This is a genomic window from Novipirellula galeiformis (genome assembly GCF_007860095.1).
Taxonomy (GTDB): domain Bacteria; phylum Planctomycetota; class Planctomycetia; order Pirellulales; family Pirellulaceae; genus Novipirellula; species Novipirellula galeiformis.
On the sequence record NZ_SJPT01000001.1, the window covers coordinates 546,240 to 603,910 of the forward strand.

Genomic DNA, 57,671 nt, shown 5'->3' on the forward strand with positions numbered 1-57,671 from the left:
TGTGCGACAACGATAATGCGACTGCCACAGCGAATCATCGAAACCTTGGTGCGTGAATCGATCGACGTGCTGCCCAGATTTTGAACGACCTCTTTGGGGATCACTCCGTGCGAGGACCCACCGGAACCGAAGCGGCGGGTGAGCCAAACGAAGCCTGCGAACAAACCGAGGACCACAGCCAAGCTCGATGCGACGGTGAATCCGGGCACGGCAAGTTGGTTTTCTTTCGCCGGGGGTTCTTCGTTGGGCTTCGTCGTCGCGCGCGTTCGCTGTGACAAGGCTGGAAAGCCGCGAGCGATGACCGCCGGTGCCCCTGAACTCGCAGTCGGCGAGGCAGCGGTTTGTGGGGGCGATTCAGATGGAGCCGCCTGCGCATTCGGTTGAGAATACTGTTGCGCGGTCGCGGGCGAGATCCAGGCGGCTGACGCGACGACCCAAATGACGAGTAAACCGATGATCGGACGTGGCTTGGGATGGCAAGTCTTAGGCACTGATCAACTCCGTGACGCGAACACAGAAGTTATCGTTCATGACCAGCACCTCACCGCGAGCGATGAGTTTGCCGTTGACGAAGATGTCAACCGGATCGCCCGCGAGTTTGTCGAGCGCAACGACGGAGCCGCTGCGAAGCTGGAGCACCTCCTCGAGTCGCATTTGGGTGCGGCCGAGTTCGATGCGCAGATCGAGTTCGACTTCGCCTAGCAAGTCGATCGGTTGACGCGTGCCCACCGAATGATCCTGCTCGAGATCGCCCAGGTTGTAGGGTTCTGGCTTTCCCGAATTCCCAACGCCTTGACCGGCGGCTTGGTCGAGATTACCCGAGGCTTCGGCCAGCAGTTTTTCGATGTCATCCATACCCAGATGTTCTTCTTGGGATGGCGAGGTCGGTGTTTCGATCTGCTTCGCCGCGGAAGGATCGCTGGTCGTGTCGGGGTCAGGCTTGGTTGGATCAGGCACTGGCTAGGTCCTTCGGTGGACGACGGGTTTCACGCAGCGTTTCCCGGCCCGCTCGCTTTTTGAATGGCGATGTGGCGGATCGCGTGCGTTTTATTCCTCGCGTAGCTGGTAGTCGTGGAATCCAACTCCGAGCAAATAATCTTCGGCGAGTAAGTGGTTAGATGTCGTCAAAATCCGTCTTTCAAGCAACCCCAATTGGTTTTCTTGGAGTTCCGTTAGCGCGCTGGTGCGGATTTTCATCCGAATCGCATGTCGTATACGCCCCTGTTTTTCCGCCAATTCGGCCTTCATCGCCTCGGCGTTCTTGTTGCGGACCAAGCCGTACAGCCGCAATTCAATTGTGTATTCACGCTCGGTATCGATGGGGCTAAAGGTTTCGCCGAACGTTCCTAGGTCGATTTCCATGACTTCGTTCTCGTCGTTGGCCTTTTCCGCCGCTTCGACCTCGTCCTTTTGCACCGATTTGATCAATTTCGCTTCGGCCAACGCGCTGACCTCTTCGGCACTCGGCACCATCAAAAAGAACATCGCCGATTCGAGTAACACGATCACGCCCACAAACGCGATCACGAGCCCACGCCCGACTCCTGCTTTTTGGGGGGGAGTGTTTTCGTTGCTAGCTTCTTTTGTTTCAGCCATTAGTTGCCCTCCCCATGGGAATCGGTCATTTCAATTGTTTGTGCATTGCGTTCATCGGCGGTTCCCGAGAGATCCTCGACCGTTTCATCCAAGAGGAAGACTTCGACGCGAGGATTGCGAGCAATTGCAACGCTCCCACCGGCGCGGTGCATCGGTTCGCTATCGGCGGCGGATGAAATGCGAAATCGAGATGCCTCGATTCCTTCTCGCTCGACAAGCGCTTGGCGGATCGCCGTCGCCCGTCGGAAGGCCAATTGGATCGCTTCATCCGTCCCAGCGGTACGAGCGGCAAACTCGGTGGAGGTATGGCCGCGGACCTCGATCTTTTGAGGTTTACCGCGAACTTGGGTGGCAATGTCCTTGATCGCCGCTTGCGCGGATGGGGTCAATTCATCCGAGCCGACATCAAAGAAGATTACCGAACCGACCGCCGTGACCTGTCCTGGGCGAATGATCCGTACAATCGGTTCTTCGCCGGAGGGGGCTTTTTCAGGCACGCCTCCTTTGGCGGTGTCTTTCTTCTTCGCCCGTCCGGTGGTCGACAGCACGCTGAACTTACTCGATCGCGGACGCGAGTCTCCCGGCGTCAACGCATCGATCGTGCGCGAGTAACCAAATTGCTGTTTCATCGAATCAACAAGCGCTTGGTAGGTTTCTTCTTCTTTGATTTCGCTCAACGAAACCAACATGATAAAGAACGTCAATAATAGACTCATCATGTCGCCGAACGTGACAACCCATTCGGGTATCGCAATGGCTTCGGGTTCATCGTCCATGGATCATTTCTCGGGTGAGCATTATTTAGGTCGCGGGTGAGTCAGGGGGTTACTCAGCGGTGCGTTGTTTTGGGGGGAGGAAGGTACGAAGTTTTTGGTCAATCGCACGCGGGCTTTCGCCTTGTTGGATCGCCATTACCCCTCGAATGGCGATTTCCATGCTGATCATTTCGTTACGGCTTAACAGCCCCAATTTCTCCGCGAAGGGGCTGAAGAAAACGTTCGCGACAATCGCACCATAGAGCGTCGTGATCAACGCAACCGCCATCCCGGCACCAATCCCCGATGGATCGCTCATGTCTTGAAGCATCATGATCAATCCCATCAACGTTCCGATCATGCCGTACGCCGGCGCGAAACGTCCGAGTTGGTCCATGATGCTTTTGCCTTCGCGGTGACGCACGGCGATCGCGTTGACTTCGGTGCGTAAGACCTCTTCGACGATTTCCGGCGTGCTGCCATCGACAGCCATTTGGACTCCGGTTTTCACCAAGGGGTTGCTGATTTCGTCCACCTTGGACTCCAGTGCCAGCAATCCGTCACGTCGTGCGGTTTCGGCAAGTTCAACGATTTGTTTGATCAATTCCAAGCGGTTTTCGCCTTTGTTCAACAGCACCTTCAGTGCGATCAACGGGGACTTCAACATGCTTGCCATCGGAAAGCAAATCAGGGCGGCTGCGACCGCACCCCCGACGACGACCAACAGCGACGGGATGTCGATAAAGGCCGAGAACGGTGCATTGCCAAGCGCGATCGATGCGACGATCAATCCGATGGCGAGAATCAACCCAATGAGGCTGGCGATATCCATGTGTTCTTTTTCCGAAGCAATTCAGCGTTTTTTGGTTTCGTCGAGTCGAGAGTGAGTCTCGCTACGGCGTGGGAACGTTCAAGGCGACGCGTGGCGTGGGGATAAAGTTTTTGCGTTGCTGGTACTCCACCGCGCGCTCAATCACATCGTCCATCGATTCTTTGACCACCAACCGGTCGCCCGAGGTCAGCGTGACAAACGTATCGGGGCGCCGCTCGACGTAGCGAATCAGGTCCGCATTGAGCACAAACGGCTCGCCGTCAAGACGCGTTAACTTGATCATCAATCGTTCCCCGCTCCCAATGAACACGCCCCCGTGGGCAAAGAGATTCCCCGTGAATCTGTTCAAAGCTAGATCACGTTGTGGCAACAAGACGTCAGTTGCGAAAAAGAAACATCGCGTTCGGATCCGCGATCGAGGCAAGCGGATCACCTAAACGGTGCAATCGTTGCAGTCCGAACGTTTTGCCAGCGCGGCGCTTGCGATTGCTAGAGCGGCCTGAGAGCGGCATCGGGGCGTCAATCAGGCGGCGGGCATGGATGACGTATTGATTTCAAGCTTTAAAGTGGCCTGTCTTTCCTTACCCGACACGTAAGCTTTGAAGTCGCGAGGGACTGTAGCACGCGGCCATCCAGGGAGGTTCCTCGCTTACGCGTCGGGTGGTGAGTCGCTGAGGGGCGACGGCCACAACGCAACGGCACGAATTTCAAACCCAGGTCATTTCCGATCGGCGTCGTTTCGCTGGGGTTATTCGCGGGGGCTTATTCGCTTCGTCGGGGCCGATAGAGATCCAAATCATCACGCCCCGCCAAACCGGCAAACAACGCGACAATTTCGCGACGGCCTTGCTTCAAATCTTCGGCGAGGTCCCCGCTGGGCGATGCTCCGATGCGGAAAAAATAGTCCGCCGGAAGCGAGAAATCCAAGGGGATCTCAGCCCCATTGCCAATCGCCAGGATCACCGCTTCGGAATCTAACGGTTCGGTTTGGCCGGAGACGTGGGTGAACTCGATGCGGAAATCTGGAGGGATCGGTTCGTCATCTTCCTCGTCCTCTTCCTCGTCCTCTTCGTCGAGTTCGATCGGCACCGTGATAATCTTTGTGGCTCGCAGCGGACAGTGTAGACGCCCTTCAAGGAGGTCGCCAGCGACGATGCCCTTGAGCGCTTTTTCAACCCAATCGCGGTAGGTCATCGGCAATGTTTGCGGAAGCAGTTCCGGATCTTGGGCGTGCAGAGCCGAAACGGCCAGCGGCGACAAGCACTCGTGCGGCATCACCGGAAGGGGCAATTCGTAATGAACCCGCAGCGAATGACCGATGCCGGCCGCTTCGATCAAACGGATGTCATAGCCCAGGAATCGTCCGTAGAGTGCGGCTTCAACCCCGAGCGGTCCCGCTCCAATGATCGTAATACTGCCAGGAGGATCGAGAGTGGCGGCTGCGGAGGTCATGGGCAGTTAGTCGGGGGGGCTGGAGAGCGAGTTTGGGGTGGAGAGCGGAGAGCGGAGGATCATGCGTCGCGGAACGGAACACGATCGCCCTCGATCACCGCACTGGGGCATCGCCGAAAGTCTCTGCGACTTCGGCGGCGTTCGCAATCCCACGTTGTTGTTTACCCACGCGAAAGGGAGTCAGGTCGATGGGAGGACTTTGACCGCAGATTTGATCGGCGAGGCAAACCGCGGTCGCAGGGGACAAATGAATGCCGCTACGATAATGGCCCGCAGCAATGAACACATTCGCCGAATCGGGAACACGACCGATCATCGGGAATCCGTCAAACGTCATCGGCCTCAATCCGGCACACCGCTCGGCCGTCTTGGCCGTTGCCAGTTCGGGGACGAGCTCGACCGCAAATTGACGAAGTGTCTCGATCATTTCATCGGTCGTGACCTTGTCGAAGCCGACCTCCTCTTCGCAGGATCCAATCAACGTGCGTCCATCGCCACGGCAAAGCAAATAGCGATTTCCGACATTGATCACCGAACGAAGCAAAGGACGCTCCGTCTTCAAGACCAAGATCTGACCTCGGATCGGGATCATGCTTTGCGTTAAACGCAAACGCGGTGCCACCATCCCCGTCCATGATCCGCCACAGACGACGACCAGATCACTTTCGGTCCACCCCTGATCGGTCCGCACGGCCGCCGAGGATGAATCAAAGCGAAGATCCCGAACCGCAGTCTGTTCGGACACGGTGACCCCGGCCCCCAAGCACGCTTGATGCAAGGCGTTGATGTATCGGGCCGAGTCGACTTGGTATTCATCGGGGACCCACCATGCATCCAACTTCGCTTGGTTCGCTAACCAAGCTTGCAGCGACGGTTCAAGAGTTTGCAAGCGGTCGATTGCGACACGTTCACACTCGATGTCGAGTTCGTTCCAGTAGTCCGACATCCCGAGCATGACTGCTTTTTCACCAGGCGAGTTGGCGAGATACCAACCGCCGCAACGTCGCAGGCCGATATCGATCCCCGTCACGTCACTTAGCCGCTCGGACCACTCGGGAAACAAGTGATGACTGAGTCCGCGAAGTTGGTCAATCGGATCGGACGCTCGGCTTAGGTTAGCCGGCGGCAAAATCCCTCCGGCGATCGTCGAGGTCGATTCATCGATTCGCCGTTGCTCGACGACATGAACCTGAATGTCGCGCCGCGATAATTCCCAGGCCAAGCTGAGTCCAATGGCGCCTCCGCCAACGATCGTTGCTGTCTTCGCGGTCATGACGCGTTTCGATTAGGGTTCGTTTTCAGGTGAGCTACGGGTTAAGAAAGATCGGTCGGCGGGCAACGCGGCAATGGGCTTCCCGAGGTGTCCGGCCACTGAGGCCATTACGAAGGGCCAGCGGGGAATGCCCCGCCGACACTTGTTCGTCCATGCGATACCGGTTAATCGGATTGGCTGTTGCGAAGGATGGCTTCGATTCGATCGGCAAAGACGCTATCCAATGGGTTCTGCGTCGGTGAGTTCTCGAGGTCGGCTCGCAGTCGATCGAGACATTCGATCGTATCAATATCTTCTTTGGGGGGAAGCACGGCGAGCGACAATTTTGCTCGTGCGGCACGCTGCTTCGTGATCGCTAGGACCTCAGCCGTGCTCCAAGGCATCGACTCAAACAAACATCCCATTGGCTCGGTCCACGGACCGTTCATGCCGATCAGGTAATAGCCACCATCGTTCGCGGGCCCGAGGACGAGATCGTACGTTTCAAGTTTTTGGACGGCGATCGCAATTTCCTCCACGCTAATCATGGGGCAATCCGCACCGATCACGATGACCCGGCGAGGTGCCGCAGCGGGATCCGTCTCACGACAATCCAGGTGCGTCTGGATCAGCCGTCTCATTCGTGCTCCCAAGTCGCCGTCCCCCTGGGGGAGGATGTCCCAGGGATCGCATGTCGGTTCTTGCTCCAGCAAATTGACCGCCGAATCGGGCGCGATCGAAAGCACGCGGCGATCTCCAGCGGCCGCCAATCGCTCGCACAAATGAAGCGTAAAGGCTCGGTGAAGTTCCGCAGCGGCTGACATGCCAATTGAATGACCCAGGCGAGTTTTTACCCGGCCCGGGGTCCAGTATTTGGCCATGATCGCCAGGGTTGCAAAGGGAGTTGTAGAGGGCGGGTGCAATTGATCGGTGAGATTGTTTTCGGTTGGCAACGCATTCATCCGCAAGAAACAGGAGGTGAGAAACGCGGCAGAGGAAACCCGCAAAACGTTGCGATTCTCAACGAGAAAAGTCACTTAAGAAGTGTAAACATTAGCAAAAAAATGACTTCGTCGTTGGCATGCACCTGCGATTGTGGAAACGCCCCAATCGCACTCCGCTGTTGCTCCCCAGCCACGAATCGGAGCTAGTAGAGTCGCCAAAATGGTCGCCGTCGCGTTCGGAATAAATGACCTCGCTCGACCGCCTTGTCGCCGTCTTTATCGCAGGGCGAATCGAAAAGAAGGGGGATGGGAGCTCGAGAATTTCGTGCTGGAGAAGCCCCCCGCAGCGGCGGAATCTGTTGAGACTTTCCCGGCCAACGGCAAGGCGAATTGGTGCAAGTGGTGATTGGGGGGATGAATTTTCGCTGATTTTTAAGTGATTTTTTTTGACAGCCCCCCCCCAAACGGTAGAATCGGCGAATCTTAACGGGCTGTTTCTGCGTACCCCATTGTGGTTGCCCGCACGTAAACCTAAGCACGAAAGTCGATGCGATGAAAAAGTTCAAACTGGAACGACTTGAGGATCGAATTGCACCTAGTAAGTTTTCTTCTGGGGGAGGGTCGGGAGGATCGGGAGGCCATAGTGGCTCTGGATCGGGAAGTGGAAGTGGGTCGAAGGGCAAGAGTGGATCCAAGGGCAAGAGCGGGTCGAAGAGCAAGAGCAAGAGCAAGAGTGGATCCAAGGGTAAGAGCGGATCGAAGAGCAAGAGCAAGAGTGGATCCAAGGGTAAGAGCGGATCGAAGAGCAAGAGCAAGAGCGGATCCAAGGGTAAGAGCGGATCGAAGAGCAAGAGCAAGAGCGGATCCAAGGGTAAGAGTGGATCGAAGAGCAAGAGCAAGAGCGGATCCAAGGGCCGGTAGGGGGCATTGGATTTTGTCCGCTACAGTCCAATCGTAAGTAGATCGTTGCCGCCGTTGTCTCAGCTTGACGGATCGTCTTGTCCTGGCGGATCGGTTTGCTCGTTCTGCGAACATGATTTTGAGGGTGGAGGAAGGAGCTTGCATGCGGCTCTTTCTTCCACCCTGTTTTGGATTCCCTGTCGCACGGTTCGGTATGTGAACCCCAAGCGACGTTCGTTTCTTACGGGTGAGCGGTCGATGAGTCGCAACAACAAGAGCAGCAAATCAAAGAAGAGTCGAACGAGCAAAATCAGGCAGGTTCCCGAAGCGTGTTCGCGATGCACACGTAATGGAGAAGCCTTCTATTGCTTTAAGAAGAAATTCGTGTTCGACATTGACATGGCCCGAACCATGGTGGGCGAGGGTCGAGAGACCTTCGAGCTCGAACCGGACGACGTCGACTATTCGGTAGACCGTGCTGAAATCAATGAAGGGCATCTGGAGCACGTCGACCCTAGCATCCCAGGGATTGTGGGGCATGTGTTTTATCCGGATGAAGATGGAACGATCGTGCATGCGCACCGGCTGATTGATGGTCACCATCGCGCCACTCGGTGTCGTAATGCGGGGTTGCCGTTTCACGTTTATGTGTTGAGTGAGGAAGAGAGCATCGCAATTCTGATACGTTCACCGAAAGGTTCCAAACCGGAACACCTTGTTTCCGTACCTCAGCCTGTCCTCGAGTGATTGTTCGTGTCCCCGGGATGAACAACCTCAATGCTCCCGCTGTGGCCACCGTCCCATGAGCACTGAAACCCCCGTCGCTAGCGAGATACCGCCCTCCCTAAGTGATGACATACGCATGTCCAAACCGGACCAAGACGGGGTTAGGGTGGTGAAGAGCGAGCGTAAGAATCGTTATATGCGATTGGGGCCTCAGGAATCATTCTTGCTGTCGATGCTCGACGGCAAGACGACTTACGGCGAGGCAGCGGCGCGGTTTGAGTCGAACTTTTGCGAACCGATCTCCTTCGATGAATTCGGTGAATTCATCACGTTGGTTAAACGCGAAGGGTTGCTGCAACGCCGCTCCGCCAAAAAGTCAAGCGTGCAAGCCAACAAGCGGTTGGGAGTAAGAGAACTTTTTCGCCGCAGCGTCAAGGCTGCCAAAAAGCAGAGCCCGTTGTTTTTCCGGGTCAAACTCTACGATCCCAATTTGACACTGAATTGGTTGGAGCCCAAAACGCGATGGCTGTTCAGCCCGGTGTTAGCGGTCGTCGCGCTCGTGACGGGCATGATGGCCATGGGCACCGTGTGGATTGAACGCGATCAGTTTGTCCAACAATTTTCCGCCAACTTTGGCTGGCAGGCGTTGCTGGTCGCTTGGCTGACGGCGGTGGTGATCACGATCTGTCATGAATTTGGTCATGGACTTGCCTGTAAACGTTACGGGGGGGATGTCCATGAAATGGGGGCGTTGTGGATTTTTTTTACACCCTGTTTCTACTGCAACGTTTCCGATGCGTGGTTGTTGCCGAGTCGTTGGCAGCGACTGCTGATCAGCTTGGCGGGGACCTACGTCGACTTTTTGGTCTGGATAGTGGCGGTGGGGATTTGGCGAATCACGTCGCCTGAGAGCGTGTTGAATTTTGCCGTTTGGGTGATCGTGTCGACGTGTGGATTACGAGTCGCATTTAATATGAATCCATTGATGCGGTTGGACGGTTATTATGCACTGTGTGATTTGCTTCATATGCACAATCTCCGTCGTCGGGCGCGAGACCGTTTTGTTGGCTATGGGCGGTGGTGGCTATGGGGAGGCGCGAAGCCGGAGCCCAGTCGTGAACACACTGCATTGTTTTTGTACGGAATGGCGAATTGGATTTTTGTCGTTGGCTTTTTGAGCGTGATGAGCTTCCAGGTGTCGTTGTATCTGCGCTCGATGATGGGGTTTGGCGGCGTGGTGGCAGCCTTCGGTTTCTTTTCCGTGCTGACGAAGAGTTATTTCAAAGGAACTCTTGGGGAGAATTTCAGTACCATGTTTCGCTCACGTAAACTCCGCGTCTTGCTTTGGTTGGCCGGGATCGCTGGCATCCTAGCGATCCCGATTCACGATCGTGCTGGCGGTGAATTTCATGTTCGTCCGGTGGTTCGTCGTGAAGTGCGCGCTCCGATCGCGGGTTTTCTGCGCGAGATTCATGCCGATGAAGGCGATCTCGTCGCCGACAATTCGCTCTTGGCGATGATCGAGGTTCCTGAATTGATTAGCAATATCGCCCGTAAAAAATCGGAGATTGCGGAATCCGAAGCGATGTTGCGTCGTTTGAATTGTGGTCCTCGCCAAGAAGAAATTGACGATCAAAAAGAACGCATCGAGCGCGCAAGGCATTGGAAAGAATTGGCGGAGAGTGACCTCGTCAAATCACGTCTAAGTTTGAAGCAGGAGTTGGAAGCGCTCGACTTGTCGGTTCAACGTGCCAAGGCTCAGGCGGATTATCGCAGCGAAATTTTGAAACAAATGCAGGCGTTACATGATCGCGGCGGATTGGCCGGACAACAATTGTTAACGCATCAACAAAAACAAATCGATGGGATGCTCGATGCCAGCCAAGCGGTTGCAGAGATGCGCGCGCGCGAGGCGGAGGGAGTGATTAGCTTTGAAGCGGAATTGGCACGCCGCGAGAAAGAATTGGCCGATGCCGTCGCCACGCTGACGTTGCTCGAAGCCGGTTCCCGGCGTGAAGATATCGACGCCGAAGAGGCCCATTTGCAGCGTTTAAAGGAAGAACTCAATCACTTTGTGCACCAGCAATCCAAGGAAGCGGTTCGCTGTCCCGTGGGAGGCACCATCGTGACGCCACGGCTAAAGGAGAATATCGGCGTCTTTGTCGAGCGTGGAACGCCACTCTGCGTGATCGAGGATTTGAAACAACTTGAGGCGGAGATCTCGGTTTCGGAAAAAGACGCTCGCGTGCTCGTGACCGGACAACCGATCACGCTTCGGCCTCGGTCGCTTCCGTTTGTCAGCATCAATGCATCGGTCGATCGGATCGCCCCGGCGGCACAGCCCAATTTAGTCAACGCGACGCGAACGGTGACAGTCTATTGCACCGTCGACAACCGCGACGGAGCCTTGCGCACCGGGATGAGCGGTTTTGCAAGAATTCGATCGGAAAAACATTCACTCGGCCTGCTTCTATTCAATGCCGCGGCGCGATTGCTGAGGACGGAGTTCTTGTTGTAAGCGGTGCGGCGGATCGGATGTCGTTCCTTGAACGGCCTCGGTAAATCGATCGAAGTCGTCGCTAGGCCAAAGTTCATTGCGAACGGGATGATTGGCAACCGGTTCAGCGTTTTTGGGTAGTGCCAGCGATTGACGGCAAGGGTCGCCAAGGTAATCGATGGCAAAAAAGTCTAGCAGCGTGCCCTTGAGTTCTTCGTAACGCACGATCTCGAAATTGTATTTCGTCAACGTTTCGGTAACCGCGATGGCGGCATCGGTGCGGGCGCGAATGGCGCGATAGTAATCATCAAGGTACGGCAGCATCCAATTGCTGTCGCCCGCATCGGGTGCCGGATTTTGATAACGCAAGCGCGCTCCGCGAACCCATTCGTTGGCGGCTTCGAGTTCGAGTTTCGCTTGTTCGTACTCGAGATAGGCGTAATGAATCGTTTGCGCCGATTGGCTCAATTCATAGGAAACCGAAAACATTTGTTGTTCGAGCAACCGGCTGGCACGCACCAATTTTACTCGTGCTTCCTGGGCCGACGCAGTCGCTTGACGCAGGCCCACCGGCATCGCCAAGGAGACGCCGAGTTGAAGGTCGGTGAATTCGGCGGTGCTCATTTGCTCGAGTGCATTGCCGAGATTCTCGCCGAGCCCGTTCAGCCGGTAGAGCGCAGTGAAATCGAGGTCGGGTTTGCGTTGGTTGTTGCGGACCACGACTTCGAGTCGGCGAATGCTGATGTCCAATCGGCGTTGGACCACATCGGGGCGGTTGTCCAACGCTTGGAAGTAAGCGAGCTGCGGATCCATTTCAATTTTCTGGTGCGTGGGCTGCGTGATCGCAACCAATTTGCCTCCCGCACTAGGAGCCAACTGGATCAAATTCCGCAACCGCAATTCACTCGAGGCGAGCTCGGATTGCAAGCGAATGTACTCTTGTTGATAGGCATGCAATTGGGCGCGCGCCTTCGCAACATCGGCTTGGATGACCAATTTTGCACTCAACGATTCCTGCTGAATCCGCACGATCTCTTCCAAGATCGGGATGACCTTTTGGTATTCGGCCACGGAGACCTGAGCGAGGTATAGATCCCAGAAGGCCTCGGTAACGCTACGAACCGATGACATCAACGAGTCTTTGAAATCCCATGCGGATTGTTCGACTTCGAGCCGCGCGACTTGGATCGGAGCCGTGTTGACGGGCACCCCCGCATTGCGAAGCAGCGGTTGGCGAAGCGACAAAGCGAGCTCGCTCACGTAGGTGGGATTGAATCCCGATGAACTCGAACCGGGCACGAATAAATAGCCCGGGCTTGGGTTGTAGGCTGCCGAGACGGTTCCGCCGTGCGATAACGGCTTTGACAATCCAGCGGTGATTGCCGCTTCGTCACGGCTTTCCGGTTTGGAGAGCCCGGGGCCAAAGAAGGCGTTGGGGGGATTGTTGAATTGGTTGCTGTAAAATTGTGACTCAAATCGCGTGTCGAATGCCGCCAACGCTGCCCGCAGACGCGCTTCGGACGCTTCCACATCATAGAAGGTCGTCACCGCCGTCGTGACGGTTCCGCCCGTCGTCACTCGCGCGATCCGGGATCGATCCAGACTCGTTTGTAGTGCTTCATGCAAGCTGATTTCGCGTTCCGAAGCCGGTGCGGCTACGGACGCAGACGCGGTTTCGGAATCGTCACCGTCGTGGACGTCCGACGGGCTCTCCCCGGCGTCGCGTTTTTCGTCCTCCGTCGAGGATGCTGCGTTGGCGGGGGATAGAATCGCTGTCGAGGCGAGCTGAACCGGCGGCTCGGGAATGGAAGTTGAGCGACGTGTTTGCTCGGAGTGTTGTTGATTTGAGCGCAGCGCCAGCCCCATGTAGGCTTGGTCGCGACGCCAAGCCCAGCGATCGAATCCATGGCAACCCGAGACCACGGTGACCAGCATCAGCATCAGCAGGAGTGTTTTTTGACGGATCATAATGCGATGGGCACGATACGTTTGGCCTTGCACGACTGGCCTTGCACGATACGTTTGGCCAAGGGGGGGCAGCGACTGGTGAACCGGGGGATATCTGTTTAGTCGAGTCGCAAGCCGCGTTAGTCAAAGGAAAAGGAGGGCTTTTCGTTGCACTGTGCAGCGCGGGTGCGGCATAACCGGGATGTTTTGCCCAACTTTCCACAGGGGCGTACAAGGCCAGGCGAGGCGGTTGCGTTCAGCGCTCTCCGTTGCCGAGCGGATGCCAGGCAACGTTTTGGCCCCGTTGCCAAGCCGATGCCGGGGAACGTTCTGGGACGAGACTTTGTTCTGTGCCGAGACTCCGTGCTGGGCCGAGACTTTGTGCTGGGCCGAGACTTTGTGCTGGGCCGAGACTCCGTCTGGGGGCGAGGCTCGGCTTCGCGTCCGAAATCATCCGGTCCGCGCTCGATCGGCAGCTTGCAGTCGAGCGGGGGTTGGCGGGCCGAAGGAGCGATCCAATCAGGGGCGTCGCAGTCAATCCGTCAATGGCAGGTGGAGATTCGTTCATTCATCGAGACGACGAAAAAACGAAAAAATAGCGTATTGTGGATTTTCGGCTACGATAAGGTTACTCGCATGGTTCATAAATTGTTATGCTCGTTCGCCCGTGCCATTAACAACCTGAAGGAAGACGTCGGGACGTTATGTCCAAGATTTCCACGGAAAAATTTCTCGAAATGGTCGAGATGAGTGGTCTCATCGAGCAGGTGACATTGAATCGCTTGTTAGAGAAGGTCCGCGCAAAGTGTGAAGGGCAACTTCCTTCGGATGCGAACAAACTCGCGACGCTGTTCCGCAAGCAGGGTTTATTGACCCAGTGGCATCTCGATAAATTGCTGGTTGGGAAATACAAGGGCTTCTTTCTCGGCAAGTACAAGCTGCTCGGTCACATTGGTTCCGGTGGAATGAGTAGCGTCTACTTGGCTGAGCACATGCGGTTGGGTGACAAGCGAGCCATCAAGGTGCTGCCCAAAAAACGGGTGCATGACGCGACATACCTGGCTCGATTTCAACTCGAAGCCAAAGCGATCGCATCGCTCAATCATCCCAACATTGTCCTGGCTTACGACATCGACAATGAAGGCGACGTGCACTACATCGTGATGGAGTACGTCGACGGCATCGATTTATTGATGCTCGTCAAGCGTGACGGGCCGCTCGATTTTTCGACCGCGGCCGATCTGATTGCCCAGGCGGCTCGTGGACTCGATCATGCCCACTCCAAAGGGGTGGTGCATCGCGATGTCAAGCCCGCGAATTTGTTACTGGACTTGAACGGCAGTGTCCGTTTGTTGGACATGGGATTGGCCTTGGTGGCGTCCGGCGATGAAGAGTCGTTGACGGTTGCGAACAACGAGAACGTTTTAGGGACCGCCGATTATTTAGCCCCCGAACAGGCGCTCAACAGCCATACGGTCGACCATCGTGCGGACATCTACGGACTCGGTTGTACCTTTTATTATTTGTTAACGGGCCAGCCTCCATTTAACGATGGCACCTTGGCCCAACGGATTGCCAAGCATCAAACGGAGATGCCGCAGTCGATTCGCCAATTACGTCCTGAATGTCCGGGCGAATTGGAAGGGATCTGTGTCAAGATGATCCAGAAAGATCCCAAGTATCGTTATCAACATGCGGGGGAAGTGGCTGAGGTGCTCGAGCGTTTTGTCGCCCGAGTTCCTAAGGGGCAAAAAGTAACATCCGGTTTAGGCGAGTCCCCTGTCTTTGATGACGACTCCGGTTCGTCGTCGATTGGCTTTGATGACTCTGGGATCTCAGCGAGCCAAGGCGATACGATTTCGAATAAGTCGGGCGATACGATTTCGAGCTCTCGTGCAAAGTTGCTCCAGAGTGAAGGGATCAGTAGCAGCGATAGTGGGCGTTTGGTCAATGTTCGCCCGCGGCCCGATTTGGTGGGAGGAAGTTTCATTGACCTGCAGGCCGAGTCGGGCTACCGACCCAATAGTGGAATCTCGACCCCACAAGGAGATTCGGGCAGCGAATTCGCTCGTTTTCCGCCCGCATCCTCGGGGCGTTCGAGTGTGCATGTGGGGGGCGATTCGGATATCTACAATGCCTCGGGCAGTCGCATCGGCAATGGCAGCGGGCGGAGCACGGGGGCCTCGCGGCGTAAAAACGAGACCTCGGTCGATCCGCTGTTGTTGGGGGCGCTCGCGTTTGCGTTATTCGTGGTTGCCATTGCGATCGGCTTCTATTTGGCTCGCATGACCTCAACCTGATCCGCGTGTGGAGACTCACACGGCACCCATCATGGGGCCACGCTCGCTAGCACCGTCTGGCGATGCAAGTGGTGAAGCGATATCGTTAACGACGCATCGCCGTGATCTTGTTTTGCGGAATTATTTCGAATACTGCGAGTAGAGTTTCAACAACGTGACCGTGATTCTCGATCGGCCGTATCAGTTTGTGCCACCGAGCCGTGGCAATTTGTGGCCCGCACTCATTCAGCGTTTTCGCGTCGTCGATCACTATCTGCGGAAAAAAGAAGGGGTGGTTTCTTACGAATGCCGCAATCTCGACGTGTTTCAGCAGTCACTCGCGCGCGGTGACGGAATTCTGCTGGCTCCGAATCATTGTCGGTACGCGGATCCATTGGTGATGGGGTGGCCCGCTCGGCATGCCAAAACGCCCGTCTATGCGATGGCGTCTTGGCATTTGTTCAACGAAAGCTGGTTTGATTCCTTCGCAATTCGCCGGATGGGAGCGTTTAGCATCTTTCGCGAAGGTTCGGACCGCAAAGCCCTCGATACGGCGATTGAGATCTTAGCCGCAGCCGAGCGACCGTTGATCGTCTTTCCCGAAGGCACGACCAATCGCACCAACGATGTGCTCAAGCCGTTGCTCGATGGGGTCACCTTCATGGCCCGCGCCTCCGCCCGGCGGCGAGCCAAGCAACAAGGTGGCAACGTGGTCATGCACCCGATCGCGATCAAGTACCTGTGCAAAACCAAGATCGATCCTTGGGCCCATCACCAATTGTCAAGAATGGAATCCCATTTGGGATGGACGACATCCCCGAGTCGATCCATTCGTCAACGCACCATCCGTTTGGCCGAGGCGCTCTTGGGGTTGCGCGAAGTTCAGTACCTGGGCAGCTCGCGCGCCGGGGAACTGCACCAACGTCGCGATGAATTGATCGAGTATCTTTTGAGTACGACGGAAACGCGTCTGCAGATGCCGTCGAGTGATCCCGATGTGCGAACCCGAGTCCGTGCCATTCGCACGAAGGTTTCGGCAAAGTGGTTTACTGAGAATCCGGATGAACAAGAAAGGTTGCGGCTGCGGAACGACGTCGTTGCCGCCGACTTGGCTCAAGAATTAGTCTCGTACCCCAATTGTTATCTCGAGTCCGCCGATGTGACTGATTCACGGATCGTGGAAACGATCCAGCGGATGCAGGAGTCATTGTGGGGTAAAGCCGACGTCGGCATTGAGCTGCACGCGGTGATCGAATTCGATTCGGAGATTGCGATCCCCGCGGAAAAGGCGCCGCGCGGTGTAGAGGATCCGTTGATCACCGAGCTGCGAGATCGATTGTCCAGTATGATCGCCCGGTTGTCTAAAGAATCGCGTCCAATCGATTGAAAAATGCGTTCGCAATCGACGGGGGCGGAGATCAGTCGTACATTGATTCAATGTGATATGCTCAGTCGTTGTGATCTGGGACCGCTTTTGTGCCAGCTCTTGCGAACTTGAATTGGCCCGATCTTGAATAGGAATTCGAAATGATCATTGGCGTACCAACCGAAGTAAAGAGCGACGAATATCGTGTTGCGATGTTGCCCGTGGGGGTCGAGGAATTGGTTGCTCGCGGTCATCAAGTGTTGATTCAGTCCGAAGCGGGGCTGGGCTCGGGGCTGCTCGACGATGACTACCGACGATACGGTGCAGAGCTCTGTACATCGGCGGATGAGATTTTTGAACGCGCCGATTTGATCGTGAAGGTAAAAGAGCCTCTGGTCCAAGAGTATGCCAAGGTGCGTGCCGGCCAGATCGTGTTTACCTACTTCCATTTCGCTGCCAGCCGCGAACTGACCGAGTCGATGCTGCAAAGTGGTTCGACGTGCCTGGCCTACGAAACCTTGCGTGACGAACAAGGGCACTTGCCGTTGTTGACGCCGATGAGCGAAGTGGCGGGGCGGATGAGTATTCAGGAAGGTGCCAAGTACCTGGAAAAACCTCAGCAGGGACGAGGCATCTTGCTTAGCGGGGTGCCTGGCGTCGCGCCGGCGCACGTCACGATCCTGGGCGGCGGTGTGGTCGGGGCCAGTGCCGCCAAGATTGCTGCGGGCTTCGGGGCCGATGTTGCGATCCTAGACGTAAATTTGGATCGCTTGAGATATCTCGACGATATCATGCCCGCCAACGTTAATTGTTTGTATAGCGATCGACACACGATTCTCGCCCAACTCGAACGAGCCGACTTGGTGATCGGTGCGGTGTTGATCCCCGGAGCCAAGGCACCTCAATTGGTTCGCGCCGAGGATTTGAAGCGGATGAAGCCCGGCAGCGTCGTGGTTGACGTCGCCGTGGATCAAGGAGGGTGCATCGAAACGAGTCATCCCACGACTCATAGCAATCCCACGTATATCGTTGACGATGTCGTGCATTATTGTGTCGCCAATATGCCCGGCGCCGTGGGGCGAACGAGCACCTTTGCACTCTGCAACGCAACGTTTCCCTGGCTGATGCGGATCGCAAACCAAGGCTGGATGACGGCCGCGAAAAATTTTGCGCCGTTGCGTTCGGCTGTCAATATTCATCAAGGCAAGCTGGTCAATCAACCGGTCGCCGATGCGTTTGGATTGCCCTGTGAAGCCCTTTAGGCTCGGATGATATGAAGCAACATTGGAAAATCGATCCGCGCCTTGACTTTCTCAATCACGGATCGTTTGGAGCGGTGCCGACGGTCGTTTTGCAAGCTCAGCAAGCATTTCGCGATGAGTTGGAAAGCGATCCGATTCGTTATCTGGCGCCTGAGCGAGAGTTAGAGCCCAAGTTGGACTATGTACGCGACGTGCTGTCGGAATTGATCGTTGCCGATGCCGCCGACCTCGCCTTTGTGCTCAATGCCACCGCCGGGGTGAACGCCGTGCTACGTTCATTTCCCTTGCGTGATGGCGATGAAATCGTGGTCACCAATCATGGTTACAACGCCTGTAACAATGCGGCCCACTACGCTGCCGAGCGCGCGGGCGCCATCGTGCGTACGGCCGAGATCCCCTTTCCCGTTGGCGGTCCTGGGCAAGTGGTCGATGCGATCGAGCAACAGCTAAGTGATCGAACTCGGATGGTCATGGTTGATCACGTGACCAGTTCCACGGGGTTGGTTTTTCCGGTCCAAGCGATTACCGATCTCGCTCACGCTCGCAACATTCGTGTGCTCGTGGACGGGGCGCACGCGCCCGGCATGGTCCCGTTGAATCTTGCCGAACTTGGCGTGGACTACTACACCGCGAATCATCACAAGTGGTTGTGTGCTCCAAAGGTGTCGGGTTTTTTGTGGGTGCACCCGCAATGGCAATCCGAAGTCCGGCCGACAATCATTAGCCATGCTGCGAATCGGCCGCGCCCGAATCGTTCCCGTTTTCTTGCTGAGTTCGATTGGCAGGGAACGTTTGATCCGACCCCGTTAGTGGCGTTGCCCCATGCGATCGAATTTTTGCAATCATTTTATGCGGGCGGGATCGATGAATGGATGGCAATTAATCACAACCGAGCGTTAGATTCGTTAGCGTTGTTATCGGCGGGGTTGGGGATCGATGTCTCAACGCCCGCAGAGATGATCGGCAGCCTCGTTACGGTGCCGCTACCACTCCACGCCGGCTCAGAAGCGGGAAACGCAAACGACTCGCTTCAGCAGCGGCTTCGTGAACATTATCGAATCGAATGTCCGGTTTTCGCCGGGATCGAACCTGAATCGCAACTGCTGCGAATTTCGCTACAAGCGTACAACGATCTTGAACAGGTCAAACGATTGGTCGTCGCACTTCGTCAGGAGCTCGATGTAACCTGAGGATGTGGATGGATTCGTTTGTTTTCTCACTAGAGTTGGAATTGATGACTTCGTTATTGCCTATTATCGACGCTGGCTTGCCGCTGGGAATTGTTGAGCCGTTTGGAAAACGTTTGGCGGCATCAAATCAGACTTTGGTGCGACATGCGCTCACGGATCTGCAAGTCAATCTCGGCAAACTTTGTAATCAAGCTTGTACGCATTGTCATGTCGAAGCAGGTCCGACCAAGACTCGTGAGAACATGGATCAGCGCACGGCGAACCGCATGCTCGAATTGGCGTTGCAGTGCGATTCGCTTACTACCATTGATTTGACGGGCGGTGCTCCCGAAATGAATCCCGTTTTTCGTGACTTGGTGGTGGCGTTTCGCAAGCGAGGATTGCGAGTGATTGATCGTTGTAATTTGACGATTTTGTCCGAGCCCGGCTACGAATGGGTTGCCGATTTTTTAGCCGAACATCAGGTCGATGTGGTGGCATCATTGCCATGCTATTTGCAGGAAAACGTCGATCGCCAGCGAGGGCGAGGTGTGTTTGACCGCAGCATCGATGCACTCCAGCAATTGAATCAACGCGGCTACGGAGTCGAATGCTCGGGATTACGGTTGGATCTTGTCTTCAATCCGACCGGGCCATCGCTGCCGCCGGACCAGACCCAACTCGAGCAAGATTACAAACGCGAGTTGCTCGAACGGTTTGCAATCCGATTCAATCATTTGCTGGCGATCACGAACATCCCGATTAAGCGTTACGCAACGTATTTGCAAAAGGCGGGGAAATTCGAGGAGTACATGCATTTGTTGGCCGACCACTTCAATCGCTCCGCGGCCGATCGGGTGATGTGTCGATCGCTAATTTCGATCGGCTGGGATGGAGCCATTTTTGATTGCGATTTTAATCAGATGCTCGAGCTTGCTCCCGCTTCGCTCGATCGGCCCACACTCTGGTCGATCGACTCATTCGACGATTTTGTGTCGATGAAAATCACCGTCGGGGATCATTGCTATGGATGCACCGCCGGAGCGGGAAGCAGTTGCGGCGGCGCGATCGTGCAATCGTAAATGCCGTGACCAAGCGTCGCCCTCTCTGCGTTTTCAGCCGCCTCACTTTTAAATGACAATGGAAAAAATCATGTCCAAGATGCTTGATACCGAACATGCCGTGACGTCACGTTACTCGGCAGCAGCCAATGCGGTGGAGCCGGCCCTGTGCTGTCCCGTTAATTATGACGCGCGCTATTTGCAGGTCATTCCTAACGAAGTCATCGATCGTGACTATGGTTGTGGCGATCCGTCACAGTACGTTCGCGAGGGCGAGACGGTGTTGGACCTTGGCAGCGGTGGCGGCAAGATTTGCTTCATCGCCTCACAGGTGGTTGGTGCCTCGGGGCGTGTCATCGGTGTCGATATGAATGACGAAATGTTGGCGCTCGCCCGCGGCAGCCAACCGGTCGTCGCCGCCGCGATTGGCTACGACAACATCACCTTTTGTAAAGGTCGCATTCAAGACATGGCGGTCGATCGCGATGCCATCGATCGCCATTTGCAATCGAACCCGGTCACGAACGAGTCCTCGTTTCGCGCCCTGGAATCGTTCATCGCGGAGCAACGTCGTGTCAACCCGATGGTTCACGACGAGTCGGTCGACGTGGTGGTTAGCAATTGCGTGTTGAATTTGGTCGATTCAGCGGAAAAGCCGAAGTTGTTTGCGGAGATCTATCGGGTGCTGAAAAACGGCGGACGCGCGGTCATTAGCGACATCGTGTCCGATCAACCGGTCCCCGAGCACCTGCAACGAGATGCCGAGTTGTGGAGTGGTTGTATTTCGGGGGCGCTACAAAACGAAGCGTTCGTCAACGCCTTTGTGCAAGCCGGCTTTGATGGAGTCGAAGTGGTTGTGCGGCAAGAAAAACCGTGGCAAGTCGTCGAAGGTATTGAGTTTCGATCGGCGACCGTGATCGCATACAAGGGACAACCTGAGGATGCGTCCGGTGCGGTTTGCGATGACCAAGTGATGTATCGCGGACCCTTCGCCACGATTCATGACGATCAAGGAGTCGAATATCGACGTGGTGAGATGACCGCAGTCTATCCAAACACGTTCGCCAAGTTGTCACGCGAGCCGTACGTAGACCACTTCATTTGTGTTCCTGCGACAAAGCAACAGGATGCCCCCGGCTTGCCGATCGCCGAACCGGCGCGAACGTTTCCATTGCAAAGCTCGGCGGATCGTTTGCCTGGTGGATCGGATGCCTGCTGTGACTCGGGCGATTGTTGTTAGTCCCCGATCATCATTGACTTCGTTGTTGTGGCTTTTCGGCCTGGCCACAATGATGTGACCTGGAATGGACGCGGTGCCGGCATACTGCGCCTTGTCACCCTACGCCTTGTCACCCTACGCCTTGTCACCCGCAAAGTTGTCGACGATGCCGATGCCTTGAATTCCGGATTCGAGCAGATGGTGAGACAACGCGTTGATTTCTTCGTTGCTGGTGTTTTCAACATCGCGGACGATCATCGCGCTCGCCATGCGGCTTGCGATGGACAGGGCGACCGGTGTGTTTCCGAGGGGGCCGTCGACGATGACCAGGTCGAAGTGTTGTTTCAGCGTGTGGATCAGCTTACCGATCTCCGCTTCGGTGGCTTGTGCATTAGGCTCGCTCGGGAACAACGGAAACAAGGTGACGTTGTCTTCGACCGCGTGAACGGCGATCTCGCCGAGCGACAAACTGCCGCGAATCGCGTCGAGCCATCCATGTTCGACATCCAAGCAGAGATCATCGACGAGCGTCGGGGCGACCAAGTCCACATCAACCAAGGCGACACGAATGCCCGCGGCGGCGGCGGCCATCGCAACCCCAGTCGCAACGGTGCTGCGTCCCTCTTCGGGATGCACGCTCGTGACGAGCACACTGTCGAGTCCGGTTTGGACGGCGCTGAGCATCTGTTCGGCAACCAATTGGAACAGTTCGCCTTCAAAGAATAGCTTCGCGACATTGCTAGGCACATCAAATTGGTCGACCTCCCAAGCCGCTTTTAGCTGCGTGGTCGCGGCCACGACTGGCTCACTTGCCACGTCCGGTTCGGCCGCCACGATGGGGTCGGCCGCCACAATGGGGTCGGCCGCAGGGGGCGCAAGCGTCGTAGGAGCGGCGGGAGCGAGAGTCGGGTGAGCCGGGTGAATGTGGTGGGTGGCCGCGTCGCTCTCGGTTTTAAGTTCCGGGGTCGAGCGAGCCGCAGCGGTTTTGCTCGATAAAATCCGCTGCAATTCGATAATTGATGCTTCGTGCGACTTGGGCTTCGTCGCCGGGGCTGCAGCCATTGGTGCCGGTGCTGGAGTTGCCGGTGCTGGAGTTGCCGGTGCGGTGGGGGCTGGTTCTTGGGCGATCACGCTGTGCCGCTGCGGAGCCGCCTGGGCCGTGGACTGGGGAGCCAGCGAATCGAGCGCCGCGTAGCTGGCCTCGCTGAATCCGCTGCCGATCACGTCGGTCGTGCCCGCGTACAAATCGCTTGGAATGGACGTGATGGTGTGCTCGACCGAAGTCAATAATTCGGCGCGAGGGAAGGAGGGCGATTCCATGGCCTCCTCTGGCTCTGCGGCAATCTCATCTCGCCGATTCGTGACGCGAATGTCGCTTTCGAGATGCGGTCGTGGCACGATCGGTTGCGTTTTCTGGTCGGCTCGGACTTTTTGATCATCGGATGCATCGACCCACCACGTCGCAGAGGATCGCGGTGGGGTTTCGGTAGACGCGTTTTGCTGCTGGTGAGGACGAACCGTAGCCACGCTTCGGTTTCGTCTTGCAAATGCTTTGACAAAGACTTGATTGTTAGCGGTCATGGTTCTTACCGAGCGATGAATGAGATGAAGACGTGGGGACGATGGAGGAATTACAGCGAAATCGGAGCACGCGGGCTTATTTCACTTCCGGTGCCGAGGGCAGGTATTTTTCCCAATTCAAGATGCCACGAGGCGTATCGGACTCCTGGTGATCGGAGGTGGTTGAATCGGAGCTCGAATCCAAAGGAGCTTTCGTAGGCGGCAATTCAGGAGGTTCCGCTCCCGATGCATCCAATCCCGTTAATTCTTGATTCGTTGGCGTGGGCTTGCCCGCAGCGTACGACGAAATGGCGGTCTGCGGCGTCGAGGCTTGCGTGCCGGAAGCGTTCGCTGCGGCAATTTGTCCCGGTCCCGTTGCCATCATACTGCTGACGGTGTTGGCCTGCGTTCCGCCCGACAAAGCAGGTAGTTCGAGGTCCGTCGGTTGATCAAGACTTGCCACGCTCGGCATGCCCGGTTTCGTTTTCGTTACCGATTTGGGGGACATCAATGCAACGCTTGCTTCGGGGGCCGTGGTACCGCTGGGGCTTGGGTCACGCTTGTCCGTTTGCGTTTTTTTCAAGTCCGCGTCTGCGAAAACAACCAATGCCTCAGGTGAAGTCAGTTCCGTCGTAACGGAATCAGCGACCGCCGGTTCGGTTGAGGACTCGCTGGCTCGACGACTCACTTTTAACGCAAAGAAAATGACGAGCAAAAGCATGGCGATGACAAGTGCATTCGCACGCAGCAACTCTCTCCAGTTTCGCTTGGGTTGGTCTTGGTTAAGTGTGTTCGCCGCGTCATCCCGTTCATCGTCATGAACCACGGTAAACGAGGATGGTTGGCTGGGGGTGGCCGTCGGCTGAGGCGGGGCCATCGGCTGACGCGTGGCAGCCTGAATCGCCGTCTCATCGGCCCGTGATACCCGCTCCGCAGATTGCGGTGCCGGACGTGGGTTGCCCGCTTCGGTGGGCGCGATCACGGTGGGGTGTGAACTGAGGGCCGCTGGCGTTTGACAAGCGGAATCGCCGCTCTTGCACGTGCTTTGAGGCTGACTCGGGTATAGATTTCTCAGCTCAAACAAGGTGGGCGGAAGTGCGTTGGATGCGTGGCCGTCGCCAATGGATCGTGAAGCCGTTGCTCCGATCGATGGGCGCCTGCCGTCTTGCGTCAATTTTTGCGAGACGGTCATGTGATCTTCCTGATACACGAGTGCGAGGCGATTCAAGCAGTAGTTTTCAACCATGGTGGGACTGACCCAGACCCTACGGGACTAGATCGGTACGCGACATGGATGATCTTTAGGAATCTGCGGAATAGTCAAACTTTGCCGATTGATCAAGATGGAATGGCATCTTTGTGGGGCTCGATCCAGCGGAAATCGACCCACCAAAACCTCATCCCCTCGTGAAACGAAGTCATCACCTTGTGAAACTGAGTATCGAGTACGAAGATGGAGGTCCAAGTATCGCACCCACCCGCCTGTTTTCGCTAAAATTTCACGGCACCATGCTTCACTCCGAAACCACTCCCAGCGTTATTTCCGAGCTTTTACGCGAGCGAATCCTGCTGCTCGATGGCGCCATGGGGACCATGATCCAACGATTGGGGTTGGATGAAGCTGGGGTTCGCGGCGAACGATTTGCTGACCATGCTAGCAATAAAGATCTGAAAAACTTTTCGGACATTCTTTGTCTCACTCATCCCGAGAAGATTACGGCGATCCACGCGGCCTACTATGAAGCGGGCAGCGACATTGTCGAAACCAACTCGTTTGGGGCTTCTCCGGTGGGGATGGTCGAGTTTGGCTTGCCACTCGAATTGGTCGACGAGATCAATCATGCCGCCGTTGCCTGTGCTCGCAAAGCGGCGGACGAGTGGACCGAACGCACTCCCGACAAGCCTCGTTTCGTCGCCGGGTCGATCGGCCCGACCACCAAGCAACTTGCGATTAGCACCGAAGACGATCCGGCACATCGTGGTTCCACGTACGAGGAGCTTGTCGACAGCTACCGGGCTCAGGTCGAGTCGCTCGTCAACGCGGGGGTCGATATCCTGTTGCCCGAAACGGCGATCGATACGCTCAATCTCAAGGCGTGTTTGTTCGCGATTCAAGATTTCTTCAACGCGGGGGGACGCCGGGTGCCGGTGATGGCGAGCGGCACGTTCGGGGATGGGGGACGTACGTTTGTCAGCGCCCAAAGCGTGGAAGCGTTCTGGACGGCGATCAATCACTTTCCGTTATTGTCCGTGGGCATGAACTGTGCCCTCGGCCCCGACGTGATGCGTCCCCACATCGAGGAGCTTTCGCGAGTGGCCGAGGTGCCGATTTCGTGTCATCCCAACGCGGGGTTGCCCAACGAGATGGGCGAATTCGATCTCGGTCCCAAGAAGATGGCTGAGAAAGTCGGCGAGTACGCGGACAATGGTTGGCTCAATATTCTTGGAGGCTGTTGCGGTACGACGCCCGATCACATTCGTGCGATGGCCGAGCGGATCAAAGGGGTCAAGCCGAAGCAAATGACGCACGGCCCGGTTTACACTCGGCTCTCGGGCCAACTTCCGATGGTGATGCGTCCGGAGGTCCCGTTCACGATGATCGGCGAGCGGACCAATGTCGCGGGCAGCAAAAAGTTTGCGCGTTTGATCCGCGAAGAGAAGTACGAAGAAGCGGTCGAGGTGGCTCGTGAGCAAGTCGAAAACGGGGCAACGATCATCGATGTCAACTTTGACGATGGGATGCTCGACGGCGTTGCTGCGATGGAGCGATTTCTGAGATTGATCGCAGGGGATAATGTCGTTGCAGCCGTCCCGGTGATGATCGACAGCAGTAAATGGGAAGTGCTTGAGACAGGCCTTCGCAACGTTCAAGGCAAAGCGATCGTCAATTCGATCTCGCTCAAAGACGGCGAGGAAGAGTTCCTGCGTCGCGCCCGACTGGTGCGCCAATACGGGGCCGCAGCGGTCGTAATGGCGTTTGACGAAGAAGGTCAAGCGGCCGATGAAGACAACAAAGTGCGGATTTGTAAACGCGCTTATGACTTGCTTGTTAACAAGCTCAATTTCCCTCCCGAAGACATCATTTTTGATCCGAATATCTTGACCGTCGCCACCGGGATGGAAGAGCACAACAACTATGCGGTCGACTTTATCAACGCGGTGGCGCGGATCAAGAAAGAGTGCCCCGGTGCGAAGACTAGCGGTGGGGTGAGTAACATCAGCTTCAGCTTCCGTGGTAATGATCCGGTCCGCGAAGCGATCCACAGTGCGTTCCTGTTTCACGCCATCAAGGCCGGCTTGGACATGGGGATCGTTAACGCCGGGCAATTAGAGGTTTATGAAGAGGTGCCCAAGGCACTGTTGGAGCATGTCGAAGACGTGCTGCTGAATCGTCGTCCCGACGCCACCGACCGCATGCTCGAATTTGCCGAAACGGTTAAAGGTGGCGGCAAAAAGAAATCGGGCGAAGATCTTGCTTGGCGAAACGAATCGATCGCCGAGCGGATGAAGCACGCGCTGATCAAAGGCATCGACAAGTACATTGTCGAAGACACCGAAGCGGCTCGTCAGCACTTTGATAAATGCCTGCAAGTGATCGAAGGTCCGTTGATGGACGGTATGAAGGTCGTGGGCGATTTGTTTGGGGCGGGCAAAATGTTTTTGCCGCAAGTCGTCAAAAGTGCGCGAGTGATGAAAAAAGCGGTGGCCTATTTAGAACCGTTCATGGACGAAGAAAAGCGTCTTGCGGGGACTGAGAACGACGCCGCGCGAGGCAAGTTCTTGATCGCCACGGTCAAAGGAGACGTGCACGATATCGGCAAAAACATCGTCGGCGTGGTGTTGCAATGCAATAACTACGAGGTCATCGATCTCGGCGTGATGGTGTCGGCCGAGAAGATCCTTGAAGAGGCCGTCAAGCAAAACGTTGACATGATCGGATTGAGCGGTTTGATCACTCCGAGCCTTGATGAAATGGCACACGTCGCACGCGAAATGAAGCGTGCCAAGATGACGATGCCCTTGTTGGTCGGCGGTGCGACGACTAGCGCGAAACATACCGCGGTGAAGATTTGTCCGGCCTATGACGGTCCGGTGATCCATGTGCTCGATGCAAGCCGCAGTGTGAATGTGGTCGAACGCTTGCTCAGTAAAGAGCATCGCGATGAATTCCTCGCCAACAATGCCGAGACGCAAAAGAAGTTGGTTGCGAGTTTTCGTGATCGTCAGCAAAAGCTTGTGCCGTATGCCGAAGCACTCGAAAAACGATTCACGGTCGATTGGGCGACGACGCGAATTGACAAACCGTCGTTCACCGGGTTGCAAGTGTTAAAGGATTTTCCACTCGCGGAGATTCGGCCTTACATCGATTGGTCGCCGTTCTTCATGACCTGGGAACTGAAAGGCAAGTACCCCAAGATTTTTGACGATAAAGTGGTGGGAGCGGAAGCCAAAAAGATTTACGACGACGCCAACGCATTGATCGATCGAGTGATTGCCGAGGGGTCACTCAAAGCCAACGCGGTGTATGGTTTTTGGCCTGCGGCTAGCACCGGCGAAGATGTGATTCTCTATACCGACGAATCTCGCACGACCGAGCTGACACGGTTGCATTTCTTGCGTCAGCAATGGGAGCGTAAAGGGCAATCGGATTATCGTTCGCTTGCCGATTACATCGCTCCGATCGAAAGCGGCCGCCAGGATTACATCGGGGGCTTTGCCGTGACCAGCGGGATTGGTGCGGAAGAGTTGGCGACAAAATTTCGCGAGGAACTGGATGATTACAACGCGATCATGGTGCAAGCGGTTGCCGATCGTTTTGCCGAAGCATTTGCCGAGTTGTTGCACGAGCGAGCTCGCCAAGATTGGGGCTTTGGTAATACCGAGGGGTTGTCCAAAGAGGACATGATCGACGAAAAGTATCGTGGGATTCGCCCGGCTGCGGGCTACCCAGCGTGTCCGGATCACACCGAAAAGCGAACGCTGTTCGATTTGCTGGACGCTGAGAAAAACGCGGGGGTGGAGCTGACGACGAGCTACGCGATGTTCCCCGGCGCGGCGGTCAGCGGATTGTACTTTGGGCACCCCGAGGCGCGTTACTTTACCGTCGAGCGGATGACGAAGGATCAAATCGAATCGTATGCCAAGCGAAAGGGGCAACCGCTCTCGGAAATCGAGCGTTGGCTTAGCCCGAACTTGGCTTACGAACCTGAGTAAGGTGCGCTGATTAAATGTGGGATAGGCTTTGAGTCTGTCATCGCATCCACAACTCGCTCAATCGCGAACCCAGCGCACTTTGTCCGCCATTGCCCCGCGAGAACTCTCCGGCCAATCGCCTTTGGGATAGCCTAGGTAAAACAAACCAAGGGCTTGGTCGTTTTCTCCCAGACCGATAAAGTCGCGCATGGGGATGCTGGTGGCGACAAGGTTGGTCGACCAAAAGCCACCCAGCCCATGAGCCGTTGCGGTTAAGTGCATGTTTTGCACGGCGCAAGCGACGGCCAACAACTCGTCCAGCAGCGAGATCTTTTCGCTCGCTTGGCGTTTCATGCCAATCGCGATGACGACTGGAGCACCGATCGCATTCTCTCGCATCCCATCGTACTTCTTTTGCTTGAATGTTTCCTCGGTCGTCAAGCTCTTGTAGGTATCGGTCATGAACTCGGCCAGTCGATTTCGCGCATCGCCGCTGAACACGGTGAAACGCCAAGGCTCGGTCATTCCATGCGTCGGTGCCCAATTCGCGTTTTCGAGCAGTTCGTAGACGATTTTCTCATCGACATCGCGATTGGAATACTGTGTCGGTTTGATCGTCCGTCGGTCACGAATCACTTGGCTAACAGAGAGCATGTCGGGTCGGTTCCGTAAAAAAACAGGTGTCATTGAGCAAGTTACCGTTTTACCTGATTTGCAAAGCCGCGTTTAGCGAAGGTTCGATAGGTTCTCCCCGTGACGTGGCTACGCAAGGTGATGGAAATCCCGCTTCTGACGGTGAACGTGGCCCGCCCCCACTCCCGACCCGGCGCGTTAGCGAGGGACTACGCTGGTTGAGACTGGTCCCTCGCTGACGCTTCGGGTTGGGATCAATAGCGGTAATACGCTTGCGGAGACACATCGAGTGACTGGCCAGTGATAATCACGGGGCCCTACTTTACCTTCCAAGCTTCGTCGAAGAATCCGGCCTCGACGACCTTGCCGGGCCATAGCGAGTCCGCAGGCGTGCGAATGTCGATGATTGCCCAATCGGGAAGCTTGGGGACTTGGCGTGCATTGTTTAGATAGGCGTACTCGCGATACGTAAACCCACTGTTGACGACCACGTAACGATTTGGGTTTTTAGGATTCGGGTAAATCATCACTGGTGCATGATGCTTAGCGTCAAAGCGATTGTCATCTTCCCCGGCCCTCAGGCTGCATTCGTCCTTGGACCAGGTGATGGGAAGTTCGTTGTGGATCGAATTTAGGAACAAGTTGCTCGTGGGATCTCCGAACACAATCAGATGACTTGTCGCGATATCCTGGTCGCTAATTTCGGTATCCTTCTTGACGATCGCATCGCCGCGGAATTGACGTCGCCATTCACGCACGAGATGGTCCAGTTCGGATTTCGCCCACGCATCGGTCTCGGGGTGAAGTCCTTTGCCGCTGGGGGCGACGATGATAAATCGATCCATGAACGCATCATCAATCGGGCCTTGCAATCCGTGTCGCTTTTGGACGTCAGTCGACGCGGGACGGGGACCGATTTTCCATTGATCGCCCACGCGATGAATTTGGCATCGCCATGATCGGTCGGATTCCGGACGCGGGCCCACCAGAATTTGTTGGTTCGTCGCCGTTTCGCTGCCATCGTTGGCGTTGGATTCAACGATCTCGATTTGCACCGGTTGGCGAAGATCAAACGGGGCGTCCCCTGCATCGAGGTCCATTTGGATCCCACGAACGCCGTCGACCGTCAAGCGAATCGCATTTTCGGAACCGGACATAGTGGCGCTGACGCTCGCCCGTTTCCAGTGCTCGGCCAGTTCATCGATGGTCAACCAAAACGAACGGTTGTAACGCAGCGTATAGGTAGTGAAGTCGATTGACGTGGGCGCCCGGTCGCGTCCGTGGATGGCAAGGTTCGCAAGTTTGCTTTCGATCCTCTTCAGCGAATCGGGGTGGATGGCGTGCTTGGTTTGGGGGCCAATCAGGTGTGTTAGCTTCAGTCCTTGCTCGCCCATCGCTTGTTCCATGATGTCGGCGGCCTGTTTTTGAATATCCAGTTCGCCGCTGTACGCGATGGTTGGCAAATTGAGCAGGTTTGCGGTGTACCCGGTACAGTCATACAGTTGCCACAGCTTTTTCTCGTACCAAGTTGGTGTCAGTGTTTCGCCCTGGAACGATTTCAAGAATTCAGGGGTCTCTGAGAAACCGGCGCCCGGCGTAGCGGCAAAAAATTGGCTGGGATAGTGGACGGCGAATTGCCAGCACCCTGCCCCGCCCATCGAGAATCCACGCATGCTGATGCGGTTTTCATCCATGCGATATTGCGACTTGGCGTGGGCCAGGGCTTCGAGCACATCGATTTCGCCGGCGAATTTAAACGCGTTGCTGTAGCGACCGTAGGGATGCACGACGAGTGTGTTGGCGGGCGAGATTTGTCCGACACGGTTCATCCGTTCGTGAATGAAAAGCGACTCGGTCGACCGTTCGCCGCGTCCGTGTAACCAAATGTCGGTTCGATACTCGCTCGCTCCGCTGAATTCATACGTCTCGGGGACCACCACACCGTAGGGCTGGACGGTGTCGTCGATATGCGATCGAAATCCTCGGACGACCAAGCCGGTTTGCGTGGTCCAGGGAGCGTTGCCGTTTTTGAGTGCGTCGGCACGAGCGTGTCCTTCGGCTAGCACTTGGCGAGCTTTGCCAATGTCGTTTTTATGAAACAGTTCGCGGTGCGCAATCGCATCGCGGATCGCACGCGAGAAAATCTCGACATCCGGAATCAGCGATTGCACTCGCAACTCTTTTGATTGGTGAAGCTGCTCGATTTTTGCATTTAGCTCTGTCAATCCGCCATCGAGTTCGTTTCGATCGGCCTCGCTAAGTTCAATTCCCACCGGGGGAACCGCACGGACGTTGTCGGCAACGTTATCGCGGGGGCCATCGGCCACAACCGAGGTGATCAGTAGCAAGAGGGCCAAACAGGCGGAGGTGCATCGCATTGGGGGCGGCCTTACGTTGGGGGGGCGGGGGCAGCGTGCTCAAACGCGAAGCGAGGCGAAATGAGTTCGTCGGTTCGAGCGGGTCGGTTCGAGCGGGTCGGGCGGCTGGTAAAGTAGATGGCATTGGGCTCGCGCTGTGCCGCTATCAAGGTTAGTGTCCTCACGCTGGCGTCGGGGGCGGCGCGTGAGGACCATTGTAATCCAATCAGGGTGGGGCCACGCAGCGGCCCTCCTTGTCGCGGTCGCACTGCAAATAATGGTGAACCTTTGGGGATGTCGCTGCGTCTAAACAGTCAATCCCCAGGCTCTTTTCCGCGCGGCATCGCTCCTTAGTGACGACCGCATTCCCCGATTTTTCTGAAAATCGCAAGCGGTTTTGGTGCTTTTCAGCCCAATAAGATGCCTGACGAGCACTTTCTGTGTCGTAAGAGGCCGCCGGCCTCCACAGGTGGAGTGTTCGGAACCTATCAATCGGATATCTTTTCCTGAATGGATGTATCACCCGAATTAACCGACCAGCTGCTTCGTCATATCAGCTCGTCTTTGTACCGCCCCAGCAAACCCAAGAATATTGCCAAGGCACTGAAGCTGGATTCCGATGGCTATCGCGAACTTCGCCGGGTTGTCAAACAGCTCGTGCTCGAAGGCCGCGTGGTCTACGGATCGAATCACTTGGTGATTCCCGCGGGTGCCTTTGAAGGAGGCAGCGATTACGTTCGCGGCACCTTCCGTCGCGCGATGGGCGGTGGCTTTGGTTTCGTGCGCCCAGGCGAACATGATGACGAAAGCGAAATCGCGGAACATATCTTTGTACCGCCTGGTTCGACTCATGGCGCCCTCGAAGGCGACATGGTCGAAGTCAAGCTGCAACCAAGTCGCAAGGGAGGCCAAGAAGGCGTCGTCGTCAAAGTACTTGAACGCGCTCGACGTCAATTCACAGGCACGTTTCGCATGATCAACGGCCACCCCGCGGTGTTTCTCGATGGAACCCCTTACGATCAACCGGTGTCGATCGGCGATGTGCGTGGTTTACCGCTCAGCGACGACGACAAAGTCTTTGTCGAGATGGTTGAATATCCCGACGATGATGGCCATGGTGGCGAAGCCGTCCTGCTAGAGCGATTGGGCAGCAGCAGCAATCCGGCGATCGATACGCTTACGATCATGCGGCAATACGCGCTGCCCGATGCGTTTCCCGAACGCGTGCTCGAAGAAGCACGCGCCCAAGCCGATGCCTTCAATGACGAAGAGGTGCCGGAAAACCGCAAGGATCTCACCAAGCTGTTGACGATCACGATCGACCCGTTCGATGCACGCGATTTTGATGATGCAATTTCGCTCCAACGCGAAGAGGGACGGTGGCGGTTGTGGGTTCACATCGCTGACGTCAGCAGCTTTATTCCGGCTGGCAGTGCGTTGGACGAGGAAGCCCGAAATCGAGCGACGAGCGTTTATTTGCCCGATCGCGTCGTGCCGATGATCCCTGAAATTATCAGCAACCACCTCGCCAGTCTTCAGCCCGATCGAATTCGTTTGGTGAAGACGGTCGAGATCGAAATCCTTGACGATTTGACGGTCACCCATTCGGAAGTTCACAACGCAGCGATCCTAAGCGACAAGCGTTTGAACTATGAACAGGTCGACAAGTTTTTGGCCAACCCCGATTCCCATCGCGAGCCATGGGGGGATGCCGTTTGTGATCTGCTTTCTCAGATGCATACGTTGGCGATGAAGATGCGAAAGGCTCGCTTCAAAGGCGGATCCCTTTCGATGGATATGCCCGACGTCAAATTGAACTTTGATCGCTCGGGTAAAGTCCGAGGAGCCTATCTGGTTGAAAATACCGAGAGCCATCAAATCATTGAAGAGTTCATGTTGGCGGGCAACCAAGCCGTGGCAACCTGGCTCGATGATTTGGAATTGAACTTTTTGCACCGAATTCATGAGCCACCTCAGCGGCGTAAGCTCCGCGATCTGTTGGCGTTTGTCCGCGATATCGGCTTGAACATTGATTCGCTAGAGAGTCGCTTTGAAATTCAAAGGGTGCTCGACTTGGTCGCCGGGACGCCACTCGAACAAGCGGTGAATTTCTCGGTCTTGAAGTCGATGAACAAGGCGGTTTATGGGCCCCAGCGTGAAGGGCATTACGCGCTCGATATGGAGCATTATTGTCACTTCACCAGTCCGATTCGTCGTTATCCCGATTTGTCAGTCCATCGCTTGATCGAAAAACTGTTGGAAGGGAAAAAAACACCCGACGAATCGTTTTCGGAATTGCTGCGTCTGGGGCATCACTGCAGCGACATGGAGCGAAACGCTCAACAGGCCGAACGCGATTTGATCGAGCTAAAGCTTTTGCACTTTTTGAAAAAGAAGGTGGGCGAGAAGCTCGAAGCGGTGGTCAGTCGCGTTTTCCCCGATGGGATTCACGCGCGTTGCATCAAGCTTCCCGTGGACGGTTTTTTGCCCGTCACATCGTTGCCCCGAGATCGTTACCGGTTTGAGCGACAGGGCCAACAATTGGTGGGCTTCCGAGAGGGGCATCGTTTTCGATTAGGGGATTTGTTAACGGTCCAAATTGCGAAAATTGATCTGCAAGAGCGGCAACTGTTCGTCGACTTGGTGAAAAATCATTCCTCGGAACACACGCCGGTCGTCTCCACGCGTGGGAAAAGTGACAAAATTAGGGCGGGAACGAAGCGGAAAAATCAGGCGCGGGAAAACAAGAAGCGGCGAAAGCGGTAGGCATTCCTCGGAGTGGGCTTTTCGATTGCTCGGTTATGGATAAACTGACGGCTGCTGGCCAATTCGGTTGCCGCACACCGATCATTAACATCACGGCCGATCCCGAACGCAATCGCACGAACACTCGCGGTGACGGCGCCTCGCGGTTATTGCGTCTCGCTGAAACTCGATGGAGACTCCTGCTACAAGCGGACCTGCCATGAATACATCGCTTGCCACTACCCCGTTGGACGCATGGCACCGCTCTGCCGGTGCAAAAATGGTCCCCTTCGCGGGCTATGAGATGCCGATCCAGTATGCGTCGATCGTCGGCGAACACCAAGCGTGCCGCACCTCTGCTGCGCTGTTTGACGTCTCACACATGGGACGCATTCGCTTTGACGGCGATGGCAGCGAACACTTGCTCGATCATCTGCTAACGCGTCGAGTTTCCGATTTGCCCGTGGGCGGCGTCCGCTACGGATTGATGTGTAACGCCGAAGGTGGCGTGTTGGATGATGTGTTAGTATCGCATTTGAAGACCCCGTCGGATCGACGATTTCATTTGTTGGTCGTTAACGCATCGAACCACCAGAAAATTATCGATTGGATCACTCCCCATCTGCCCGACTTTCCTACGGTCACGATGTCGGACCGTACCGAGTTGACCGCGATGATCGCAGTCCAAGGTCCCAAAGCGATCGACGTTTGCAAGAAATTATTCACGTTCGATCCAAGTCGCTTGAAGTATTACCAAGCCACGATTACCGATCAGTTTAAAAAACCGGTGATTGTCAGTCGCACGGGCTATACCGGCGAAGATGGTCTCGAATTGATTGTTCGCGCCGAAGAAGCCAACCGTGTCTGGGAGAATATTCTGCTCGCCGGACGCGACGAAGGCTTTACCGCGGTCGGATTAGGAGCTCGCGACACGTTGCGAATGGAAGCGGGGATGCCGCTCTATGGTCATGAGCTAAACGAGTCGATCGATCCGATCTCAGCCGGTTTATCGTTCGCATGTAATCTGCAGGATCGTACGTTCGTCGGTAGCGACGCGCTGCGAGCGATCAAAGCCGCAGGACCAAAGCAAGTTCGCGTGGGCATGATTCCCGAGGGGAAACGCCCGGCACGTGAAGGTTGTGATGTGCTCGATTTGGATGGCAACAAGATTGGCTGTGTCACCAGCGGCGGTCCGTCGCCGACGCTCGGGCACCCGATCGCGATGGCCTACGTCGCCACCCAACACGCAAACGACAAACAGTTTCAAATTGATATTCGAGGGAAGTCGGTTTTGGCAAACGCCACGCCGCTGCCCTTTTACAAACGTTCTAAGAAGGTTTGATCGTCCCAAACTTTCGCTCGTCACTGAAGGAATTTACACATGCCCCGTGATCCAGAAAACTTGTTGTACGCCGAGTCGCACGAATGGTGTGATGTGGTCGAAGAAGGTGGAGCAAAAATTGCAACCATCGGAATTTCCGCGTTTGCAATCGAGCAGCTCAACGACCTTGTTTACATGGACCTTCCCGAAGTTGGCAAAGCGGTCACCGCAGGGGAAGAGTTCGGTGAAGTGGAATCGGTCAAAGCGGTGAGTCCGTTGTACAGTCCGATCACGGGTGAAGTCGTCGAGGTTCATAGTGAGCTGCCCGACAACTTGGACCAACTCAACGATGATCCCTACGATTTCGGTTGGATTCTTAAGGTCAAGGTTAGTGACGACTCGAACTTGTCATCGCTGATGGACGCAGCGGCCTACAAGAAACAGTGTGCAGCGTCGGGTTAGTCAGGCAAACGCTTTCACGCCGCCGGCGGCAGGAAAACTAATTTTGAAGTGGGAGCCGTGACAGGCATGCAGGCGAGATTAATCGAGTTAGCAGCGGGCGGTCCGGCTGAGAATATGGCGATTGATCAAGCGCTCCTGGAATCCGTCCACTGCAACGCGGTTCCGACGTTACGTCTCTACACGTGGTCTGAGCCAACGGTTTCGCTGGGGTACTTCCAAAAGGCAACGGATCGTCGGACGCACCTGCCAAGTTCGACATCGGCGTTCGTGCGTCGCGCTACCGGCGGCGGGGCGATCGTTCATCACCACGAATTGACCTATAGCTTTGTTTGGCCTTTGCAGTACGCGTCGATGGGCGCCAAGGCAGGGCTGTATCAACAGACGCATCAAGCGATCGTGGAATCACTTCGATCGTTTGGCGTCCAAGCGACACGCTTTGGCGATGGGGGGAACGCGTCGGTCGCGGGCACCTGCGACTCCGCCACGCAGACCCCTGGCGCCTCGTCGGGCGATCCCTTTCTTTGTTTTCAGCGACGCACCGAAGAAGACCTAATCGTCAGCGGGTACAAGGTCGTCGGCAGCGCTCAACGGACCGGTCGAAACGCGGTTTTACAACACGGCAGTATCCTGCTCGACGTGACTCCGTTCGCCCCCGAGCTCCCTGGCATTGTGAACTTAACGTCACGAGTCATCGCCCTCGATCAGCTCGCTGTGGCGTTGGCGGAGGCAATGGCGAGCGTTTTTAAGCTTGAATTTGAAAAATTTTCCCTCGATGCGGAAGTGCAGCAAAGGGCACGCGAGGTCGTTCGAGAGCGGTTTGGGCAGCAAAGTTGGAACGAAAAACGCTGAATCTAGTGTTTGAGGTCACTGCGGCATCCCCCAGTGGGGGTGGGTTTTGCCCGGCTGGGTATTAAAATAGACGCAAAGGCGTCCGGACTTGCACTAAAACGCAAATACAGGCATTCTGCTGACCTTGAAACTGCTTAGAATCAGGCTTAGCGAATTGATTCGGACGCTTGAGGGCGGAAGCCTCAAGCAGAGAAAGCCATCTTCCTGTAATTTTAAACAGTTCTTGATCAGGAAACGGATTGATCAGGATTAGCCTGCAGTGGCGTCGAGAGGGAGGGGGATTCAATTTCCGGCTCTGTCCTGACGTGCGGTGCGGAGTTTTATGCCTGGGGACCCGAGCGTTCCAAGGTGATTGTGGGCTGAAGAGGTTGGTGAATTCGTCTGCAACGTGGGTGTCAGCCATCGTGAAAGAGGTGCTTCATGAAAGTAATGTTGAAAGTTTTGACGGGAAGTCACTCTGGCAAAGAGATTGCGGTTGCCAGTGAGAAGTTTTTGATTGGCCGAAGCGACTCGTGTTCCCTACGTCCCAAGAGCGAATCCGTTAGCCGCAAGCATTGCATTATCGTCCTGAAAGAGGGACGCGTTCTCGTCCAGGATTTGAAAAGTCGCAATGGCACGTTGGTCAACGGCAAGCGATTGCCCACCGACATGGCGAAGGTTCTCAAACCGGGCGACAAGTTGACGATCGGCAAGTTGGAATTTGAAGTCTTGATTGAGCACGGCTTGCAGGCGGCTAAGAAACCGCAGGTTGCCAATGTGGAAGACGCGGCCGCACGTGTCGTTCAAGCAGGTTCAGGGGACAGCAAATTCGAAGAGGTTGATGTCAATTCGTGGTTGGACGAGGCTGACCAGATTGATCGGGTGCGCAAGATCTCGGATCCTGAGACACGCCAACTCCGGCTCGACAATCCTGCGGAAGCCAAGAGTGATACGGACTCCGATAGCACCGAGCTTTCGGTCAACGACGAAGATCCCGCAGCGCGTAAACGCAAGATTCCTGAAAAGCAGAAGCCACAAAAGCTGCCCGAAGGATTGAAGAAGAATATGAAAGAGAACTCGCGTGACGCTGCCGACGATGCACTCAAGCGATTCTTTAGTGGTCGTTAGGAAATGGGGATGGAAGAATCGACTGCGTTTCTAATCGAACGTCATCGTCAGAACGACCCCGCTGCGTTTGAAAAGCTGGTGGGGCGATACCATTCGCTCGTCTTTGGCGTCTGTATGCGGTTCATGCGTCATCGCCAAGACGCCGAGGACATGACCCAAGAAACCTTTTCGCGCTTAGCTCGCTATTTGGGACGCTGGGATTCCAAACGCCCCATTGAACCTTGGTTGGTGACGATCGCAGGAAATCGCTGTCGCACCCTACTCTCGCGGCATCGCCACGAAGTGGTCACCGGGATCCCCGTCGAGCCCGCGGTCGATCGGGTGAGTGAGAAGATCGCAGCGGATTCGTTGCGTGAAGAGGTTCGGTTGGCGCTCGCCACTCAGCCCAAAAACCATCGACGTGCGTTTGAGCTATTTCATGAGCAATCGCTGAGCTATGCCGAGATCGCCGAACATCTGGGCTGTCCCGTTGGGACGGCGAAGACTTGGGTGCATCGAGCCCGATTGGTGATTATGGACGAGTTGCTCAAACGCGAGGTGGTGGTCGTCAACAACCCTCCTGCAAGAATGGCGAAGCTGTCCCACCTCGACTCCGCCAAGACATTTGTTCGTTCAGAGGATCAAGTATGACTTGCGACGAATTCATGGCGACCCTTCAGGATCAGCTTGACCAGCAAGAATCGTTGTTGGATCATCGGGGGCTTCAACTGCACGCATCGCAGTGTGAACAATGTCGAGGGCGATGGATCGCTTGGCAACAAATTGCGACGGTGCTGCCGACGCATTCGCTGCACCGTCACCCCGTCTCCACCCGCCGGCTTGGGCATCGCAACGTGATGCTGGGGGCGATCTTGGCGATGGCGGCTTCGTTGTTGGTTGCGTTTCTTGTTCCCCGTTCCCCCGAGCCAGCGATCGCGGTCGTCGCAGCCGCGTCGTCACCACGTGCTCCCGAGCGTGCGGTGGTGCCGATGAACGCGAGGCCGATGAACTCTGTTGAAAACGCAACGTATTTATTGCAGACCAATCCCGCCGTATGGCTTCAGGATGTCCAACAGCGAGATTGGTTGGGCAACACGATGCCAACCGTGCGGTCGTTTGGGGAGGGGGTCGCACCGATTGGCCGTTCTCTGTTGCGAGCCGTCACGCTGTTGACGACTTCGGGAAATGGCTAGCCGGTAGGTAACGTGTGATCGGTTGGGCTACCAAGAGGGATGTGTTTGGGGGCTAGTTTTTTGAGTCTTAACGACGTGGATCGATTGAAAATGGAGTTGCGTCGGAAATTTGTGTTTACCTGCTTGGGCTGGCTGATTGCCCTGGGGGTCTCTCCGGCGAGTGCGGAGCAATTGTTTCAGCTTCGCAATGGTTTGACGTTGCGCGGGACCAAGGCCGAGATTGCTTCGCTGAACGCCAACGCGTTTTCGGCTGCCGCCGCCGGCGAAATCAAATTGAGTCCGATTTGGATCGTCGACGACGGTTTGACCCGCATCTACTTTCATGGCAAAGGGATGGCCGCCGCGGAACCGGTGGACGTTCGTGATATTGAGCAATCGATCGAATTTTGGCAGCCCACGCCGCTCGGTGGAAAAGAGATCTCAGCGATTGGCAGTATTCTAGGGGTTTCGCCATTCAACGAGTTCGGGCGACGCGTGATGACCGTCCGTGGGGTCGATGGGACGCCGATACGTTTGGTCCAAGGGATCACGGAAATCAACGGTCGTTATGCCCGCGTCGAAGGGCTCAAAGGCGAAACGTCTTATGTCTGGGATATGCGTTTGGCGACCAGTTCGTTGAAATCCGATGAGCTCAAAGCAATTTTTCGTCGACGATTGGACTGGGACAGTCTCGATCAACGGCTTCAAGCCGTTCGTTTTTTTATGGAAGCGGGACGGCATGGCGACGCCATCGATATCCTTCGCGAAGCGATCGATACGTTCCCGGAAGCGGCAAAGATGCAACGTCAGGTCGTGGCCTTGACGGAGCGTCAGGCGACTCAGTTATTGGACGAAGCAAAGTTGCGGGCGGCATCGGGGCAAGAAACATTGGCATTGGAAATCTTAGAGAAATTTCCTGTGGACCTGCTCGGCCGAGTCACGCGATTGCAAGTCGAGGATGCGACCGAAAAAATCCTTGGCACCCAGCGTCAATCGGCATCTCTGGTCGCTCAGCTTGAGACGCAGATTGCTCAGCTGAATCGGGCTCAAGAGCTTCAGCCGATTCTCGCGGAGATCAAGGCCGGGCTGTCATCGTCAACCTTAGCCCGGATGAGCGATTACATTCGTCTGGGGACGTCCGAGGCAGTGCCGCTGGAAAATCGTGTCGCGTTGGCGGTGGCCGGGTGGTTGCTCGGCAGCGGGTCGGGTGAACAGAACTTGACCGTTACGATTTCGCTTGTGAAAGTTCGTGATTTGGTGGCCGAGTATTTGGCCAGTTCGGATCCGGCGCGACGTCAAGCGATTCTCGCGGAAATGCGAAACCTCGAAGGGGCACAAGCGGAATACATCGACCGCATGTTGCCACTGTTATCTCCGCCGCTCGATTGGCCTGAAGGGTCGCAGCACGAGTCGATCCCCGGTCTGCATTGGGTCGGAGACGAAAGCGAGCAACTTGACCAACCTCCGGTGCCTCGATATGCCATTCAACTACCACCGGATTACAATCCACTCCGCGAGTATCCATGCATTTTGTCGCTGCACCCGGTGCGTGGGACGCCGATGTCGGAGATCGATTGGTGGAGCGGAGTTTACAGCGAAGAGATTCAAGCGAGATTGGGCCATGCGTCTCGTTACGGGTTTATTGTGGTTGCCCCATTGTGGACTCGTGCATCGCAAGGCGAGTACGAGTACACGTCGCGAGAACACGAACGCGTCCTGGTTTCGCTACGCGATGCGATGCGTCGATCCTCGATCGATGCGGATCGGGTGTTTATCGCCGGGCATGGTGAAGGGGGCGCTGCGGCATGGGACATCGCTTATTCGCATCCCGATCTCTGGGCTGGCATGATTTCGATTAGTGGCGAACCGGCAAAAACGATTGCCCATTATCACCCCAACGCACCCTATGTTCCGATGTACTTGGTGATGGGCGAACGCGATGGGGCACCGACGCCGCTGGTGCGTAACGGACCGGTCATGGATGATTATGTAAAGTTTAAAAGCGATGCCATGGTCGTGATGTATCGGGGCCGAGGACGCGAGTTTTTCTATGAAGAGATTCATCGGTTGTTCGATTGGATGCGTTTGCCTGCGCATGTTCGGAAAGAAGCTCCCACCGCGATCGACACCGTGACGATGCGCGAAGGTGACAATTTCTTTTGGTGGTTGGAACTTGGCCCAATCAAGCCCGATGTGGCGATTGATCCGTTGATGTGGGATCAAGCCGAGCGGGTTCGCGCTGCACCGGTTTCGGCTTCCATCGGAACCGACAACCAAATTCGAGTGAACCAGGCGCCGGCCGAGCAGTTCTCGCTCTGGCTACGACCGATGCGCGATCTCGATTTAAACAAACCGGTAACGATTCGCTATCGATCGCGGCGCGTGCTGTTTGAATTTGATGGGGCCGTCGAGACGTTGCTCGAAGACGCACGTCGGCGGGCGGACCGAAAACGCGCTTATTGGGCCGTGGTCACAGTGCCCTAATCCGCCGCAAACCGGTGGCGTGATGCATGGGGGTGATGTGCCGGGGTGGTCCCGCGTGGGGAGCGAACGTGTGATCGCGATCCACCATCACTTCGTTCGCGATCACTCCTTCGGCGCGGCGGCGGGCGTATCGCGTCCCTCCGCAGGGCATGGTTCAGTGCCCCGTTGTTTCACGGGACTGCCATTCCACAGACCTGCCATTTCACGGGACTGTCATCTCACGGGACTGTCATTGTGCGACGCAGGGTCTCAAGGTAGGCGATGGATTGGCTAAGGGGGGGCACCCGACTCAAAGTGCCTTTTAGGTTCTTTTTTCGGGAATGGCGGACTTAGAGCGCCTAGCGGCATTCAAATTTGAGCAGGTTTACTACCAGACTTCGCTTACAATGGCCGTGTCCCCCAAGCGTTTTATTCATTCCCGGAGCGAGTACGGTGAAGCGACGTGACTTTTTAACGACTCAGGCTTTGCTAGCGTCTTCGGCCCTTGCGATCGCCCCGGAAACCATGTGTCAGGCCGATTCGAACGAATTGGGAAAGTCGAATTCAAGCTCTGCGGAACCGACGAATGCCGGACAATCGGGGCGAGTTCGTCAATCGGTAATGGGATGGTGCTTCGCTGGGATCGATGCATTGACCTTGGCTGGGCACTGCAAGCGGATAGGCTTCGAAGCGATGGAGGGGATTCCGGCAAGCAGTTACGAGGCGGTGACGAAGCGAGGGCTGAAAATTGCGCTCACGGGCAGTCATGGATTCGCAAAGGGGCCACTCGATCGAGAAAATCATGCCGAAGTTGAAGCAAAGTTGCGCGCGGGAATTGATTTAGCGGTCAAGTATGGGGCTCCAAACGTCATTACCTTTACCGGAATGGTGAAGCCGGGGATCAATGATGCGACAGCACGTCGCAACTGTTTGGAATGTTGGAAACGTGTACTACCTTATGCCGAAGAAAGGAAAGTCGGAATCGTTCTCGAACACCTTAATAGCCGAGACGATTCGCATCCCATGAAAGGCCATCCAGGTTATTGGGGGGACGATTTGCACCTTTGTGCCGATTTGGTCAAGGAGATGGGGTCTGCTCAATTCAAATTGCTATTTGATATCTATCACGTGCAGATCATGCATGGCGATTTGATTCGAAACATTCGCCAATACCATCCGCTGGTGGGGCATTATCACACCGCAGGAAATCCCGGTCGCGGCGAACTGGACGACAATCAAGAAATCAATTATCCCGGAGTCATCCGCGCGATCCTCCAAACGGGATACCAAGGATTCATTGCCCAAGAGTTTATTCCCACCTCCGACGATCCCATCGACTCGCTGGAAAAGGCGTTTCATCTTTGTAACGTTTGATTCCAGCGGCGAGGCGATGCTCGCAAAGAACCACGGGGGCCACAAAAAATGAGGTGCCCTGAAGAAACCGCGATCCTTGAGAGGCTCGCAGGTGTCAAATCCGAAGGTTTGACATCCAATGATGTTGTGACACGGTCCGGCGGTTTGCCTAGGGGCAATGAAGTTCGCCAGATCCATCCATTTTTATCGGTCTATTAAGTTTTGACAGGATTGAGTGAAGGCATTACTGAATCGATGCAACCTTCTAACCGCGAAACGAACGAGTTGGGGGTCGAAGAATTTCGACGTCTCGGCGTCCGTCTGAATGAATGCCGATTGCCGGTAATTCGGATGGCGGCGTCGCGCGTTAGCAAGTCGCTGGTGGATCAACAGGTTGCCTCGCCTTCGACCGAACGTGAGCGTGAGTTGTCGCTCGTCGTCACCTCGGCTTATCGAGTGCTCGATCCCCGCAACCGCACCGACTTCGTCCAGCGAATTTTGGTGGGGCGACTGCAGCCCAACGAAACTGCGTGGTCAGGCCAACAGAACTTTCGGATTGACGCTGCGGCATCGACATCCCGCCGCGCGGAGTTTGAAAGTCAAGCGGACGACGAAGTCGAGCTTTTTCGGTTTGACGCTGACCCAACGAAGGAAACGTCCTTTGCGGTTCGGACATCGGGTACCCTCGCCAATTGGACCCAGTCCCTCGATTCCCAAGATCTGATTGAAGCAGGGGTTCGGCGGCGGCGGTTGGCCCAGGTGCGAAGCTGGATCCGCCGCCCGCGGTCGGTGTTCTCGTTGTTCGGTTTGTTTGTCGCCGCTACGATCGGGATTGCCACCGTCGATTTTCGATCTCACGAAAATGTCACTCCCACGACCGCGCTGGCCACCCACGTCGAACCTGCAACGTCATCCCACACCGCTACGTTACCCAACGCCGTAGCATTACCCAGCGCTGCAGCATTACCCAGCGCCGCAGCGGATGCGACGCCGGCTCCAGCGGTTGCAACCGAGGTTGACGTTGCGAAGAGTGACATCGCTGTGAAGAGTAACGATGCTGGGAAGAATAACATCGCTGCGGTCACGGATTCCCCAGCGGCGGGATCGATAGCGACCGATTCGATGCAAGCTAACGCTGTGATCGCAACGGTGGAAGAGACTGGCGTCGCTGCGGTCAACGTTGCTACGGCCGACCCATTAGGCTCGGCCGTCAATCCCGCTCCCTCGATGAGCGAGGACACGACGCTCTTAGCGCAGTTGGAAGAGATCGTCGCGAAGGGAGAAATGCCCAATCACGCGCCGCCACCTGCTGCGGTTGCGTCAACGGGAGACTCCGCAAAAGACGCACTCGTCGATGTTGATTCCATGACGATCCAACCGAGCAAGGACTCCGCCACGGAGTTTCTGCCCGACCCGTTTGCAATCGAGGAAATTGGGGCTCGTGGCGCCGCCGGGCCGCATGGCTTTGCGGTGGCAAACTCGTTGGAGATGCTCAAGTCGTTAGACGATTTGGCCGCGCAAATCCAAGCCTTTCACGAGGCCAATGGCGTGAATGATGATGAATCAAAACGCCCTCCCCTGCCCTCCCCCGAACGTCGATCGGCCATCCGGACGCTGCTGAAGTCGCGTTTCCCCTTGCTCGGAACCCGCTTGTTGCCGGGGCAAATCCCAGGCTTGCTCAAGCAGTTAAAGGATTCGGTGGCAGATCATGCAGCCGCCAGTGACGAGGCTTTCGTCACAACGGTGTTGGTCGCAGAGCACGCGTGGTTGGTGCAGGACACCGTCAGCGTGGAGAGCCAGGTAAGCGATTTGACGAACGTTTTCGCGATCACCAAGGATGAGATCCTGGTCGAATCGTTTTTAGCCGCCTTTGCGATCGCGGATTTGGATGAAACGAAACAGTTTTTGGCTCGCAATGGATTTGTGTTGGCGGAGCGTTTGTTAACGAGGGAGTCGTTTCAGCAAAGCAGGCTTGTCGTTGCGAGTGCGACGGAATTGGCAAAGCAGATTGGCGACGAGCCGCTGGTAATTGATGCCCAACGGCTGGCACAGGCGATTGAGCAAGCGGCGAAGATGTCGGCCACCGTTGTTCGCAGAGAGAATCTCGAGTTCGCCTCGGACGCGGAGCGTGGCGTGGCGGGACGTTACTACTGTTTGCTGATTCGCAATTGGGAGGATGGTCTGCCCTGGTTGGCAAAGGTCAGTGATCCACGGATTGCGAATCTTGCCAAGCAAGAGTTGGCGCTAACGAAGACGTCCTCGCTCAGTGATTGGAACGCACTAGCCGATCGTTGGCGCACCGCTGCGGATCACGCCGATGGTCGCACCGCCGATTCGATTCGTTGCCATGTGTTGGCGTTAAAACGCATGATTGTGGTAGGAACGGATGGATTCCAAAAACTTCAGCTGCAACGTGAGATCGACGAACTGGAATCCGAGTTGCCGTTTTATATGGTGAAAACGCGCGCGGCGGTGACACCAAAATCGGCGCCGGTTACCGATTCGATCAAGTTGGCTACGACGCCGACGTTGGTCGGTTCGATGAGCGGGATGTTGGGGCAGGTAACGATTGACGGTCGACCGGCGCCGTTCCAAGTGCTCTACTTGCCAGGTGAGTTGCTGACGCCCGAGGCGTTGAAGCAATCGGCTGCGATTTGGAGTTTAGAAGATCAGGTGGTTGAGATCGAATTTTCGGGACAGCTGCGGTTGTCCACCCCAATGGAGGTTCGCTTGCTGGCTTCGGTTGCCGATGAGGAAGCGTACGGTGAAGTTCGCATCGATGGAGAGCGGGTTGTTTTTGAGGCCGACCCGGGGATTGCTGATCGTTGGCTTGGCTCGGGAAGTCACGAAATCCAATGGAATCTCCGCGTGACCCCGCAGACGAACGCTCATTTTCATGTGCAAGAGGTGCTAACCGGCGGTGAATTGAATCTCACTCGCCCGCATGCCATGCAATAACCCTCGCCAAGCTCGTACAATGCATGGAGAGTGTACGACACAAGACCTTGGACTGAGAGTGAATGAACGTGGTAAGTGAAACCCCGAAGCCGTCTACCTTACGCGAATTGCGGGAAACCTCTTGGGCGTCGAAAAGCGTCAAGCAAGAAATTCGAGACAATTTCGTTCGCATGTTAGCCAGTGGCGAGGAATTGTTTCCCGGCATCGTTGGTTACGAAGACACGGTGATCCCGGAAATCAACTTAGCCTTGCTGGCGGGACACGACATGTTGTTCCTGGGGGAGAAAGGCCAAGCGAAAAGCCGGATCATGAGGATGTTGACTCGGTTTTTGGATGAATGGGTGCCCTACATCGATCATCCCGATTTGCCGGTGCACGAGGATCCTGAAAAACCCATTTCGGCGGCCGGAAAACGACTCCTCCGCGATACCCCTGCGGAGGACATCAAGATCGCTTGGTGGCATCGCAGTAACCGATATGCTGAACGTCTCAGCCCAGGGACAAAGTTCGCCGACATCATTGGTGAAATCGATCCCGCCAAACTCACCGGCGGAGTCAGCATGAGTGCTGAAGAGGCGCTATCGTTCGGTTTGATTCCACGCATGCATCGTGGCATTTTTGCGATGAACGAATTGCCGGAGTTGGATGATCTTGTCCAAGTCGGGTTGTTCAATATCCTCGAAGAACGCGATGTGCAAATCCGTGGTTATCCCATTCAATTTGATATCGATTTGGTGATTTTGTTTTCGGCGAATCCAGCGACTTATAATCGTAGTGGTAAAGTCATTCCGCAGCTGAAGGACCGCATCGGCGCGATTGTCCAGACGCATTATCCGAGTGAACGAGATCAAGGAATTGAGATCCTACAACAGGAGGTGGGACACGATCTTGAAAGCGATTATCCGGTGCAAGTGCCGTACTTTATGTACCAAATCGTCGAAGAGATCACCAACCAAGCTCGTCATAGCAAGTACGTCGATCAAGCCTCTGGTGTTTCCGCTCGATTCTCACTGGCAAACTTTCGCACACTTGTCGCATCGGCCCGACAACGGGGGGTGATCCATGGCGAGAAACCGGCCGTCCCACGAATCAGTGATTTGGGACATCTCTATTCCAGTTCGCTTGGAAAGCTTGAGCTCGATTTGATGGGGACCCATCAAATGAGTGAGCGGCAAGTGCTCGATGCCGTCGTGGCAAAAGCCATCGAAGTCGTCTTCAAAGAGTATGTGGAAGAGCATGGTTTGTCGGAGATCGCCGAAATCTTTCGTGGCGGGGTTCGCGTGGAAGTCGGTGATTTGCTGCCTAGCCGTGACTACGCCGAGCGACTACGGAATGTCCCACCCGCTTGGAACAAGGCGTTTGAGGTCAACGCCAGCGAGAATGATGCGGTCAGGGCCAGTTGCGTCGAGTTTGTTCTAGCAGGGCTGTTCAGCATGGAGCGAATTAGTCGCTCACAGCGATTTGGAAAGATTGAGTACGAGTGCTAAGCAACTCGGATCGGTGTCGAGCTTGTCCGACCCGACATCGGCTTTCCTCGTTTGTGGTCGGCACACTCACGCGTGGCACACCAGCCTCGCGGCGGCCCCTCTCCGACACCACAGCCTACATCGGTATGCCAACTTTTAATTTGCTCGTCCGCAGGAAATCAGAATGGATCGTCGACTTGGGGGCGTGATTCACGCCTATCAAAAATATGACCCGGTACAGTTTCCGTCTCCCTCTCAGCCGCCACCAGACCTGGTTTCCTCGGCGTTTGAACAAGCGTTGATGTACGGCAACTATCACGAGTTAACCGAAGAGGAGCTCGCTCGGGCGATCCGCTTGGACCCTAGTCAGCTTGCCAGCCTTGGACCCAGCTTGGAGATGCTGCGCGCGATCTTGGAAGAACGTAAACGCAAAATTCTAGCCACCTACGAATGCGATACCGTTCAAAAGAAGGCGCGCAAAGCGTTCCATCAATCGGCCAAACAGGTTCGTTTGCCGAAAACGCTCGACAAGCATTTTCAACGCGCCATCGCGCAAGAACAACCTTACCTGTTGGAGTCGTTGTGGTACCAAGCGGGCGACGATCAAAGCGCCGCCGCCCGGGATTTGCTCAAAGTGACTCAGCGAATGAGCGACAAGCACCATATCGAAGAACTGGCTTCGAGCTATCACTTTACTGGGCTCGAGTCGATGTCGATCGACAAAGCGTTGGAGGTCAAGGAAGAGTTAGAGAAGATCGATGAGTTGTTAAAGCAATTAGAGGAAGCGGAGAAGACGGCTCAGATTGCGATCATCGATATGGATCTGTTGAGCGAATTCACCCAGCCCGGTGACATGCAGCAGCTCGAAGAGATGCGTCGCCAATTGGAAAACCTCGCCCGTGAGCAAGCCGAACGTCAAGGGTTGGAGAAGGATCCAAACAAACAAGGCGGATTTCGCTTGACTCCCAAGGCTTACAAAATTTTTCAAGGACGGCTGTTGGAGCGAATCTTTAGCCAACTTGCTCCTTCCCGCTCCGGACGGCATGCAGGTGACGTGGTCGGCGAAGGCGCCGTCGAGCTACAGCGAACTCGACCCTACGAGTTTGGTGATAGCGTTGCGAACATGGATTTGCCACAAACGATCATCAATGCACTGTTGCGGCAAGGCGACGAGCGACCGTTGCGATTGCGTAGTGATGATATTGTTGTGCATCAAACACGGAACCATCCGAAGTGTGCGACCTGCGTGATCATGGACATGAGCGGGTCGATGCGGTACGACGGCCAATACATCAATGTGAAACGTATGGCGTTGGCCATGCAGGGGTTGATTCAATCGGAGTATCCCGGTGACTTCCTCCGTTTCATCGAAATGTATACATTCGCAAAATTGGTTTCGCCCGGCGAGATTATCGAATTGATGCCCAAGACCGTCACCATTCATGACCCCTGGGTACGGCTAAAAGCGGACATGAGTGATGATGAACTCAGTGAGCACCAAGTCCATCCTCACTTTACGAACATCCAGCACGCGCTAAAACTGGCCCGGCAAAATCTTGTTAACAGTGACACGCCCAATCGACAAATCGTGCTGATCACCGATGGATTGCCGACGGCGCATTTCGAGGACGAGTGGCTATACATGTTGTATCCACCCGACCCGATGACCGAGCAAGCGACGATGCGTGAAGCCCGTTTGTGCCAAAAGGAAGGCATCACGATCAATCTTTTTCTGGTCCCGAGTTGGTCGCAAAACGAAGAGGATATTCGCTTTGCCTACCGACTTGCGGAGACCACCCAAGGCCGCGTGTTCTTTACCAGCGGTCGCGATTTAGATCGTTTTGTCGTTTGGGATTACGTGCAAAATCGGCGTGATATTATTTCCTAAGCGGCGGGGCAGCAGTCGATCCGCAACACGAGCCGCTGGACGTCCACCCCGATAGTTCATGATCCGACGCGTAAGTGCCTAAGTTGCGTGTTTTTCATAGCCCGACGCGTTAGCGAGAGACCAAACGATTCCCTTAGCGTCGCTATGTTGTCGCGGGGGCCTCGGTTTCCGCTCACTGCGCCGGCGAAGCGATCGTGATCATCACGGCTTGATGATCGCTGGCGAAACGCCCCGATGAAGTTCTCGGGTCAAGTGTCTGATGCGTGGTCACGTTTGCTTTGGGATCGCTCAACAGGATGTAGTCGATTCTGCCGGACAAGTTTAACTTCTTGAACCCATTGAACGTCCCTTGGGGGCCTGTGGGCATGGCAGCACTTTGTGCGATGGAGTCGAAAAAGGTGACCCCCTCGAGATCGCCTGCGAGCAAATGTTGCAGCGGTCTCGATTTGGGGAGCGCGTTGAGGTCGCCCATCACGACGACATCAAGGTTGTCTCGCAATTCGGCGGCTTTGCTGCGCAATAGCTTCGCCGAGTTTTCACGTGCCTGGGCACTTTGATGATCGAAGTGCGTGTTCATCAAGAGCCACCGCTGAGGGTTGGATTTTGCATGGATTTCAATCCACGAACAAATCCGCGGCAGATTCGCCCCCCAGGCGTTCATACCGATGGCTCCTGGATCGGGACCAAGCCAAAAGGTTCCCTTACGCACCACGTCAAATTGGTCTCGTCGCCAAAATAGAGGTGAGAACTCACCCCCGTCGGCGCCGTCGCTGCGTCCCAGACCATACCAATAAAAATCGGGCAACCGCGCCGCGAGATCATCGATCTGCTTTCGTGTTGCTTCTTGCAATCCAACGATATCGGCTTGCTGGATCGCTTTGGCAACGTCATCGACTCGGTGATCCCAATGATCCTTGCCATCATTTGGACTTAAGTAACGAATGTTGTAGCTCATCAGACGCGACGTCTCGTCTGCGCTGGTGGTCGTGACGATCAGACAAGCGAGAATCGCAATGAAAGACATCTTCATGGAAACGGATTCCGATGGTTGTGGAAATGAGAGATTGCATTGACGGCAACGCCCTCGAGAGGCCTCGATTGTAATCGTTGGGCACCATCAATGTTTGGCGGTGCCCTTGGGCGGTTGCTTGTTGCCACCGGGCCAAGTCAGGCGTGAAGCGGCGTGACGGAGGTTGGGTTCAGAGGACATGATGCAAATCGGCTGAATGGTCGGCCTGGGGCCGTTTCCATCTCGGCAGAGTGTCGGTTTACCTTGGCCGCTGGCCCGCTGGCCCGCTGGCCCGGTGGAGCGACAGTGGACTGCATCGGAGCTGTCCATCATCGATACCCTTGAAATCGGTTGGGAAACCCTGTCTTGTCGACTGGAGGGGGGTGTCGATTGGCGTCGCAGAGGGGCTCCGGTGAGTTCTTGAGTTTTTTTGCAAATTTGTTGCTTGTTGATCTCGGAGCCATTACAAACGGTACAGATCGTATTACGAAGTGGCTGGGTTTCTCTCGGTCGCGGAACTTCTTTCTCAGTACTTATCTCTTTGGAAACCACATGGATGCTTTCCGTTCTTGAAGGCGCTTCCATGTGGTGACTCGATACCGTTTATTCAAAAATTTGTGTTTCGTTTGTTACCTATTTGGGAAGTGAGATCTCATGAGTCGTCGTTCAAAAAGGGGCTTTACGCTCGTTGAATTATTGGTGGTGATTGCCATCATCGGAGTGTTGGTTGGATTGTTGTTACCTGCGGTACAGGCGGCGCGTGAAGCGGCGCGGCGGATGTCGTGTAGCAACAACATGAAGCAAATCGGGTTGGCGCTGCATAACTACCACAGCGCCTTCAAAAAGTTCCCCTACTCGGCCGCAGGATTTGGCTCGATGACGAGCGGCAGTGCCGTTGCAGGTTTGACTAAGGTTCGTAATCACCGCGGTTGGATTGGGTTGTTGCCTTATATCGAACAGCAAGCTTTATACGATCAAACCGATTTATCGCTGGCGACGGGGGCGTACGAGCGGGATACATCCAAGTCCACGATTTCGGGACCAAAGCCGGGGGAACCGGGCAATGCCAATGACATCGTCGTGAGCACCGTGGTCGAGGCGTTTATGTGTCCATCGGATACAAATCCCACGAATTATACGACGACGAGCAGCCCTCATTACTCGATCTCGCCCGGAACAACGACCCTTCAGGGCGCTTTTACCAACTATGACTTCAGCGTTCGTCGAGCTTCGGAATCGACTCCAAAGTGGAGTGAAGATTCGATGACGTCACGACGCATGTTTGGGATCGATGATTGGTCACGAATGCGAGATTTGACCGACGGTACTAGTAATACGATTGCAGTCGCTGAGACGCTTCGCTCCGTGATCAACGGGGTTGCACAGACTTGGGGCTACGCCAAATGGGTCGGTAGCGGTGTCGATTCTGCGTGGGCAAGAGGAATCAACGACAACGCCTGTTGCGGTTGGGATTCGCCACCCAACTCGCGCGCCCAGTTACCCAGTCGGTTGGGAGAATGGTCGACGTCGGGAAGCTTACATCCCGGTGGAGCCCAGTTCACGTTGGCTGATGGCTCGGTCCGTTTTCTAAGTGACTCGACCGAGTCAACCATCATGCTGCGATTGGGCTACATCGCCGATGGTCAAGTGCTTGGGGAGTTCTAGTCGTTGCACCGCCCCATTATCTGGCGGACTTCACCCGATTCCACCTTAAATCGTCGATTGATTTCGGTGTTTTTTAAGAGAGTTTGATCCGCAGGGTGCGGGTCTGGCTCTCTTTTTTTTTCGCTCCGTCCACCAACGGGATGCCGTCTCCGGTGCATCCTCGTTGTTCTGCGTCCACGCCGAATCGGCTGCTTTGAAGGCCCTCGCTCATATTCACTTGGTGAAATCCTGCAGGGCGACTCCGGTGGGGGTTTGCTGCGGCCTGGGAGGGTGGTGGTTGGCGAGGGAGACGAGGAGGTATTGGAGGATTGCCATTGCTTCTGGTTAGGATGTTTTTCGATTTTAGTGGCGTTTTGTTTTCCGCTTGACGACGTTAGTGAAGAGGGATTTTTCATTGCGAGGGGGCGTTTGTTGCTGTCAATTTGTTGCCATTGAGTTTAAATGGAGTTGCACTTGATTGCATCTGTGCAAAGGCGGTTCGCGGTTTCGGTGGTGGTAAGGTTATTTTTTAGCTGTTTTCGTTGTCCGACCGCGTTGATGATTTCGACATTGGTTGACGCATCGTCGTGGTTTCTCGATGACAACTTTTTTACGAGTCGTGTGTTTGTTTTGTTATTTAGTTACTCATTTGGAGAAGTGGTCTCATGAGTCGTCGTTCAAGAAGGGGCTTTACGCTCGTTGAATTATTGGTGGTGATTGCCATCATCGGAGTATTAGTCGGATTGTTGTTGCCCGCGGTGCAGGCGGCGCGTGAAGCGGCGCGGCGGATGTCGTGTAGCAACAACATGAAACAGATTGGCTTGGCGTTGCACAATTATCACAGCGCCTTTAACAGGTTCCCCTATTCGACCTCGGGGGCCGGATCGATTGATAGTGGCAGTGCGATCCCAGGACTGACCAAGGTTCGTAACCATCGCGGATGGCTAGGTTTGTTGCCTTACATTGAACAGCAAGCGTTGTACGATCAAGCCGATATGTCGCTGGCGACCGGGGCGTACGAGCGGGATACATCCAAGGCCACTCTTTCGGGGCCGAAGCCAGGGCAGCCTGGCAATGCCAATGACATCGTTGTCAGCACGGCGGTGGAGGCGTTTTTGTGTCCCTCGGATTCGAATTCCACCCACTACTCCGACACGTCGAGTGCTCATTACTCGATTTCCCCTGGGTCAACGACGCTCAAGGGGGCCTACACCAATTATGACTTCAGCATTCGGCGGACCTTTAATTCGGGGGTCATCTGGAGTGAAGATGCGATGACGACGCGCCGTATGTTTGGTTTTGACGACTCCTCGCGGATGCGAGATCTTACCGATGGAACCAGCAATACCGTGGCGGTCTGTGAGACGCTGCGCAACATTATTGATGGAGTGGCGGCGACCTGGGGATACTCCAAATGGGTTGGCCATGGAGTGGATATCGTTTGGTCTCGCGGGATCAACGACAATGAGTGTTGCGGTTGGACATCGCCACCGTACGCTCAGCAGCGGTTGCCCAGTCGGCTCGGTGAGTGGGGAACGTCGGGCAGTTTGCATCCCGGTGGAGCTCAATACACCTTGGGCGACGGCTCGGTTCGTTTCATTAGCGAGTCGATCGATTACACCACGTTGCAGCGGTTAGCGTATATCGCTGATGGTCAAGTGTTGGCGGATTTTTAATGATTGAAATTCTCGATCATGCGGCGGTTCGAATCGCTCCGTCCGTTTGACATCGGTTATGCTTGGGGCGTCATTTCCAGTTCTCGAGGAAGTTTTGTAATGCAAATGTGGAAACCGTTTTTTTGTGTTCTTGCGGTGGTCTCACTGGGAGGTGTCGGCTGCGATAGTAAGCCCGCCCTCGATGTGGTTCCCGCGTCGGGCACCGTGTTCTATGACAATCAGCCGATCGAAGGCGTCACGCTAACGCTGGTTCCGCAAGAGGGCGTTAAGGGCCGCGGTGGGTATGCGGTCAGCGCTGCCGATGGAACATTTAAGTTCCAAGCGTCACCCGAAGCGGAGGGAGTGGTTCCAGGCAAGTACCTTGTCCTGTTCCAAAAGTACACGATGCCCGATGGTTCACCGATTCCACCGGGGACTTCCGCAGCGGATGCCAATTTCAGCAACGAATTGTCTGAAGTCTATAGCCAGCCTGATCAGTCGCCGATCTACACCACCATTTCAGACGCTGGCGAAAGCGATTTGAAGTTTGAGCTAACGGCGCGTCCGCAGCGGCGTTTGTAACGGTAAGAAAATCGGCGTCGGCGCTTTCTACCTGCCATCGCAAATGACAGGCTGGTTGTCGTGCTCCAATGCATCGGGTCAGCTCCGCGTTTCGGAGCTGACCCTTTTTTTGGGTTTACCCGTCGTGGAAAATGGGGGCTGTCTGCTTCGGGAGGGCCTTTGCCGGAATCCGTCACGTTGGCACGTTCGCTCGGCGATGATTCTAACGGCGACAGCGGTGCTAACCACATTCATGCGACAGGCAAGGGTGGATTAGCCGATGTCCAGACGACATGGCTTCGAGACGACGGGGCTTCGAGGCGACATGGCTTCGCGGCTCTCGCCATCGATGTCCGCCCGGTCGCTAGGGAAGGAGGTTCCACGTTTAGCCTCAAGGAATGCTGCGGGGGCGCCCACGCACCGCTACGGAGGTCTTGGGGTTGCTGCATTGTCGTGTTGCAAGAGGAGGCGTGCGGGTTGACTTGGAGTCGTCCTTCGGTGGTTGGGAGTCGGTGTTTCGATGACCAAGCCTCTTGGTTCTACTTGTTTTAGAGGGGTGGTGGTTAGCCCGAAGGTGGTGTGTTTCGGCGTTAGGGGGGCGTCGATGGCTTCTCGTGTTCCACTGCGCTTCGTTGAGTTCCTGGGCTGAGTCGGATTGATTGGCCGCTGCCTGTAATGACAAGCATTCGATTGCGAAGCTAGCCCAAAAGAGGGACGCTGCACTCACTTGATTGAACCTTGCTCCGGTGTGAAGTCGAGTGACGCGAAGCGGCATCCTAAGTGTCTAACCTCCGATTCAAAGTTTCGATTTCTGTCTTCTGGCGAGCGTTTTCCAATCCGCTGTCCTCGCTGGGGCTGTCGACGTCGCTGTCAATTCCGTCGCCGCTACGGTGAGACCATTGTTATGAAAACGTGGTATCGACTTTGGAAGGCTGCTAGGCGTAGGGGGGGCGCGAGACCGTCCAAAAACACGTCCACTGGCGTCGGAGGCAATGTCTGTTGGGGTTCCATCGGCGGTTTTCGTGCACGACGAGTGGACTTGCAATAGCGTGCAATCGTTGATCCTTGATCGAGGCACCATTGGCCTCTTGAATCTCGTTGGCGAGTTCACGTGAGAATGCCTGGCGATCAAGGTTTGACGCCTATTCCAAGCGAGAGAGCGAATGACACGCTGGTTGAGTGATTCGCGATGCACGGATCAGTGCACGGATTAATTTAATGCACAGGCTTGTCGACAGGACTTTAGCGCCCGTCGGCCGCACCGTTCGCTTGGCTACCAGTGCCCCCTGCGGAGTTGGCGTTTCTTCGTGCTGCATCGGTTCGCGGCCTACGGCTCGCTCCAACAGCACGGCGAATCAACCTGCCTGATTTCCAACCCAATCGTGACTGACGTTCGATGTGGGAAATGGAAGGGGGGGAGGAAGAATTTACCACGGCGTCCAGGTGGTTTGGCGCTAACGCTCAGGAGGTATCCATTAAGGCGTGGCTAAGGGAGGTTGATCTTGCTTAATGTTTGCTTGGATTGTACAGTTGATGGTGAAACCTATTGGGGGACATCGAGAGGTCTCCCCTTAAGAGGCTTCGATTTTCTTTTCTTCCGCATCTACTCCGTTAATCGTAGGCGAGAGTGTTTTTCGCTTTCGCATCACTCGGCTTGGCTGCTTTGGCGTAGTCGTTTTTATCGCTATGCATTTCTTTTCCTTACCTATCTCTATGGGAGTGAGTTCTTATGAATCCTCGTTCAAGAAATGGCTTTACCCTCGTTGAATTGCTGGTGGTGATTGCCATCATCGGGGTTTTAGTTGGGTTGTTGTTACCCGCCGTCCAAGCAGCGCGGGAAGCCGCTCGGCGGATGTCGTGTTCGAACAACATGAAGCAAATCGGATTGGCATTGCACAATTACCACAGTGCCTTTCAGAAGTTCCCTTATTCGGCGGGAGGAGCTGGTTCAATCACCTCGGGCAGTGCCATTCCGGGAATGAACAATGTGCGCAATCACCGCGGTTGGTTGGGCTTGCTGCCTTACATCGAGCAACAAGCGCTCTACGACCAAGCCGATTTGTCGATGGCGACCGGTGGCTATGTGCGGGATTCAGGCCAGAGCTCCATTGGGGGACCGCGGCCAGGAGAGCCTGGCAATGTCAATGACGTTGTCGTCAGTACGGCGGTGGAGGCGTTCTTGTGTCCTTCCGATTCGAATCCCACCAACTACGCAACCACCAACAGTGATGCGTACTCCATCTCCAACGGCACGACCACACTCAAGGGTGCGTACACGAACTATGAATTCAGCATCCGGCGGACTTCGAGTTCCGCTGCCAAATGGACTGAAGATTCGATGACGACGCGACGGATGTTTGGTTTCGACGATTGGTCGCGGATACGAGATTTGACCGATGGTACTAGCAACACCGTGGCGATCTGTGAGACGCTTCGTGCCTGTATCGACGGGGTTGCGCAAACTTGGGGTTACACCAAGTGGGTCGGCAATGGAGTCGACTTGGTCTGGGCCCGTGGGATTAACGACAATGAATGTTGTGGTTGGGATGCCAGTCCCTACCAACGTGAAAGTCTCCCTAGCAGGTTAGGGGAATGGTCCACTTCGGGCAGCTTGCATCCCGGTGGTGCCCAATACACGTTGGGCGACGGTTCGGTGCGTTTCATTACGGATTCGACCGACTACATCACGTTGCAGCGGTTGGCCTATGTCTCGGATAATCAAGTGCTTGAAGGTTTTTAATCGATAAACCTCCTCTTCGTCCGGCGGGTCTCTCAAGATCCGCCGGATGATTTCATCTTATGTTGATACATCCATTTGAGAGCTGTTGAAAGTTTTGGTGATACAAATGTGGAAGCCGTTTTTGTGCACGCTAGCAGTCGTGTCGCTGGGAAGTGTCGGCTGCGGCAGTAAGTCTTCTCTTGAAGGGGTACCGGCATCCGGAACCGTGCTTTATGAGAACGAGCCGATTGAGGGCGTTTCACTTACGCTTGTGCCTCAAGAAGGAGTGAAGGGACGCGGTGGCTATGCCGTCAGCGCGGCCGATGGAACGTTCAAGTTTCAGGCGTCAGCGGATTCCGAGGGAGTGGTTCCAGGCAGGTACCTTGTTTTGTTTCAAAAGTACGCAATGCCCGATGGCTCTCCTGTCCCGCCCGGGACCTCGGCAGCCGATGCGAATTTGATCAACCAATTGCCCGCAGCGTATAGCCAACCCGATCAATCGCCGGTCTATACCACGGTTCCCGACACAGGGGCTACCGATTTGGCATTTGAGTTGAGTGCGCGTCCGCAGCGGCGTCCTCCCCGATAGGCTCCGCCACAATACGCACTGGGCTGCCGAGCGTCTTAGTGTCGCGTGTCTTAGTGTCGCGTGTCTTAGTGTCGCGGGGTTTCGCACGAGGGTCCATGAGGGCCAATTCAATATCGAAAAGGCTGCTTTCCTACTAGGAAGGCGGCCTTTTTTTCGTTTTACCCCATGACCACTGCCCTGCTCTTTCGTCGCGTTTGTAGGGGCGATCCGACCGGGTATCAGGCCGAATCAGGTCTGGCCCAAACAGAGAGAGCAAGCAATCGCCATGCGTTAGGGCATCGCGACGACGTCGTAATCGTTGAGAGTTTTGCCGGTCTCTGAATCGATTTCGATCAGACGCACGCGGTATCCCCACAGATTGGCGATATGGCAAAGGGTGCGATTGCAATCGCTTTTGGATAACAATCGTCCACCGCGGACGCGGTGGGTTAAAACCAACCGTCGGTTTCCTTTTAAGTCCGCTTCGGTCACTTCGATCTCTGGTTCATGCTTGAGCAAGTCGTATTGCTCGGCCAATTGTCGCCGTATGTCGCGGTAACCCTCTTCGTTGTGAATCGCGTCGACGGACAAGTAGGGCAACCCGCTCTCGTCGCCGACGGCGAACAGACGCATGTCGCGGATCAATCGTGGGCTGAGGAATTGCAGGATGAAACTTTCATCGCGGTACTCGGACCATGCGTCACGTAGCGTCGCCATCGCTTGACCGTTGCCAGCGAACTCGGGAAACCACT

Annotated in this window: 44 protein-coding genes (2 of these 44 cut by a window edge); 27 read left to right on the forward strand and 17 right to left on the reverse strand. The window is 55.5% G+C overall.

Going from position 1 to position 57,671, the window contains the following annotated elements; genetic code table 11:
* The 9 genes from Pla52o_RS01900 to Pla52o_RS01940 form a co-directional block, all read right to left on the reverse strand.
* Nucleotides 1-491 carry the 5' portion of a FliO/MopB family protein gene (locus Pla52o_RS01900; protein ID WP_146592883.1) on the reverse strand. 211 nt of this gene lie to the left of the window's left edge, so the window shows 491 of its 702 coding nt (coding positions 1-491); its start codon is at nucleotides 489-491; the stop codon falls past the left edge of the window.
* On the reverse strand, nucleotides 484-957 hold the full coding sequence (fliN, locus tag Pla52o_RS01905) for a flagellar motor switch protein FliN (RefSeq protein ID WP_231612024.1): 474 nt from the start codon (nucleotides 955-957) through the stop codon (nucleotides 484-486). The genes Pla52o_RS01900 and fliN overlap by 8 nt, the downstream gene beginning before the upstream one ends.
* 90 nt (nucleotides 958-1,047) lie before the next feature.
* Complete coding sequence (locus Pla52o_RS01910; protein WP_146592884.1) at nucleotides 1,048-1,596, reverse strand: dihydrolipoamide acetyltransferase; 549 nt, start codon at nucleotides 1,594-1,596, stop codon at nucleotides 1,048-1,050.
* Nucleotides 1,596-2,372 carry an OmpA/MotB family protein gene (locus Pla52o_RS01915; protein WP_146592885.1) on the reverse strand — a complete coding sequence of 259 codons (777 nt, stop codon included), beginning with the start codon at nucleotides 2,370-2,372 and terminating at the stop codon, nucleotides 1,596-1,598. The genes Pla52o_RS01910 and Pla52o_RS01915 overlap by 1 nt, the downstream gene beginning before the upstream one ends.
* A 49-nt stretch (nucleotides 2,373-2,421) precedes the next feature.
* Complete coding sequence (locus Pla52o_RS01920; protein WP_146592886.1) at nucleotides 2,422-3,183, reverse strand: motility protein A; 762 nt, start codon at nucleotides 3,181-3,183, stop codon at nucleotides 2,422-2,424.
* Nucleotides 3,184-3,244: 61 nt separating this feature from the next.
* Nucleotides 3,245-3,466 carry a flagellar FlbD family protein gene (locus Pla52o_RS01925; protein ID WP_146592887.1) on the reverse strand — a complete coding sequence of 74 codons (222 nt, stop codon included), beginning with the start codon at nucleotides 3,464-3,466 and terminating at the stop codon, nucleotides 3,245-3,247.
* Between the two features lie 479 nt (nucleotides 3,467-3,945).
* Entirely contained in the window at nucleotides 3,946-4,635 is a 690-nt protein-coding gene (locus Pla52o_RS01930; protein WP_146592888.1) for a hypothetical protein, read from the reverse strand.
* Between the two features lie 94 nt (nucleotides 4,636-4,729).
* Entirely contained in the window at nucleotides 4,730-5,908 is a 1,179-nt protein-coding gene (locus Pla52o_RS01935; RefSeq protein ID WP_146592889.1) for an NAD(P)/FAD-dependent oxidoreductase, read from the reverse strand.
* 164 nt (nucleotides 5,909-6,072) lie between these two features.
* Nucleotides 6,073-6,849 carry a TIGR04282 family arsenosugar biosynthesis glycosyltransferase gene (locus Pla52o_RS01940; RefSeq protein WP_146592890.1) on the reverse strand — a complete coding sequence of 259 codons (777 nt, stop codon included), beginning with the start codon at nucleotides 6,847-6,849 and terminating at the stop codon, nucleotides 6,073-6,075.
* Between the two features lie 1,266 nt (nucleotides 6,850-8,115).
* Between Pla52o_RS01940 and Pla52o_RS01945 the strand changes: the two genes are divergently transcribed.
* Both Pla52o_RS01945 and Pla52o_RS01950 read left to right on the forward strand, forming a co-directional pair.
* Nucleotides 8,116-8,478 carry a hypothetical protein gene (locus Pla52o_RS01945; protein ID WP_231612025.1) on the forward strand — a complete coding sequence of 121 codons (363 nt, stop codon included), beginning with the start codon at nucleotides 8,116-8,118 and terminating at the stop codon, nucleotides 8,476-8,478.
* Between the two features lie 55 nt (nucleotides 8,479-8,533).
* Nucleotides 8,534-10,975, forward strand: a complete 2,442-nt coding sequence (locus Pla52o_RS01950) for an efflux RND transporter periplasmic adaptor subunit (RefSeq protein WP_146592892.1) — start codon at nucleotides 8,534-8,536, stop codon at nucleotides 10,973-10,975.
* Here the strand turns inward: Pla52o_RS01950 and Pla52o_RS01955 are convergent.
* Complete coding sequence (locus Pla52o_RS01955) at nucleotides 10,928-12,922, reverse strand: TolC family protein (RefSeq protein WP_146592893.1); 1,995 nt, start codon at nucleotides 12,920-12,922, stop codon at nucleotides 10,928-10,930. The two genes, Pla52o_RS01950 and Pla52o_RS01955, sit on opposite strands and share 48 nt — an antisense overlap.
* Nucleotides 12,923-13,605: 683 nt before the next feature.
* Here Pla52o_RS01955 and Pla52o_RS01960 point away from each other — a divergent pair.
* From Pla52o_RS01960 to Pla52o_RS01985, 6 genes are all read left to right on the forward strand, one after another.
* Nucleotides 13,606-15,201 (forward strand): serine/threonine protein kinase, encoded by a 1,596-nt coding sequence (locus Pla52o_RS01960; protein WP_146592894.1) that lies wholly within the window; start codon nucleotides 13,606-13,608, stop codon nucleotides 15,199-15,201.
* A 154-nt stretch (nucleotides 15,202-15,355) separates the two neighbouring features.
* Entirely contained in the window at nucleotides 15,356-16,567 is a 1,212-nt protein-coding gene (locus tag Pla52o_RS01965) for a lysophospholipid acyltransferase family protein (protein ID WP_146592895.1), read from the forward strand.
* Nucleotides 16,568-16,707: 140 nt separating this feature from the next.
* Nucleotides 16,708-17,808 (forward strand): alanine dehydrogenase, encoded by a 1,101-nt coding sequence (ald, locus tag Pla52o_RS01970; RefSeq protein ID WP_146592896.1) that lies wholly within the window; start codon nucleotides 16,708-16,710, stop codon nucleotides 17,806-17,808.
* An 11-nt stretch (nucleotides 17,809-17,819) separates the two neighbouring features.
* Nucleotides 17,820-18,998 (forward strand): aminotransferase class V-fold PLP-dependent enzyme, encoded by a 1,179-nt coding sequence (locus Pla52o_RS01975; RefSeq protein ID WP_146592897.1) that lies wholly within the window; start codon nucleotides 17,820-17,822, stop codon nucleotides 18,996-18,998.
* Between the two features lie 44 nt (nucleotides 18,999-19,042).
* The gene (gene arsS / locus Pla52o_RS01980) at nucleotides 19,043-20,059 is read left to right on the forward strand and encodes an arsenosugar biosynthesis radical SAM (seleno)protein ArsS (RefSeq protein WP_146592898.1); all 1,017 of its coding nucleotides are present in this window, start codon (nucleotides 19,043-19,045) and stop codon (nucleotides 20,057-20,059) included.
* 70 nt (nucleotides 20,060-20,129) lie between these two features.
* On the forward strand, nucleotides 20,130-21,278 hold the full coding sequence (locus Pla52o_RS01985; protein ID WP_146592899.1) for a methyltransferase domain-containing protein: 1,149 nt from the start codon (nucleotides 20,130-20,132) through the stop codon (nucleotides 21,276-21,278).
* A gap of 114 nt (nucleotides 21,279-21,392) precedes the next feature.
* On the opposite strand, the gene Pla52o_RS01990 is transcribed toward Pla52o_RS01985, so the two are convergent.
* Nucleotides 21,393-22,838, reverse strand: coding sequence for a division plane positioning ATPase MipZ (locus Pla52o_RS01990; protein ID WP_197168941.1), 1,446 nt, complete (start codon nucleotides 22,836-22,838; stop codon nucleotides 21,393-21,395).
* Between the two features lie 76 nt (nucleotides 22,839-22,914).
* Complete coding sequence (locus Pla52o_RS01995; protein ID WP_146592901.1) at nucleotides 22,915-24,009, reverse strand: hypothetical protein; 1,095 nt, start codon at nucleotides 24,007-24,009, stop codon at nucleotides 22,915-22,917.
* A 317-nt stretch (nucleotides 24,010-24,326) separates the two neighbouring features.
* Between Pla52o_RS01995 and metH the strand changes: the two genes are divergently transcribed.
* Nucleotides 24,327-28,031: a methionine synthase gene (metH, locus tag Pla52o_RS02000; RefSeq protein WP_146592902.1), complete on the forward strand. Its 3,705-nt coding sequence runs from the start codon at nucleotides 24,327-24,329 to the stop codon at nucleotides 28,029-28,031.
* 57 nt (nucleotides 28,032-28,088) lie between these two features.
* Here metH and Pla52o_RS02005 read toward each other — a convergent pair whose 3' ends face one another.
* Complete coding sequence (locus Pla52o_RS02005; RefSeq protein WP_231612026.1) at nucleotides 28,089-28,664, reverse strand: nitroreductase family protein; 576 nt, start codon at nucleotides 28,662-28,664, stop codon at nucleotides 28,089-28,091.
* A gap of 296 nt (nucleotides 28,665-28,960) precedes the next feature.
* A complete protein-coding gene (locus Pla52o_RS02010; protein WP_146592904.1) occupies nucleotides 28,961-31,021 on the reverse strand; it encodes a prolyl oligopeptidase family serine peptidase in 2,061 nt (686 codons plus the stop codon).
* Nucleotides 31,022-31,510: 489 nt separating this feature from the next.
* Here Pla52o_RS02010 and Pla52o_RS02015 point away from each other — a divergent pair, with 489 nt between their 5' ends.
* The 13 genes from Pla52o_RS02015 to Pla52o_RS02070 all read left to right on the forward strand — a co-directional run bounded on the left by Pla52o_RS02015 (nucleotide 31,511) and on the right by Pla52o_RS02070 (nucleotide 48,763).
* Nucleotides 31,511-33,766, forward strand: a complete 2,256-nt coding sequence (locus Pla52o_RS02015) for a ribonuclease R family protein (protein ID WP_146592905.1) — start codon at nucleotides 31,511-31,513, stop codon at nucleotides 33,764-33,766.
* 35 nt (nucleotides 33,767-33,801) lie between these two features.
* Entirely contained in the window at nucleotides 33,802-33,969 is a 168-nt protein-coding gene (locus Pla52o_RS26580) for a hypothetical protein (RefSeq protein WP_197168942.1), read from the forward strand.
* Nucleotides 33,966-35,087: a glycine cleavage system aminomethyltransferase GcvT gene (gene gcvT / locus Pla52o_RS02020; RefSeq protein WP_146592906.1), complete on the forward strand. Its 1,122-nt coding sequence runs from the start codon at nucleotides 33,966-33,968 to the stop codon at nucleotides 35,085-35,087. The genes Pla52o_RS26580 and gcvT overlap by 4 nt, the downstream gene beginning before the upstream one ends.
* A 39-nt stretch (nucleotides 35,088-35,126) precedes the next feature.
* Nucleotides 35,127-35,528 carry a glycine cleavage system protein GcvH gene (gcvH, locus tag Pla52o_RS02025; protein ID WP_146592907.1) on the forward strand — a complete coding sequence of 134 codons (402 nt, stop codon included), beginning with the start codon at nucleotides 35,127-35,129 and terminating at the stop codon, nucleotides 35,526-35,528.
* A gap of 66 nt (nucleotides 35,529-35,594) precedes the next feature.
* The gene (locus Pla52o_RS02030; RefSeq protein WP_146592908.1) at nucleotides 35,595-36,377 is read left to right on the forward strand and encodes a lipoate--protein ligase family protein; all 783 of its coding nucleotides are present in this window, start codon (nucleotides 35,595-35,597) and stop codon (nucleotides 36,375-36,377) included.
* A gap of 420 nt (nucleotides 36,378-36,797) precedes the next feature.
* Entirely contained in the window at nucleotides 36,798-37,484 is a 687-nt protein-coding gene (locus Pla52o_RS02035) for an FHA domain-containing protein (protein ID WP_146592909.1), read from the forward strand.
* A gap of 9 nt (nucleotides 37,485-37,493) precedes the next feature.
* Nucleotides 37,494-38,114: an RNA polymerase sigma factor gene (locus Pla52o_RS02040; RefSeq protein WP_197168943.1), complete on the forward strand. Its 621-nt coding sequence runs from the start codon at nucleotides 37,494-37,496 to the stop codon at nucleotides 38,112-38,114.
* The gene (locus tag Pla52o_RS02045) at nucleotides 38,111-38,656 is read left to right on the forward strand and encodes a hypothetical protein (protein WP_146592911.1); all 546 of its coding nucleotides are present in this window, start codon (nucleotides 38,111-38,113) and stop codon (nucleotides 38,654-38,656) included. Before Pla52o_RS02040 ends, Pla52o_RS02045 begins: the two co-directional genes overlap by 4 nt.
* 75 nt (nucleotides 38,657-38,731) lie before the next feature.
* The gene (locus Pla52o_RS02050; protein WP_231612027.1) at nucleotides 38,732-41,119 is read left to right on the forward strand and encodes an alpha/beta hydrolase; all 2,388 of its coding nucleotides are present in this window, start codon (nucleotides 38,732-38,734) and stop codon (nucleotides 41,117-41,119) included.
* A 432-nt stretch (nucleotides 41,120-41,551) separates the two neighbouring features.
* Nucleotides 41,552-42,472 (forward strand): TIM barrel protein, encoded by a 921-nt coding sequence (locus tag Pla52o_RS02055; protein ID WP_231612028.1) that lies wholly within the window; start codon nucleotides 41,552-41,554, stop codon nucleotides 42,470-42,472.
* A gap of 234 nt (nucleotides 42,473-42,706) precedes the next feature.
* Entirely contained in the window at nucleotides 42,707-45,409 is a 2,703-nt protein-coding gene (locus Pla52o_RS02060) for a hypothetical protein (RefSeq protein ID WP_146592912.1), read from the forward strand.
* 62 nt (nucleotides 45,410-45,471) lie between these two features.
* Nucleotides 45,472-46,896, forward strand: coding sequence for a magnesium chelatase (locus tag Pla52o_RS02065; RefSeq protein ID WP_146592913.1), 1,425 nt, complete (start codon nucleotides 45,472-45,474; stop codon nucleotides 46,894-46,896).
* Between the two features lie 163 nt (nucleotides 46,897-47,059).
* Complete coding sequence (locus Pla52o_RS02070) at nucleotides 47,060-48,763, forward strand: VWA domain-containing protein (protein ID WP_146592914.1); 1,704 nt, start codon at nucleotides 47,060-47,062, stop codon at nucleotides 48,761-48,763.
* Between the two features lie 172 nt (nucleotides 48,764-48,935).
* Here the strand turns inward: Pla52o_RS02070 and Pla52o_RS02075 are convergent, their stop codons facing one another.
* Nucleotides 48,936-49,793, reverse strand: coding sequence for an endonuclease/exonuclease/phosphatase family protein (locus Pla52o_RS02075; protein ID WP_146592915.1), 858 nt, complete (start codon nucleotides 49,791-49,793; stop codon nucleotides 48,936-48,938).
* Nucleotides 49,794-49,880: 87 nt separating this feature from the next.
* Nucleotides 49,881-50,102 (reverse strand): hypothetical protein, encoded by a 222-nt coding sequence (locus tag Pla52o_RS02080; protein WP_231612029.1) that lies wholly within the window; start codon nucleotides 50,100-50,102, stop codon nucleotides 49,881-49,883.
* A 324-nt stretch (nucleotides 50,103-50,426) separates the two neighbouring features.
* Between Pla52o_RS02080 and Pla52o_RS02085 the strand changes: the two genes are divergently transcribed.
* From Pla52o_RS02085 to Pla52o_RS02105, 5 genes are all read left to right on the forward strand, one after another.
* Nucleotides 50,427-51,437: a DUF1559 domain-containing protein gene (locus Pla52o_RS02085; protein ID WP_146593506.1), complete on the forward strand. Its 1,011-nt coding sequence runs from the start codon at nucleotides 50,427-50,429 to the stop codon at nucleotides 51,435-51,437.
* A 644-nt stretch (nucleotides 51,438-52,081) separates the two neighbouring features.
* Complete coding sequence (locus Pla52o_RS02090; RefSeq protein ID WP_146593507.1) at nucleotides 52,082-53,092, forward strand: DUF1559 domain-containing protein; 1,011 nt, start codon at nucleotides 52,082-52,084, stop codon at nucleotides 53,090-53,092.
* Nucleotides 53,093-53,191: 99 nt separating this feature from the next.
* Nucleotides 53,192-53,653, forward strand: coding sequence for a carboxypeptidase regulatory-like domain-containing protein (locus Pla52o_RS02095; RefSeq protein ID WP_146592917.1), 462 nt, complete (start codon nucleotides 53,192-53,194; stop codon nucleotides 53,651-53,653).
* Between the two features lie 1,708 nt (nucleotides 53,654-55,361).
* The gene (locus Pla52o_RS02100) at nucleotides 55,362-56,372 is read left to right on the forward strand and encodes a DUF1559 domain-containing protein (RefSeq protein ID WP_146593508.1); all 1,011 of its coding nucleotides are present in this window, start codon (nucleotides 55,362-55,364) and stop codon (nucleotides 56,370-56,372) included.
* A 106-nt stretch (nucleotides 56,373-56,478) separates the two neighbouring features.
* Entirely contained in the window at nucleotides 56,479-56,940 is a 462-nt protein-coding gene (locus tag Pla52o_RS02105) for a hypothetical protein (protein ID WP_146592918.1), read from the forward strand.
* A gap of 270 nt (nucleotides 56,941-57,210) precedes the next feature.
* Here the strand turns inward: Pla52o_RS02105 and Pla52o_RS02110 are convergent, their stop codons facing one another.
* Nucleotides 57,211-57,671, reverse strand: partial view of a SpoVR family protein gene (locus tag Pla52o_RS02110; protein ID WP_146592919.1) — the end only. The gene runs 1,072 nt beyond the window's last position; only the last 461 of its 1,533 coding nucleotides appear in the window; its start codon lies off the right edge, out of view; it ends in the stop codon at nucleotides 57,211-57,213.

What these genes read in the sequence shown, in the direction of transcription:
- Pla52o_RS02105 (WP_146592918.1), top strand. Translation starts at nt 56,479, where the DNA reads ATGTGGAAGCCGTTTTTGTGCACGCTAGCAGTCGTGTCGCTGGGAAGT.
- Pla52o_RS01915 (WP_146592885.1), bottom strand. Translation starts at nt 2,372, where the DNA reads ATGGACGATGAACCCGAAGCCATTGCGATACCCGAATGGGTTGTCACG.
- Pla52o_RS02010 (WP_146592904.1), bottom strand. Translation starts at nt 31,021, where the DNA reads ATGCGATGCACCTCCGCCTGTTTGGCCCTCTTGCTACTGATCACCTCG.
- gcvT (WP_146592906.1), top strand. Translation starts at nt 33,966, where the DNA reads ATGAATACATCGCTTGCCACTACCCCGTTGGACGCATGGCACCGCTCT.
- Pla52o_RS01960 (WP_146592894.1), top strand. Translation starts at nt 13,606, where the DNA reads ATGTCCAAGATTTCCACGGAAAAATTTCTCGAAATGGTCGAGATGAGT.
- Pla52o_RS01940 (WP_146592890.1), bottom strand. Translation starts at nt 6,849, where the DNA reads ATGAATGCGTTGCCAACCGAAAACAATCTCACCGATCAATTGCACCCG.
- Pla52o_RS01995 (WP_146592901.1), bottom strand. Translation starts at nt 24,009, where the DNA reads ATGACCGTCTCGCAAAAATTGACGCAAGACGGCAGGCGCCCATCGATC.
- Pla52o_RS02030 (WP_146592908.1), top strand. Translation starts at nt 35,595, where the DNA reads ATGCAGGCGAGATTAATCGAGTTAGCAGCGGGCGGTCCGGCTGAGAAT.
- Pla52o_RS01955 (WP_146592893.1), bottom strand. Translation starts at nt 12,922, where the DNA reads ATGATCCGTCAAAAAACACTCCTGCTGATGCTGATGCTGGTCACCGTG.
- Pla52o_RS02065 (WP_146592913.1), top strand. Translation starts at nt 45,472, where the DNA reads ATGAACGTGGTAAGTGAAACCCCGAAGCCGTCTACCTTACGCGAATTG.
- Pla52o_RS01930 (WP_146592888.1), bottom strand. Translation starts at nt 4,635, where the DNA reads ATGACCTCCGCAGCCGCCACTCTCGATCCTCCTGGCAGTATTACGATC.
- Pla52o_RS02035 (WP_146592909.1), top strand. Translation starts at nt 36,798, where the DNA reads ATGAAAGTAATGTTGAAAGTTTTGACGGGAAGTCACTCTGGCAAAGAG.
- gcvH (WP_146592907.1), top strand. Translation starts at nt 35,127, where the DNA reads ATGCCCCGTGATCCAGAAAACTTGTTGTACGCCGAGTCGCACGAATGG.
- Pla52o_RS02085 (WP_146593506.1), top strand. Translation starts at nt 50,427, where the DNA reads ATGAGTCGTCGTTCAAAAAGGGGCTTTACGCTCGTTGAATTATTGGTG.
- metH (WP_146592902.1), top strand. Translation starts at nt 24,327, where the DNA reads ATGCTTCACTCCGAAACCACTCCCAGCGTTATTTCCGAGCTTTTACGC.
- Pla52o_RS01975 (WP_146592897.1), top strand. Translation starts at nt 17,820, where the DNA reads ATGAAGCAACATTGGAAAATCGATCCGCGCCTTGACTTTCTCAATCAC.
- Pla52o_RS01910 (WP_146592884.1), bottom strand. Translation starts at nt 1,596, where the DNA reads ATGGCTGAAACAAAAGAAGCTAGCAACGAAAACACTCCCCCCCAAAAA.
- Pla52o_RS02100 (WP_146593508.1), top strand. Translation starts at nt 55,362, where the DNA reads ATGAATCCTCGTTCAAGAAATGGCTTTACCCTCGTTGAATTGCTGGTG.
- Pla52o_RS02095 (WP_146592917.1), top strand. Translation starts at nt 53,192, where the DNA reads ATGCAAATGTGGAAACCGTTTTTTTGTGTTCTTGCGGTGGTCTCACTG.
- Pla52o_RS02015 (WP_146592905.1), top strand. Translation starts at nt 31,511, where the DNA reads ATGGATGTATCACCCGAATTAACCGACCAGCTGCTTCGTCATATCAGC.
- Pla52o_RS01985 (WP_146592899.1), top strand. Translation starts at nt 20,130, where the DNA reads ATGTCCAAGATGCTTGATACCGAACATGCCGTGACGTCACGTTACTCG.
- Pla52o_RS01990 (WP_197168941.1), bottom strand. Translation starts at nt 22,838, where the DNA reads ATGACCGCTAACAATCAAGTCTTTGTCAAAGCATTTGCAAGACGAAAC.
- Pla52o_RS01950 (WP_146592892.1), top strand. Translation starts at nt 8,534, where the DNA reads ATGAGCACTGAAACCCCCGTCGCTAGCGAGATACCGCCCTCCCTAAGT.
- Pla52o_RS02070 (WP_146592914.1), top strand. Translation starts at nt 47,060, where the DNA reads ATGGATCGTCGACTTGGGGGCGTGATTCACGCCTATCAAAAATATGAC.
- arsS (WP_146592898.1), top strand. Translation starts at nt 19,043, where the DNA reads ATGACTTCGTTATTGCCTATTATCGACGCTGGCTTGCCGCTGGGAATT.
- Pla52o_RS02060 (WP_146592912.1), top strand. Translation starts at nt 42,707, where the DNA reads ATGCAACCTTCTAACCGCGAAACGAACGAGTTGGGGGTCGAAGAATTT.
- Pla52o_RS02075 (WP_146592915.1), bottom strand. Translation starts at nt 49,793, where the DNA reads ATGAAGATGTCTTTCATTGCGATTCTCGCTTGTCTGATCGTCACGACC.
- Pla52o_RS02080 (WP_231612029.1), bottom strand. Translation starts at nt 50,102, where the DNA reads ATGGACAGCTCCGATGCAGTCCACTGTCGCTCCACCGGGCCAGCGGGC.
- Pla52o_RS02040 (WP_197168943.1), top strand. Translation starts at nt 37,494, where the DNA reads ATGGAAGAATCGACTGCGTTTCTAATCGAACGTCATCGTCAGAACGAC.
- Pla52o_RS01925 (WP_146592887.1), bottom strand. Translation starts at nt 3,466, where the DNA reads ATGATCAAGTTAACGCGTCTTGACGGCGAGCCGTTTGTGCTCAATGCG.
- Pla52o_RS01920 (WP_146592886.1), bottom strand. Translation starts at nt 3,183, where the DNA reads ATGGATATCGCCAGCCTCATTGGGTTGATTCTCGCCATCGGATTGATC.
- ald (WP_146592896.1), top strand. Translation starts at nt 16,708, where the DNA reads ATGATCATTGGCGTACCAACCGAAGTAAAGAGCGACGAATATCGTGTT.
- Pla52o_RS02090 (WP_146593507.1), top strand. Translation starts at nt 52,082, where the DNA reads ATGAGTCGTCGTTCAAGAAGGGGCTTTACGCTCGTTGAATTATTGGTG.
- Pla52o_RS02045 (WP_146592911.1), top strand. Translation starts at nt 38,111, where the DNA reads ATGACTTGCGACGAATTCATGGCGACCCTTCAGGATCAGCTTGACCAG.
- Pla52o_RS02005 (WP_231612026.1), bottom strand. Translation starts at nt 28,664, where the DNA reads ATGCTCTCTGTTAGCCAAGTGATTCGTGACCGACGGACGATCAAACCG.
- Pla52o_RS26580 (WP_197168942.1), top strand. Translation starts at nt 33,802, where the DNA reads ATGGATAAACTGACGGCTGCTGGCCAATTCGGTTGCCGCACACCGATC.
- Pla52o_RS01935 (WP_146592889.1), bottom strand. Translation starts at nt 5,908, where the DNA reads ATGACCGCGAAGACAGCAACGATCGTTGGCGGAGGCGCCATTGGACTC.